The following is a 56,421-nucleotide window of genomic DNA, read 5'->3' as shown; positions in this document are numbered from 1 at the left end:
GGGCGGAGAAGCAGTCCCCCGACCCGGTGACGTCGGTGGTGCCAATGCAGCAGGCGGCCGGAACAACCGCCGTGTCCCGATCGCTGACAAGGGCATGAGCGACTACCGCATCGAACACGACTCCATGGGCGAGGTCCGGGTCCCCGCACACGCCAAGTGGCGGGCCCAGACGCAACGGGCCGTCGAGAACTTCCCCGTCTCCGGGCAGCGGATCGAGCGCGCGCACATCGAGGCGCTGGCCAGGATCAAGGGCGCGGCGGCCAAGGTGAACGCCGAGCTGGGGGTGGTCGACAAGGACATCGCGCGGGCGATCCAGGAGGCGGCCGAGGAGGTCGCCGAGGGGACGTGGGACGAGCACTTTCCCGTGGACGTGTTCCAGACCGGGTCCGGCACCTCCTCGAACATGAACACCAACGAGGTCCTCGCGACGCTGGCGACCGAGCGGCTCGGGCGGGACGTTCATCCCAACGACCACGTGAACGCCTCGCAGTCCTCCAACGACGTGTTCCCGTCGTCCCTCCACATCGCCGCCACCGCCGCCGTCACCCGGGACCTGATTCCGGCGCTCGATCATCTCGCCGACTCGCTCGCCAGGAAGTCCGAGGAGTTCGCCGACGTGGTGAAGTCCGGGCGGACCCATTTGATGGATGCGACGCCGGTGACGCTGGGGCAGGAGTTCGGGGGGTACGCGGCGCAGGTGCGGTACGGCGTCGAGCGGCTGCGGGCCTCGCTGCCCCGGCTCGCGGAGCTGCCGCTCGGCGGGACGGCCGTGGGCACCGGGATCAATACGCCGCCCGGGTTCTCCGCCGCGGTGATCGAGGAGGTCGCGCGGGTCACCGGGCTGCCGTTCACCGAGGCCCGGAACCACTTCGAGGCGCAGGGCGCCCGGGACGGGATCGTGGAGACCAGCGGGCAGCTGCGGACCGTCGCGGTCGGGCTGACGAAGATCGCCAACGACCTGCGGTGGATGTCCTCGGGGCCGCGGACCGGACTCGCCGAGATCTCGCTGCCGGATCTGCAGCCGGGGTCCTCGATCATGCCGGGGAAGGTCAACCCGGTCATTCCCGAGGCCGTGTTGATGGTGGCCGCGCAGGTCATCGGGAACGACCAGACCATCGCCGTGGCCGGCGCGGCCGGGAACTTCGAGCTCAACGTGATGCTGCCGGTCATCGGCAGGAACGTGCTGGAGTCCGTCCGGCTGCTCGCCAACGTCTCGCGGCTGCTCGCCGACCGGACCGTGGACGGGATCACCGCGCACCGCGAGCGGGCCCGGGAGTACGCCGAGTCGTCGCCCTCCGTGGTCACGCCGCTCAACAAGTACATCGGGTACGAGGAGGCCGCCAAGGTGGCCAAGAGGGCGCTGGCCGAGCGGAAGACGATCCGTCAGGTGGTCATCGAGGGCGGGTACGTCGAACGGGGTGACCTGACGGTCGAGCAGCTGGACGAGGCGCTGGATGTCCTGCGGATGACGCGGCCGTAACCGCGTGCGAACGTTTCGCGCCGCCCGGCCAGAACCGTGACGTCCGCCGCAGCGTCGTATGCCTACGGCACCTAATATCTGTGCATGGCAGACGGTGGAGCGGTGAGACGCGTGATGCGCGGGGAAACGGGCGGTGCGACCGGCGACGGGGCCGGTTTCTGGACTCCTGGGAGCCAGATCCTGTGGCGGTACCGGGAGAACGCCGGACACGGCTTCCACATCGCGCGCCCCGTCACCGTCGTCCGGGACGACGAGGAGTTGCTCGCCGTCTGGCTGGCCCCCGGCACCGAGTGCGTCAGGCCCGTCCTCGCCGACGGCTCGTCGCTCGGTGAAGAACCGCTTGAGTCCCGCTACACCAAACCCCGGTCCGTCACGCACGGCCACTGGCGCGGTACCGGTGTGCTGAAGCTGGCCCGGCCCGGTCAGCCCTGGTCGGTGTGGCTGTTCTGGGAGCCGGGCTGGCAGTTCAAGAACTGGTACGTCAACCTTGAGCAGCCGCTGGTCCGCTGGGGCGGCGGAGTGGACTCGGAGGACTACTTTCTGGACATCTCCGTGCACCCGGACCGCAGTTGGCAGTGGCTCGACGAGGACGAGTTCGCGCAGGCCCAGCAGGACGGGCTGATGGACGCGGAGACGGCCGCGGCGGTGCGGACGGCGGGCCTGGCCGCGGTGGCCGACGTCGAGGCCTGGGAGGCGCCCTTCTCGTCCGGCTGGCAGCACTGGCGCCCGGACCCGTCCTGGGCGGTACCGTCACTCCCGGAGGACTGGGACCGTACGCCCGCGCACGTGTCCTCATGAGACCCTTGATGCGCCCCCGGTCCACAACCGTAGGATCGTCCTCCGCAAGGAAACGTGAGCACAACTCCCGGATCATGCGCCGGGCTTGACCGAACGTCACCGAGGGGCGGCAGGACGTGAGCGAGGGGTACGAGGGCAACACCGGCGAGCGGTGCGCGGGCCGCAGATCGTTCGCCGGTGGCACAGGAACAGCCTCCAGCCACGCCGAAATTCCGTTCCTGGGACACGTAATCCGGGTATCGGCACTTCGGCGGGACCATCTGCGCGCCCGGCGCGCAGCCCCGGACGGACGGATTCGACACGCGTGACGGAGCACCCCACCTCCTACGAGCGCCCACAGCCGGGCGCCGACCCCGCGGAGGCCCGCGGGGGGCTCCTGCACACCCCGCAGCCGCAACTGCAGACGCAGGGACAACCCCAGCCCTGTCCGCGCGGCGGCACCGCCTTACCGGCACAGGCCCGTGCGGGCGAGACGCCCTGCGGCCCCGGTACCAGCACGTCCGAGGAGCACTCCGTCAACGGCCCCGAGCACGCCCAGCCCACCAGCGCTGAGCCCGATCCGCACCGGCCGCGCCCCGCCCCGGAGGGCATCCCGCCACAGCCCGGCGCCGAGCCGGAGCGGGTGGCGAGCGCGCAGGAGCGGCGTACCGGACGCGGGCTGCCGCCGGGCCGGCCGATGCCGATGCGGCGGGACGGCGACCGGCTGCGCTTCGTGGGCGCCGCAACCCGGCGGATCGCCCGGGGCATCGACCTGGACGAGATCGTGATGGGGCTGTGCCGGGCGACCGTGCCGACCTTCTCGGACACGATCCTGGTCTATCTGCGCGACCCGCTGCCGGTCGGCGACGAGCGGCCCGTCGGCCCGGTGGTGCTGCGGCTGCGCCGCACCGACCGGATCCCTGAGGAACGTGACTCCGACGGTTTTCCGCCGTTGCCCGTCCCGGAGCCGGATCCGGCCGACATCGGCCTGGCCGCGCTCACCGCGGAGCTGTGCGAGGTACGGCCGGGCGGTGCGCTGAACGAGGTGCTGCGGGGCGTACGGCCGGTCTTCGCCGACTCCCCCGCGGCGCGCGCGGCGTTGCCCGAACTCCTCGGCGAGGGCAACGAGTCGCTGGTCCCCGGTGCCCAGCACGCGATCCTCGCCCCGCTGCGCGGCCGGCGCCGGGTGATCGGCGCGGCCCTGTTCCTGCGCCGCCCGGAGCGGCTCGCGTTCGAGGCCGACGACCTGCTGGTCGCCGCCCAGCTGGCCACCCACAGCGCGCTCGGCATCGACAAGGCGGTGCTGTACGGCCGGGAGGCCTACATCGCCGACGAGCTGCAGCGGACCATGCTGCCGGAGAACCTGCCGAGCGCGACAGGCGTGCGGCTGGCCTCCCGCTACCTGCCGGCCGCCGAGACGGCCCGGGTGGGCGGCGACTGGTACGACGCGATCCCGCTGCCCGGCAGCCGGGTGGCGCTGGTGGTGGGTGACGTCATGGGCCACTCGATGACGTCGGCGGCCATCATGGGGCAGCTGCGGACCACCGCGCAGACCCTCGCCGGGCTCGACCTGCCGCCGCAGGAGGTCCTGCACCACCTCGACGAGCAGGCCCAGCGGCTCGGCTCCGACCGGATGGCGACCTGCCTGTACGCGGTCTACGACCCGGTGTCGCACCGCATCACCATCGCCAACGCCGGTCATCCGCCGCCGGTGCTGCTGCACCTGGGCGGCCGCGCCGAGGTGCTGCGGGTGCCGGCCGGGGCGCCGATCGGCGTCGGCGGGGTCGACTTCGAGGCGGTGGAGCTGGACGCGCCGGCCGGGGCGACGCTGCTCCTGTACACCGACGGGCTGGTGGAGTCCCGGCTGCGGGACGTGTGGACCGGTATAGAGCAGCTGCGCGAGAAGCTCGCCGCGACCGCGCAGCTGACGGGGCCGGACCATCCGCCGCCGCTGGAGGCCCTGTGCGACGAGGTGCTCGACATGCTCGGGCCGGGTGACCGCGACGACGACATCGCGCTGCTCGCGGCCCGGTTCGACGGGATCGCGCCGAGCGATGTGGCGTACTGGTTCCTGGAGCCGGAGGACGCGGCGCCGGGGCGGGCCCGGCGGCTGGCACGCCGTGCGCTGGCCCGCTGGGGCCTGGAGGAACTCACCGACTCCGTCGAACTGCTGGTCAGCGAGGTCGTGACGAACGCGGTGCGGTACGCGTCGCGACCGGTGACGTTGCGGTTGCTGCGGACGGATGTGCTGCGGTGCGAGGTCGGCGACGACGTCCCGCAGCTGCCGCGGCTGCGGCAGGCCCGGGCGACGGACGAGGGCGGCCGGGGGCTGTATCTGGTGAACCGGCTGGCGCGGCGGTGGGGGGCGACCCGGTTGAGCACCGGGAAGGTCGTCTGGTTCGAGCTGAACAGATAGCGCCGCGGGGGCTCGAGGCCGCTGGGGAGCTGCGCGAGCAACCACGACGCTGCCGCACCCGGCGAAGCACCGGATGCGGCAGCGACTCTGCTACTGGCCGTCGGCCGGGTCCAGCGGGTTGTCGGTGATCCCGCCCGTCGGGGTCTCCTCCGGTGTCGACGGTGCGCTGGTCGTCGGCGTCGGGGACTTCGTCGGGGTGGAGCTCGGGGTCTGGGACGGGGTCTGCGACGGGGTCGCGGACTTCGTCGGGGTCGAGCTCGGGGTCTGCGACGGCGTCTCGGACGGAGACTCGCTGTAGCTCGGCGTGTCCGTCGGCTTGACGGCCGCGCCCAGCTCGGTGTTCAGGTCGAACTTGGCCTTCTTCGTGACGCCGAAGGTGTACGCCGCCCAGATCTGCGCGGGGTAGCCGCCACCGTTGATGCGGCCGGTGCCGGGGATCAGTCCGGTGGCGCCGGTGAGGGGGACCTGGTTGTGGGTCTTGGCGTCCTCGCCGAACAGGCCGACCGAGGTGACCAGGTCCGGCGTGTAGCCGGTGAACCAGGCCGACTTGTTGCTGTCGGAGGTACCCGTCTTGCCGGCCACCTGCTGCCCCTTGCGCAGCGGGTTCTGGGCCACCGACACCTTGGCCGTACCGTCGTCGACCACGCCCGTCAGCACCGAGGTCACCTGGTCGGCCGCCTCGCGGCTGACCACCTGTTCGCCGATCGGGTCCGGCAGGTCGACCTTGCGGCCGGTCTTCTCCGCCGACGCGAGGATCGTCGGGGTGACCTTCTGGCCGTGGTTGTCGAGGGTCGCGTACACCGAGGCCATCTCCAGCGGGCTCGCGCCCATACTGCCCAGGGTCATCGCGGGGACCGCCTGGAGGTTCTCGGTGTCCAGACCGAGGTCGTCGGCGGTCTTCAGCACGTTCTTCATGCCGACGTCCACGCCCATCTGCGCGAACACCGAGTTGACGGACTTGTTCATCGCCGTCTGCACGGTGATGTTGCCGTAGTCCGCGTCGTCCTCGTTCGGCGGCGAGAAGGCGATGTCGCTGCCCTTCACCGCACGGCCGCTGGTGCCGTCGTAGATGGTGTTGGCGTTGATGTCCTTGCCGTCCTGGGTCTTGGCGTCCCGGTCCAGCGCGGAGGCGAGGATGATCGGCTTGAAGGTGGACGCCGGCTGGTAGTCGGCGCGGGTGGCGTTGTCCGTGTAGTGCTTGTAGTAGTCCACGCCTCCGTACAGGGCGAGGATCTTGCCGGTCTTGGGGTCGACGGAGACGGCGCCGGCCTGGACGTTCTTGTCGACCTTGCGCTTCTTGCCGTCGAGCTTGCTGGTGAGCTGGCTCTTGACGGCCGCCTCCAGCTTGGCCTGCTTCTTCGGGTCGATGTTCAGGGTGATCGTCCAGCCCTGGTCGACGACCTGGGCCTCGGCCTCGGACCGGGTGATGCCCTGCGACTTCATCAGCTGGTTCTCCAGCTGGGTGTTGGCCAGTTCGACCAGGTAGCCCTTCTGGCCCTCCAGGCCGGACGCGGCCTTCGGCTCCTTGGGGATCGGGAACTTCATGGCGTCCCGCTTGGTCTTGTCCAGCCAGCCCTGGCCGACCATGTTGTCCAGGACGTAGTTCCACCGTGCCTTCACCAGCTTCTTGCCGACGGGGCCCGCCACCGCCCAGTCGTACTGGCTCGGTGCCTGGAGCAGCGCGGCCAGGTAGGCGCCCTGCTGGACCGTGAGCTTGTCGGCGTCGACGCGGTAGTAGGCCTGGGCGGCGGCCTGGATGCCGTAGGCGCCGCGGCCGTAGTAGCTGGTGTTGATGTAGCCGGCGAGGATGTAGTCCTTGGACTTCTCGCGGTCCACCTTCAGCGAGATGACCAGTTCCTTCAGCTTGCGCGTGACGGTCTGGTCCTGGTCGAGGTAGTAGTTCTTGACGTACTGCTGAGTGATCGTCGAACCGCCCTGGGTGCCGCGGCCCCGCGCCGTGTTGTAGAGGCCGCGGGCCATGCCCCTCAGGTCGATGCCGTTGTCGTTGTAGAAGGACTTGTTCTCCGCCGCGACGAAGGTGTGCTGGACCTCCTTCGGGACCTTGGAGAGGTCCACGATCTCGCGGTTGACGGTGCCCTTGCGGGCCAGGACCGAGCCGTCGCTGTACTTGTAGACGTTGCTCTGCGTCTGCGCGAGGGCGTTGCCCTCGGGGACGCTCACCATCATGTACAGCGCGATGAAGGTGCCGATGCCCAGCAGGCAGACGGTGAAGAACGCGCCGAGCATCTTCTTCCAGGTGAACAACCTGCGTATGCGGCCCTTGGCGGGCTTGCCGTCCTTGGTCGGCCGCCCCTTCCCCTTCCCCGCGGCGGCCTTGCGGCGTTCGGCGCGGGTGGCGCCCTCCGCGGCCGGGGCGGCCGGCGACTCGACCGCCATCGTGGTCCCGCCCTCCGCCGTCGTCGGCGTCTCGGGCCCGGACTGCTGGGGCGTGCGGTTCCGGGGCGCGGCGCGGCGGCCGCCACGCTGTCGCGCTCTTCTCTCGTCCGCTCGTCCCATGAGTCCGTCTGCTCCGCTTCGTCTCGGCTGTCACACGTGTGTACGGGTGTCACACAGGTACGTGGCTCAGGTCAGTCCAGAAAGCTAACACCGCTCTCTATGACAAAGGGCGCACGATCTGTCCTTTTTCGGACGTGACAATCAGCACCCCTACCCAACGGAACCGACGAGCGGAGACGACGGAGGGTTGCCCGGTGGGGGCAAGTGATACCACCGAGATGGAAAAGCGCAGGCCGGACCGGACCGTCCGGAGGGGCCCGTGCCCCTGCCCGACGCCGGAGGCGCGGGCGGCGACGACCGGTCTCAGGCGAGCTCCTCCTTGAACCCCTGCCGCCAGGAGCGGTACCGCGGCTCCCAGTCCAGCTCCCGCCTGGCCTTGGCGTTGGAGAAGCCGCGGCCCTGGGTCATGATGACGACCGCCTGTTCGCCGGCCAGGAGGCGGGCCAGCCACACCGGCACCCGCAGCGGCCGCTTCGCCCCGGCGCACTCGGCCAGGTACGGCAGCCACTCGGCGGCCGGCGCCGGTTCGTCGTCGACGATGTTGAACACGCCCCGCGCCCCCCGCTCCACCGCGAGGACGGTCGCGCTCGCCGCGTCGTCGAGGTGGATCCAGCTGCTGTGGCCGGCGGCGCGGCCGACCAGGGGGTACTGGCGTTTGCGGACCAGCTCCACCTGGTCGTCGATGGCGCCGGGGCCGTAGAAGGCGCCGTAGCGCAGGGCCGCGCCGCCGGCCCGCAGGACCGCGTCCTCCAGGTGGCGCAGGGCGAGCATCCCGCCGTGCGCGGGAGTCCCCTCCATCAGGTCCAGCGGGTCCTCCTCCGTCTTCACCCAGCCGCCCTCGCGGATGCCGTTCCAGCTGGCGTGGCTCTGCGCGACGACGTGCCGTACGCCGGTCGCCTCGGCGGCGGCGAGCAGGTGGTCCGTGCCCTCGGTGCGCAGCCGGTTGGTGAGGGCGAACCAGCGGTCGGGATGCTTGATGTCGGGCTTGCCGGCGTGCGCCATGGAGATCGCGGTGAGCTGATGGACGATCACGTCCGGGCGGGCCGCGGCCACCGCCCGGCCGACCGACAGCGCGTCCAGGCCGTCCATCACGACCCCCTCCGCGCCCAGTTCCTTCAGCAGCCCGAGCCCGGCCGTGCCGGTCGTGGTGGCCGTCACCTGATGCCCCCGCGCCACCAGCTGCGGCACCAGCCGCCGCCCCAGAACCCCGCTGCCCCCTGCCACGAACACCCGCACGGCCATCACCTTCCTGATCCGAACCGATCCGACCCGACGCGGGAGACCCGCTGCCGGATCAGAGACGAGACAGGCCCCCGCCGCCGTGACACCGCCCTGTCGCAGAACCGTGACAATCGGCCCCCACCTGCGGGTCCGCACAGCGGGCCATGATCTACGCACGGCGCGTATACACGCGGCGTATACACCGTGTGTAGAGTCCTCTCCATGTCCATCGGTCACACCCTCCTGGGGCTCCTGGAGTCCGGCCCGCGCCACGGTTACGACCTGAAGCGGGCCTTCGACGAGAAGTTCGGTCACGACCGGCCGCTCCACTACGGCCAGGTCTATTCGACGATGTCCCGGCTGCTGAAGAACGGGCTCGTGGAAGTCGACGGCATCGAGGCCGGCGGCGGACCCGAGCGGAAGCGGTACGCCATCACCGACGCCGGGGTCACCGACGTCGAGCAGTGGCTGGCGACACCCGAGAAGCCGGCGGAGTACCTCCAGTCGACCCTGTACACCAAGGTCGTGCTCGCGCTGCTGACGCACCGGAACGCCGGCGACATCCTCGACAGCCAGCGCTCCGAGCACCTGCGCAGCATGCGCATCCTCACCGACCGCAAGCGCCACGGCGACCTCGCGGACCAGCTCGTCTGCGACCACGCCCTGTTCCACCTGGAGGCAGACCTGCGCTGGCTGGAACTGACCGCGGCCCGGCTCGACAAGCTCCGCGCGGAGGTGGCCAAGTGAACGCTCCCGCCGGTTCGCTGCTCACGGCCGACAAGCTCCGCAAGGCGTACGGCCCGACCGTCGCCCTCGACGGGGCCGAGTTCTCCATACACCCGGGCGAGGTCGTCGCCGTGATGGGGCCGTCCGGCTCCGGCAAGTCGACGCTGCTCCACTGCCTCGCCGGGATCGTGCCGCCCGACTCCGGGTCGATCATGTACGCCGGCCGGGAGCTGGCCACCATGAACGACGCCGAGCGCAGCGCGCTGCGGCGCAGCGAGTTCGGGTTCGTCTTCCAGTTCGGGCAGCTGGTGCCCGAACTGACCTGCGTGGAGAACGTCGCCCTGCCGCTGCGGCTGAACGGCACCTCCCGCAAGGAGGCCGAACGGGCCGCGCTCGGCTGGATGGAGAAGCTGGAGGTCGACGATCTCGCGAAGAAGCGTCCGGGCGAGGTCTCCGGCGGCCAGGGGCAGCGGGTCGCGGTGGCCCGCTCGCTGGTGACCGGTCCCCGGGTGCTGTTCGCGGACGAGCCGACCGGCGCGCTCGACTCGCTCAACGGCGAGCGGGTGATGGAGCTGCTGACGGACGCCGCCCGCTCCACCAACGCGGCCGTCGTCCTCGTCACGCACGAGGCAAGGGTGGCCGCCTACTCCGACCGCGAGATCGTCGTACGGGACGGGAAGTCCCGGGACATGGAGCGGGCGGTATGAACGCCGGAAGGGGGCGCCGCCCGCGCGAGCGAAGCCGAGCGTGGGGGAGGTCGAGGGATCTGGCCATGGGGGTCCGGTTCGCCTTCGCGGGCGGCCGCGAGGGCTGGTTCCGGGCCACCATGACGGCGGTCGGCGTGGGACTGGGGGTGGCGCTGCTGCTGCTCACCACGGCCATCCCGAACGCGCTGGCCGTACGCCACCAGCGCGACGTGGCGCGGGCGGACTACACCTACGTCTTCGGCCACCCCATGAAGGCCGGCGAGAAGACGTTCGTCATCGCGGACATCGACACCCCTTACCACGGCAGCGACATACGCGGCCGGATGGTCCAGCGGGAGGGCGCGAAGGCACCGGTGCCGCCCGGGCTCACCGAGTACCCGGCACCCGGCGAGATGGCCGTCTCGCCCGCGCTGAAGCGGCTGCTCGACTCCCCCGACGGAGCGCTGCTGCGCGACCGGCTGCCGTACCGGATCACCGCCACCATCGCGGAGAGCGGACTGACCGGCTCCCAGGAACTCGCCTACTACGCGGGCTCCGCCGACCTCGCCGCCCACATCCACCCGCCGGACGTGGCCCGGATCGACCACTTCGGCAGCCCCCGCTCCCCGGACGCCGAGAGCGACCCGGTCCTCACGCTGCTCGTCCTCGTGGTGTTCGTGATCCTGCTGATGCCCGTCGCCGTGTTCGTCGCGGCCGCCGTCCGCTTCGGCGGCGAGCGCCGCGACCGGCGGCTGGCCGCGCTGCGGCTGGTCGGCTCCGACGGCCGGATGGTACGGCGGATCGCGGCCGGCGAGGCGATGGCGGGCGCGCTGCTCGGACTCGTCCTCGGCGCCGGCTTCTTCCTCATCGGCCGCCAGCTCGCGGGGAACGTCGAGGTGTTCGGCACCAGCGTGTTCCCGAGCTACCTCAACCCCTCCCCCGTACTGGCCGCGCTGGTGGCGGTCCTGGTCCCGGCGGCCGCCGTGCTGGTGACCCTGTTCACGCTGCGCGGGGTGGTCATCGAGCCGCTGGGCGTGGTGCGGACGGCGAAGCCCGCCCGTCGCCGGCTGTGGTGGCGGCTGCTGCTCCCGGTGGCCGGTCTGGCGGCGCTCTACCCGATGATCGGGCAGGGCCGCGGCGACGGCGACTTCAACCAGTACCTGGTGACCGGCGGCGTCCTGCTCCTCCTGGTCGGCATCACGGCGCTGCTGCCGTGGGTCGTGGAGACGGTCGTCGGCCGGCTCGGCCGGGGCGCGGTGGCCTGGCAGCTGGCGGTCCGGCGGCTGCAGTTGAGCAGCGGTACGGCAGCCCGCATGGTCAACGGCATCGCGGTGGCGGTGGCCGGGGCGATCGCGCTCCAGATGGTCTTCGCCGGTGTCGAGGCCGACTACACCAAGGCGACCACCAACGACCTGAACCGCGCGCAGATGTCGGTCCAGGTGCCGACCGGTGTCCCGGTGCCCGAGGTGGCCCGGGCCATGACCGGGACCAAGGGCGTACGGAAGGTGGTCTCGATCGCCGACGGCGAGGTCGGCGACCGGAAGAAGGACCCGAACCGGACGGGCCAGGTGAGCGTGGGCAGTTGCGCCTCGCTGCGGGAGGTCGCGGCCCTGCCGTCCTGCCACGACGGCGACGCGTTCGTGGTGAAGGGGTCCGACAGCGACTCCGAGACGGCGAAGCTGCTGGCGGCCGGTGAGAAGCACGGCCGGACGCTGTACCTCGACCCCTCCTACTCCGGCGACGACGAAGGCTCCCCGAGCCGCTGGACGGTGCCGGCGGCGCTGAAGCAGGCCGAGACCCGCGAGGATCCCACCGGCTACAAGCGCGGCGGTTTCCTGCTCACCCCGGGCGCACTGCCGGAGGGCGCCAGTACGGCGGTGCAGGGCGTGGTCTACCTGTCCATCGACTCCGGGGTGCGCGACGCCCACGAGTACGTGATCGACACGGCGGTCCGGATCGATCCGCTGATGCACGCGGAGACGCTGACCTCGTTCGAGCGGAACGGCCAGTTCGAGTCCATCCGCACCGGCCTGTTCGTCGGCGCCGCCGCCGTACTGGCGCTGATCGGCGCGAGCCTGCTGGTCGGCCAGCTGGAGCAGCTGCGCGAGCGCAAGAAGCTGCTGTCGGCCCTGGTCGCCTTCGGCACCCGGCGCCGCACGCTGAGCCTGTCGGTGCTGTGGCAGACGGCGATCCCGGTCGGGCTCGGCCTGCTGCTGGCCGGCGTGGTGGGGCTGACGCTCGGCACGGTACTGCTGAAGATGGTCGGCTCCACGGTCCGCGTGGACTGGCCGGGCGTGCTGGCGATGACCGGCTTCGGCGCGGCGGTCGTCCTCGCGGTGACCCTGCTCAGCCTGCCGCCCCTGCTGCGGCTGATGCGCCCGGACGGCCTGCGCACCGAATAGCCGCGGTCAGGAACCGGCGCCGAGGACCCGGACGGGCAGCGGCCGCAGCGCCTCGCGCAACGCGGCCGCCAGCTCCCGGTACTCGGCGCCGCGGGCCGCCCCGGCGCGCATCGCGAGGGCGATCCGGCGGCTCGGCGCGGGCTCTGCGAAGGAGCCGGTGAGGAGCTGGTCGCTGCGGCTGGTCTCGACCTTGACGGCGGTGTGCGGCAGCAGGGTGCAGCCGAGCCCGCCGGCGACCAGCTGGACGAGGGTGGCGAGCCCGGCGGCCGTGGTGGTCACCGCGACGTCCTCGCGGCCCGCTTCCCGGCAGATGTCCAGGGCCTGGTCGCGCAGGCAGTGCCCCTCGTCCAGGAGGAGCAGGTTCAGCTCCTTGAGCGCCTCGCGGGCGATGCCGTCGCGGCCGCCGAGCGGATGCCCGAGCGGCGTGACGAGCACGAAGTCCTCGTCGAACAGCGGGAGTTCCACGACCCCCTGGATGCCCAGCGGGACCGCGAGCAGCAGCAGGTCGAGGCGGCCGGCGGCGAGCCCGTCCAGGAGGCTGGCGGTCTGCTCCTCGTGGACCTGGAGGTCGAGGTCCGGATAGCGGTCGTGAACCAGTCCGAGGACCGTGGGCAGCAGATACGGCGCGACGGTGGGGATCACCCCGAGCCGCAGCGCGCCGGTGAACGGCGCCCGCACCGCCTCAGCCTCCGCCAGCAGGGCCTGCACCTCGTCCAGCACCGCCTTCGCCCGTACGGCGAGCCGTGCGCCGGCGGGCGACAGCAGCACCTTGCGGGTAGTCCGTTCGAGCAGCGTGACGCCGAGCGTCTCCTCGAGGGCCGCGACGGCCCCCGACAGCGCGGGCTGGCTCATGCCTATCGCGGCCGCCGCGTCCCGGAAGTGCAGATGCTCGGCGACCGCGCAGAAGGCGCGCAGCTGCGCGAGACTGGGCTGGCGCCGCTTGCCGCCGGCCCCGGCGCCGCCCCCGGTACCGTTCCCCAGGGGATTACCCACAGCCACTGATAGCCACCTCCGATCAACTCGACCGAGTGTAGCTATTTCAGGAATCAATGCACCTTGTGCCACGATCGGCGGCGTCCAACCCATCGGAGTGGACCCCGCGATCCGGGGTGGCTCCGCGCTGCAAGGAGAGCGTGTGCTCACTGTCGGTGACAAGTTCCCCGAGTTCGAACTGACCGCCTGCGTCTCGCTGGAGAAGGGCAGGGAGTTCGAGACGATCACCCACAAGACCTACCAGGGTTGGAAGGTGGTCTTCGCGTGGCCCAAGGACTTCACCTTCGTGTGCCCCACCGAGATCGCCGCCTTCGGCAAGCTGAACGAGGAGTTCGCCGACCGCGACGCACAGGTCCTCGGCTTCTCCGGTGACTCCGAGTTCGTCCACCACGCCTGGCGCAAGGACCACGACGACCTGCGCGAGCTGCCGTTCCCGATGATGGCCGACTCGAAGCACGAGCTGATGCGCGACCTCGGCATCGAGGGCGAGGACGGCTTCGCCAAGCGCGCGGTGTTCGTCGTCGACCAGAACAACGAGATCCAGTTCTCCATGGTGACCGCGGGCTCGGTGGGCCGTAACCCCAAGGAGGTCCTGCGGGTCCTCGACGCGCTCCAGACCGACGAGCTCTGCCCGTGCAACTGGACCAAGGGCGACGACACCCTCGACCCGGTCGCGCTCCTGGCGGGTGAGTGACTCCGTGTCCCTCGACGCCCTCAAGTCCGCCGTACCGGACTACGCCAAGGACCTGAAGCTCAATCTGGGTTCGGTCATCGGCAACTCGGAGCTGCCGGCGCAGCAGCTGTGGGGCACGGTCCTGGCGACCGCCATCGCCGCCCGCTCCCCGATCGTGCTGCGCGAGCTGGCACCGGAGGCGAAGGCGAACCTCACGCCCGAGGCGTACACGGCGGCGAAGGCCGCGGCCGCGGTGATGGCGATGAACAACGTCTTCTACCGCACCCGGCACCTGCTGTCCGACCACGAGTACGGCACCCTGCGCGCGGGTCTGCGGATGAACGTCATCGCCAACCCCGGCGTCGACAAGGTCGACTTCGAGCTGTGGTCGTTCGCGGTGTCCGCGGTCAACGGCTGCGGGATGTGCCTGGACTCCCACGAGCAGGTGCTGCGCAAGGCCGGGGTCGGCCGCGAGGTGATCCAGGAGGCGTTCAAGATCGCCTCGGTGGTCCAGGCGGTTGGCTCCGCCCTGGAGGCCGAGGCTGTGCTGGCCGAGTTCGAGTAGACGCCGGCGTTGTGCGGACCCCGCTCACCTCCGGTGGGCGGGGTCTTCCGCGTCTTCGGGGGCTGCGCCCCCGGACCCCCCTTCGGCCTGAACGGCCTCGTCCTCAAACGCCGGACGGGCTGATGTGAGTGGCTGATCACCGTCGTCGAGTACCGGACGGGCTGATGTGAGTGGCTGATCACCGTTGTCGGGTACCGGACGGGCTGGATTGTGTGGCTGATCGCCGTCGTCGAGTGCCGGACGGGCTGGATTGTGTGGCTGGTCGGCGTCGTCGAGTACCGGACGGGCTGGATTGTGTGGCTGGTCGGCGTCGTCGAGTACCGGACGGGCTGGATTGTGTGGCTGGTCGGCGTCGTCGGGCCCGGTGGAGCCGTAGCGTTCGTGCGAGTAGTGGTGCAGGTAGCTGACCACTGTGTTCGTCACCGCCACCAGCGGTACCGCCACCACCGCACCGCCGATGCCCGCGACCATGCCGCCGGCGGCGACCGTGAGGACCACCGCGAGGGGGTGGACCCGGACCGCGCGGCCGAGGATGAACGGCTGGAGGATGTGGCCCTCGATCTGCTGGACCGCGAGGACGACGGCCAGGGTCATGACCGCGGTGAAGACGCCCTGGGTGACCAGCGCCACGATCACCGCCAGCGCGCCGGAGGCGACGGCGCCGACGAGCGGGATGAACGAGAACAGGAAGATGAAGACGGCCAGCGGCACGGCCATCGGGACGTCCAGGAAGTAGATGCCGATGCCGATGAAGATGGCGTCGATGAGGGCGACCAGGACCGTGCCCCGGACGTAGGCCGTGAGCGTGCGCCAGGCCCGCGGGCCGGCCCCGGCGACCCCCTCGCGGGCGGCGGAGGGCACGAGCTTCAGGAACCACTGCCAGATGCGCGCGCCGTCGTACAGCAGGAAGAGCGTCGAGAAGAAGACCAGCAGAATGCCGGTCAGGGCCTCCACGATCACCTGGACGCCCTCCAGGCCGAACGAGGTGATCTGGTCGGTGTTGGCGCCGATCGCCTCGCGGAGGTTCTTGGCGATCTGGTTGATCTGTTTGTCGGTGACGTGGAAGGGGCTCTTCAGCAGCCAGTTGCGCAGGTCGTCGATACCGTTCTGGACCTGGTCGGAGAGCGTGTCGATGTTCTCCATGACCTGCCAGGTCACGAACCAGCCCATCAGGCCGATCACCACGAAGCCGGAGATGGCGGTGAGCGCGGTGGCCGGGCCGCGGGGCATGCCGTAGCGGCACAGCCGGGCGACCGTCGGCTGGAGCAGGGCGGTGATCAGCAGCGCGATGACGAAGGCGAAGACGACGAGTTGGACGGCGCTGATGACCCGCATCAGGATCCAGACCGTGCCTGCCAGCACCAGCAGCCGCCAGCCGGCCTCGGCGGCGACCCGCACGCCCCACGGGATGGCCGTCACCGGGTCGGGACGCGGCACCGGTTTCCGGACGGGCGCGGGGGCCGGCGGGTCCGGGGCCGGGGCGGGTGCCGGAACGGGCACGGCCGGAGCGGGCGGCTCCGGCTCGGCGTGCTCCCGCTCCACCTCGGCCCGGCGCTCGTCCAACCGCTCGCCCATCTCGGTCAGTCCGGCCCCGATACGGCCGAGCCACTCAGGCACGCGCGACATGATCCGCCCTCTCCCCACCACTCCCCCCTGGAGTCGTCCGCAACGACCGTACAGGGCAACAGCCCCTCCCCTTAGGACGGGGAGGGGCTGTTGAAGGTTGAGAAAGAGGCCCACCACAAGCTTTTAGGGGCGCGGGGAACTGCGCGACCGGCCACGAACGACCCGCAGACGACCACGGACCGCACCGCTGTCTGTCGGCCGAACCCCGGCGGAGCGCCTAGTACCAGTGGTTCGCCTGCCAGAACGACCACGCCTCACACGGGCTGCCGTACCGGGAGTTCATGTAGTTCAGGCCCCACTTGATCTGTGTGGCCGGGTTGGTCTGCCAGTCGGCGCCCGCGGAGGACATCTTGGAGCCGGGCAGTGCCTGGAAGAGACCGAAGGCGCCGGAGGAGGCGTTGACCGCCTGGTAGTTCCAGCTGGACTCGTGGTCCACGATGTTGCTGAAGCACTGGTACTGGCCGCTGGCCACCATCTGCTGCGCCATCGCCTGGATCTGCGCCACGGTGTACGAGCTCTGGACCGGGAAGCTGGAGGAGGAACGGCTGGCCGCGGTCTTCGCCTCGGCGCGCTCCTTGGCCTCCTTGGCCGCCTTCTCGGCCTCGGCCTTCTTGGCCTCTGCGGTCTTGGCCGCGGCCACCCGGGCGGCCTGCTCGGCGTCCTTCTTGGCGGACGCGTCCGCCTGGATCGCCACGGCGTCGGCCTGCTGCGTCAGGGACGCGGTCTGCACCTGGGCCTGCTGACCCGCGGGCAGGTCGGCGAGGAGCGTGGTGTCGGCTGCCGTAGCCTCGGCGTCGTTGTTCGGCTGGGCAACACTGCCCGAGGCCACACCCACGACGCTTCCGACGGCGGTGACCGCGGTGGCCGAAGCCACTGCGAATCCCCGGACCGAGATCCGGCTCACACGGTTTCCTTCCAGCATCGCCCGCTTCGGTGACCCTGGCGGACGCAATCTTGCCCCCTGACACTGGTCTCCTCACTACTGGGTCACGGGAGACACGGGCCCGGCGGGCAGCTCCGGAAGGGAGCGCCGCGTGGTGCTCGGGCGGCATACGACGTCGCTATGGAATTAGCAGTGATGCTTCTGTTGTTCCGTACCGCTGGGGGTACGGGTGTGTCGTATGCGGGGCCTGACAGGAGTGAGACTCTGCCGTAACCCGACGCCGGGTGGCAATTCAGAGTTGCGTGTGAAAGCTCACATCCGGTTTCTCCCAGGGGATTTCAGGAAACCGCCACACGCGAAGGCGCCGCCCGGCTAGGCTCGGGGCCTTTGCCGGACGGCGCCAGCGGGTGGGCAGTCAGCCCAGGTTGGACACAGGGGTCAGACGGTTCAGATGTGGCCGTCCTCCAGCATTTCGGTCACAAGGGCGGCGATCTGGGACCTCTCGGACCGGGTGAGGGTGACATGCGCGAAAAGCGGATGCCCCTTCAGCTTCTCCACGACGGCGACCACACCGTCGTATCGCCCGACTCGCAGATTGTCCCTTTGCGCCACATCATGGGTCAGAACGACCCGTGAATTCGCGCCGATCCGGGACAGAACGGTCAGCAGGACGTTCCGTTCCAGCGACTGGGCCTCGTCCACGATCACGAACGCGTCGTGCAGGGAGCGGCCGCGGATATGGGTGAGCGGCAGCACCTCCAGCATCCCGCGGGCGGTGACCTCCTCGATGACCTCGCGGCTGGTGACCGCCGAGAGGGTGTCGAAGACCGCCTGCGCCCAGGGGCTCATCTTCTCCGCCTCGGAGCCCGGCAGATAGCCCAGCTCCTGCCCGCCGACCGCGTACAGCGGACGGAAGACCATCACCTTCTGGTGCTGGCGGCGCTCCAGGACCGCCTCCAGGCCCGCGCACAGCGCCAGCGCGCTCTTGCCGGTGCCGGCCCGGCCGCCCATCGACACGATCCCGACGTCCGGGTCGAGCAGCAGGTCCAGCGCGATGCGCTGCTCGGCGCTGCGGCCCTTGATGCCGAACGCCTCGCGGTCGCCGCGCACCAGACGGATGTTGCCCTCCGAGGTCACCCGGCCGAGCGCCTTGCCGCGCTCCGACTGGATGGTCAGGCCGGTGTGCACGGGGAGGTCGGAGGCCTCCGGGACGTACACGTGCCCTTCCTCGAAGAGGATGTCCACCTGTTCGCCGGGCAGGGTCAGTTCGGACATCCCGGTCCAGCCGGAGGCGTCCGTGATGGCGAGTTCGGCGCGGTACTCCTCGGCGAGGAGACCGACCGACGACGCCTTGATCCTGAGCGGCAGGTCCTTCGAGACGACGGTGACGTCGTACCCCTCGGCCTGCAGGTTGCGGGCCACCGCGAGGATGCGGGAGTCGTTGTCCCCCAGGCGGTAGCCGCTCGGCAGCACGCTGGGGTCCGAGTGGTTGAGCTCGACACGGATGGTGCCGCCGAGGTCGCCGATCGGGATGGGGGCATCGAGGCGGCCGTGCCGGACCCGGTAGTCGTCGAGCAGGCGCAGCGCCTGCCGGGCGAAGTAACCGAGTTCGGGATGGTGCCGCTTGGCCTCCAGTTCCGTGACCACGACGATCGGGAGCACTACCTCGTGCTCCTCGAAGCGGGCCATGGCGTTCGGGTCGGCCAGCAGGACGCTGGTGTCGAGAACATAGGTGCGCCGGTCGGACTTGCGGCGCGTTGTGCTGGTCACCACGGAAGGACGTACCCCCTCGGATGAGGTCGGGGAGCGACGATGGCGAGCTGGACCGGTTGACGGCCGCCCTGCACGGGCCGAAAACCGGCCCCCCGCTGCTTCTTCCGTGCCGTGACCGCACGGTCGGGCTGGTGCAAAGGGCCTCCCGGGCGGACGGCCCCGAGCCGCCCGCTGAGATCCGATGCCCGGGGTTCGGGCGTCGACCTGTCTGGCTTATGCCCTCGAACATGCGCCGCCATGCCACGGTCCGCAACGACGCGCAGGTGAACTCCGTGTTACTCGCGCCCCAATATGGGTGATTTACGCCTCATGGGTGGCGTGGGGTCATCCACCGTGACGAGGTGGTCATCCAGCGTGGCGGTGGTGGCGGGGGCCGTATGCCGTGTCGACGTCCGCCGTCAGGATGACGTCACCCGCCGTAGCGGCGGTGCCGGGCCGCATAGTCGCGCAGAGCGCGCAGGAAGTCGACCTTGCGGAACGCGGGCCAGAAGACCTCGCAGAAGTAGTACTCGGAGTGGGCGGTCTGCCAGAGCATGAATCCGGACAGCCGCTGCTCGCCGCTGGTGCGGATCACCAGGTCGGGGTCGGGCTGGGCACCGGTGTAGAGGTGACGGCCGATCATGTCGACGTCGACGGAGTCGGCGAGGTCCTCCATCGCGACGCCCTTGTCGTGGGCGTCGAGGATCATCGAGCGGACGGCGTCGGCGATCTCCTGGCGGCCGCCGTAGCCGATGGCGACGTTCACCAGTATTCCGTCGACGTGCGCGGTGGCCTCCTCGGCCTCCTTGAGCGCGGTCTGCATCGGGGCCGGCAGCAGGTCGGGGGTGCCGACGTGGTGGACGCGCCAGCGGCCGTCGGCGGCGAGGGTGCGGACGACGTCCTCGATGATGCCGAGGAGGGGGACCAGTTCCTCCGGCGGCCGGTTGAAGTTGTCCGTCGACAGCAGCCAGAGGGTGACGACCTCGACGTCCGTCTCGGTGCACCAGCCGAGGAACTCCTCGATCTTCTCGGCACCGGCGCGGTGACCGTCGACAGGGGTGGAGCCGGCGGCCTTCGCCCAACGGCGGCTGCCGTCCACGATGACACCGATGTGCTTGGGCACCTGGGCGTGGTCCAGGTGGCCTTCCACCCGGCGCGCGTAGAGCCTGACGAGCAGGCCGCGCAGCTTGTCGCGCAGGTTCACTTGAAGTCCGCCCCTCGTGATTCGGATGCGGGAGTCCGCGTGCTTGGGGATGCGGGAGTCCGCCCGCCGAAGCCTACCCCTCCGGGGGTTGAGCCGGTTGACGCCCCAGGGGTGGGGGGTGAGGCCAAGTGCGCGACTACGGGCGGGTCGTGGCTGGTCGCGCAGTTCCCCGCGCCCCTGGGTCGGTGGCGCCCAGGTCGCCTGAAAAGCGGGTGAGAACCGCGGACAGAAAAACGGGCCGGTCCGTGGGGGGGAGACGGACCGGCCCGAGGGGGGGCTTCCACCATAACCCTTCGTAAGTGATGCTGCGCGCATCAGCGCGCATCAACTACTCTCCGGAGTCGTCCGGCGACGCCCCGGTGGGCCGGAAACGCTGGAATCGAGAGTCCCGCATGGCCGATTCACAGCGGAATCCCAGGAAAAGTAGCCGCATACGGGGAGATCAAGAGGGTTTGAGCCGTCTTGTGGATGCCTCGGCGAGTTGTTCACGCGTCCCCCCGACGGGCTACCCCGGGTGCGAACGGTGCCTTGACGGGAGCGAGCGGGGCGTTGCGGCACCGCGCAGCCCCCTCCTCTGCGCGGTACCGCCCGCGCAGCTTTGCTCACGCGAATTGCCTTGGCCTGAACTTACGTGAGCCGATCGGGTGATACGAAGCAAAAGAGGTAACGATGTGGGAACGCTGTGAAAATGAGAGATGAACAGAGGGGGTCACCCTTCACTTATGCGTAGATTCACGAACTAGTGCGCGACTTGACCGTATTGATCGATTACATCCCCTGATGCCCCGCCTTGATCGTTTCACCTTCCGCTCGGCCGGGCGGGTGTCCGCAAACCCGGACGGCGGTTCTTGGCCATTCTTCGCCGCCTGGCATTCCAAGGCCGGTGGATCACGGCCGGCGCGCCGGTCTGCGGGCGTCGAAAAGATGCCGGGAGCTGTGCGCTACGAAGGGCCCCTCCGTCTCGATCCGCCGGTGCAGGGTGCGGAGTTGCGGCTCGTACGCCTCGACCGTGAAGCCCGGGACCATCCACACGACCTTCCGCAGGAAGTACACGACGGCCGCGATGTCGTGGAACTCCATCCGCAGCCGCTCCGCCCGCAGACCGGACACCTCCAGCCCGGCCGCCTCCGCCGCGGCGCGCTCGGCGTCGGGGTGACGGCCGCCACGGACGGACTCCGGCTGCGGACCGAGGAAGAACTCGACGAGCTCGAAGACGCTGGCGGGCCCGACGTGCTGCGCGAAGTACGTGCCGCCCGGCCGCAGCACGCGCGCGATCTCGGCCCAATCGGCCCGCACCGGATGCCTGCTGAGCACCAGGTCGAAGGTCTCGTCGGCGAACGGCAGCGGGGCGTCCTCGGGCGAGGCGACGACCACCACACCGCGCGCGCCCAGCAGCGCGCCCGCCTTCGGCACGTTCGGCGGCCAGCCCTCGGTGGCCGCGAGCAGCCGCGGCCGGTCCGGGGCCGCCGTGCCGAGGGCGAAGTCGAACACCTCTCCGCCGCCGGTCTGGATGTCGAGCGCCGCGGTGGCACGGGCCAGCCGCCCGCCGGCCGCACGGGCGTACCCCCACGAGGGGCGCGCCTCGGTGGCCCGTCCCTCGAACCAGGAGAAGTCCCACCCCTCGGTCGGCACGGCGGCGCCCTCGGCGACGAGGTCCTCGAAGGTGCGGTGTGTCCGCTGCTCTGCCATGGCCGCAGCATCGCAGCGGACTGTCGGTCCCCGCTGCTAATTTCACCCGCCATGACGACCGACGACACGTACACGGCCGGTGAGAAGGAAATCCTGCACGCGAGCCTGGACCGGCACCGGGACGCGGTCCTGTGGAAACTGCAGGGCCTGGACGACGAACAGCTGCGGCGCCCGATGACGCCGTCGGGCACGAACCTGCTGGGGCTGGTGAAGCATCTGGCGTCGGTGGAGTACGGCTGGTTCGCCTCGGCCTTCGGCGGCGAGGTGGAGCCGCTGTGGTTCGACCCCTACACCGACGACGACCTGTCCATCGGCCCCGGTGAGACGACGCAGCAGATCATCGACTTCTACGGCCGTGCGCGCGCCGCGTCCGACGCGGTGATCACCGGACGCCCGCTGGACTCGCTGGGCCACCCGGACTGGCGGGACCACGAGGTCTCGCTGCGCTGGGTCCTCGTCCACATGATCGAGGAGACGGCACGTCACGCCGGGCACATGGACATCGTGCGGGAGCTGGTCGACGGGGCGACGGGGGACCATCCGCGCGCCACGGGAACGGCGTGACGGGTTCGTGGGCGGCGACCGCGCCGCGGGGGCATCACGGTGCCCCCGCGGCGTGGTCGCGCAGCACGAGCAGCAGGTACCCCTCGTCCACGGGGTGCTCCGTGTCCTCGCACGGCACGAAGCCGCTCTTCTCCAGCAGACGTACGGAGGCGGTGTTCTCGGCGGACGTGTCGGCGAACAGGGGCCGTACGGTCTCCTCCTGGAGGAAGCGCGCGAGGGCGCGGCTGCCGACGCCTCTCCCCCAGTAGGCCCGCCCGAGCCAGTACCCGGTGAACCGGCGCTCGCCCTCCCACCAGGCGACGATGTTCCCCGCGACCTCGCCGTCCGCCACGACGGTCCGCACCAGGCCGCTCGGATCCCCGAGCACCCGCTCTCGCCAGTGCCGGAGGAAGGCCTCCCGCGGCCGCGGCGTGAACCTCGACCGCCGGACGGCCTCCGGGTCGTGCTCGTAGGCGAGGAAGATCTCGAGGTCGTCGTCCTGCACGGGCCGCAGCCGAACGTCATCGGTCGTCATACCGGCGAGTGTGGCACCCGCCACTGACAACGCCGGGCGGCTGACGGCTGACGGCTGACGGCCGACGCTACGGCACCAGCGGCCGGACCTCCTCCGCGGTGAACCGCACGAAGCCCACGGGGTCGGGTTCGTCCGCCGTCGGCTGGAGGATGACGGTGTCGGCGCCGGCCTCCACGAGCCGCTGCACGGCCTTGGCGACGGCGCCCGCGTCACCGGCGGCACCTAGGTCGGGGACGGACTCCAGCCCCTCCGCGACGAGTTCGGCACGGAGCCGGGCGGGGGCGTCGGGCCCGGTGGCGGTCAACAGGTACACGACGACCCTGTGCGGCTCGTCCGCGCCGCGCCCCGCGGCCAGCCGCCCCTCCTCGATGAGCCGCAGGGCCCGGCGGACGCCGTCGGGTGAGGTGGCCGCGGTGAGAACGGTCCCGTCCGCGGCGGCACCGGACAGGCGGAGGGTACGGGGGCCTTCGGCGCCGGCGAGGACCTCGGCGGGGCCGGCGGGCGGCCAGTCGAGGGCGACGTCGTCGAGCCGGACGTACCGCCCGTCCACCGTGACCCGCTCCCCGCGCAACAGCGCGCGCAGGGCGTCGAGATGCTCGCGCAGCAGGGTCAGCGGGGACTCCGCGCGGGCGCCGACCTGGCCCATCCAGTCCTGCACACCGTGTCCGACGCCGACGACCGCGCGCCCCGGGAACATCCGGTGCAGCGCGGCGACCTCCATCGCGGTGACGGCGACGTTCCGCAACGGCACCGGCAACAGCCCGACCCCGACCCGCACCCGCTCCGACCACGCGAGCGCGGCCGCCGCCGCGGAGATCCCACCCTCCCTGAAGCAGTCCTCCCACAACCACAACTCCTCCAGCCCCACCCCCTCAGCAACGCGAACCACGTCCCGCAGCCGCTCGGGGGGTAGCTGGGGACGGAAGACTGCGCCGAGTGATGTCATGGGGGAGGTATTACCCGGGGCCAGGGCCGCGGCAACTCCATCAGTCACCCGGTCGTTCCCTCGGTGACCGAGTCCGCGTCCGGCAGCCGTACCCCGGCACGGCGAGCGCGTTCGAGGGCGGCCGGACCTGCGCCACGGGGGTCGGCGACGCCCCGCCTGTTCATCGGGCGCTGCTGGACCAGATGGAAGCGACGGGGGCCGGGGGCAGCGATGACGGCGGCGAAGCGGGGGTCTCCGGCGAACCACACCTCCCTGATCTGCTGGGTCTTCGAAGTGGCGTAGCCACGCCCGAGACGCCGTCTCCACCACAGGGACCGAATGTGCACCCTCAGGATCATCGGCAGTTTCTCGTCCGGGTGTTCCGGGTCGGGGAAGCTCAGCCAGACATCCCCGGCGGTGGCTCCTGGGACCTTTCCGATCCCGTTTTCCGGTTCCTCGAACACCTGCCAGGGGTAGGCGCGCAGCAACCGCCGCGTGTGGATGGCCCAGGAGATGTAGGACGGCTGGAGAAACGCTCGGTAGAACGAGTAGAGCAGGGGGACGAAGAAGAACCACAGCGTCCAGGTCATCGACATGATGACGTACCAGGCGAGCAGCCCCAGCCACGCGGCGGGCCACAGGATCTGGCCCAAGAGCGCGCAGGTGACCAGCTTTGCCCAGGCGCGGCGGGTCGCCGGATCGTCCCAGGCCGTGGGGTGGTGCGTGGGTGCCATGTCAGTCCTTGCCTGATACGCCATCGGACATGTCCGGAAGTGGGTTTTCGAAACTGACCGTGGCGGCGACGTCCCTGAGCAGATCGCGGTAGTGCTGGGCGTGATCGACCGCCGTTGTGGCCAGTGAGAGGATCGCGATGCGCCGGCCGTCGAGGCTCGGAACGTATGCCGTGACCTGGAGCAGTCCGCGCGGAGCGCCGAGTCCCAGCTCCGGCGGCTCCTTGAGACGTGTCTGGACGAGCGAGGCCGGACCGCACGGCAGGTCCAGCGTTTCGATGTGCTCGGCTCCCTCCGCACCAGCGGCCGCCCGGCCGGCGAGGACACTGCGCGGAGCCCAGTCGGTATCCCGCCGGGCAAGTGTGAAGAGGGACAGCAACTGTCCGCCGTCTCCCTCGTCGTCCGCGTGAAGCCCGAGGCAACAGTGCACCGCACCGGCTTCCAAGAGCAGTCGGGCCAGCCGGAGGACCGGACCGAGACCGGTCAGCGGACCTTCCGCCTGCGCCGCATCACACGGTGACGCCGCCAACTCGTCGAGCGGAAAGGGTACGAATCCCGGGGGCAACGCGAACCAGACATCGGCGTCCTCGCGCCGGGCCGAGTCGTCGATCATGTAGGCGGCCGTACTCATGACGCTTCTCCCGCGCCACGCAGCAGGAAGTGAAGCGCACCGGCTGTCGCCGGAACATCGACGCCCAGGGTTCTCGGTCCGTCGAGGAGGTTGGTGACCGTCTTGGCCATGCCGTTGTCCAGGGCATCGGCAAGGCTGCTCGCGACGCCGTACACGGCCGTGCCGGCTCCCAGGATCGTCGCCGGTCCGTCGACCTTTTCGACGACCGGAGCCAGCCGTCCGCCGAACACACGGGGATGAGACAGAAGGTTCACAGCTCCTTCGGCCGCCGCGGCCTCCGTCCGGATCGAGACGCCCACTGTCTTCATCGAGGTCCCCGCCCTGACCCCGGCCTTGGCGATCTTCTGCCCGAGAGTCAACACCTCCTCGGCCTCACCGACCGGTCCTGCCGTCGCTGCCAACAGCTCGGGGGCTTTCATGGCCCCCTTGGCCACCGCCCCCAGCCCCGGCAGCATCCCCAGGAAGTCCCCCGCCACGCCCAGCAGGTTGCCCCAGAAGTCGACGTCCAGTTCGCCCTTGGTGAGGCCGTCCTCCAGTGAGGACAGGACTTCGGGGTCGCTGATCCGCAGGCCGAAGGCCATTCCGCTGAGCAGGCCCGCCGCCAGGAACAGCATCCAGGGTGCGACGGCCGTGAGGCCCAGCAGGGCGATCACGCCGAGCACGGCGGCGCACGCACTGAGGATGTCGGGAAGGTTGTCGCCCAGCCAGTCGGTGAACCTGTCCCAGGCGTTCGGCTCGTGCGGCACCAGCCTGTGCGTGGCGTCGCCGATGTGCCGGGCCCGCCTGCGCGCGGTCTCCTCGTGCTCGCCGGCGAGGGATCGGGCACGCTTCAGCACGTCGTCCAGGTCCCCCTGCGCCGCCGTGACCTTCTTGCGGTCCTCGTCCGCGTGCCCCCGGGCGCGCTGCAACGCCTCGCGGGCGTCCCTCGCCTCGCCGTCGAGCTTCTTCGCGCGCCGCTGGAACTCCTCCAGCTCCGCGCCCCAGAGGTCCAGTTGCCTCGCCGCCTTGTCGACGGAGTGGGCGCCGTTCCTGAGGTTGAGCGGCAGCGGGCCGGTCTCCAGTTGCGCACGGAAGGCGACGGCAGCGTCGCCTTCCCAGTAGCTGCCGTTCATCAGCTTCGTGACCTTGGAGTGTGCCTTCTCCATCTCCTTGGCGCAGTCGGACAGCTTGCGGTGGATGTCCCGCACCAGGTCGGTGCTGCCGGGCGCCGGGTCGAAGCCGAGATGGGGGTAGGGGTTCGCGGCGGTCACTTGCCCCCGCCCCTGCTCCGTGCCTTCTCCAACGCCTTCTCCAGGGCGACGTCCACCTCGTGGAAGTCGTCCTTCGCCTTCTTCGTGACGGCCGTGAGCTGCCCGATCTGCTCGGCGATCTCCTTCGCACCGTAGTGCCAGTCCTCCTGGAACCGGTCGCACGCCCTGTCCAGCTCGTCGGTACCGAGGCCGTCGACCCCCGGGTCGTGCAACACCTTCTGCAACGCAGTGAAGGACTGTTGCGCCTTCTTCAAGTCCTTGAAGAAGGCGTCCAGTTCGGTGCCGTCGACCTTCAGACGGTCAGCCATGTGCGTCCCTCGCCGACGAGAAGCCGCAGTCGGCCGGAAGCAGTGCGCCAGGGAGCCAGGAGGGGCTGTTCACCAGGGGACTCCAGGGGGGCTAGACGTCTCTTGACCCTCCCAACGATCTCCACGCGCTCGGGTGACACTTGTCCGGTCCCCGGGGAGGGACCCGCTGCCGCGTTGTGGATACGGTCGGTGCGAGCACCTGAGGCGCAACCGTGAAAGGGGTGGGGTGTGGGGCGCTGGCGGGACGGCCGGGGAACCTTGGTCGTGCACGGGGACGGGGGGCGGGTGGCCACCGTCCCGCTGGAGATCGCCACGTCGTATCGCGCCCGCACCAGAGGGTTGCTGGGGCGTGACGGGCTTGACGGCGCGATCCTGCTCTCGCCCGCCAACGGGATCCACACGTTCCGGATGCGGATGGCGATCGACGTCGCCTATCTGGACCGCCGGCTGAACGTCATCGCCGTGCGGACGATGCCGCCGGGCCGCCTCGGCCGGCCTCGCCTTCGTTCCCGGCACGTACTGGAGGCGGAGGCGGGGGCCATGGCCGACTGGGGAGTGCGGAAGGGCGCGCGGGTCACGGTCGAGGTGGCGTAGGGCTCGTTGGCCCTGGGGCGGATGTCTGCGCTCAGCTCTCCGTCCGCGGGAACGTGACCTCCACCCGGCGGTTCTTCTTCCTTCCCTCCTCCGTCGAGTTGTCCGCGATCGGGTACTGCTCGCCGTAGCCGCGGACGTCGAAGGTGATGTTCGGGTCGTTCAGGTCCTGGTCGAGGACGGCCTGTACGGCGTTGGCGCGCTGGCGGGAGAGGACGTCTCCGTGGGCCGAGGTGCCCAGGTTGTCGGTGAAGCCGAAGACGCGGACCTGGGTCGGGTTCTGCTTCCTGATCTCGTCGGCGATCGCCCCGATCCGCGCCTTCGCCGCCGCGCCGAGCTTCGCGCTGTCCTTGCTGAACAGCACTTCGGCCTGGAGGGCGAACGTCACGTCCGCGTTGGTGTCCTCACGCCGTTCGTCACCGCTCTGGTCCTCCACGACCGACTTGATGTCCAGGACCTTGGGCTCGGCGAGGGTGGCGCCCTCGGGGAGCTTCAGGTCGGGGTCGGTGGGGTCGATCTTCACGGGGGCACCGGCGGAGGGTTCCGTGCCCGGGGGGACGCTCGGGTCGCCGCCGTCGGCACGGGCGGTCGTCGCGCCGTAGAGGTTCGCGGCTAGGAGGAGCGTCGCGGCGCCCAGGGTCAGGGGGAGGCGTGGAGTGGTCATTTCGGCCTCACCCGGAGATCTTGATGGTGCCGCTGGAGAAGGTGGGGAGTTGGAGGGTCACTTCGGTGGTGTCGGCCGGTGGGGCGGGGAACTGCATGAAGACGGGGATGGTCTGGCCGGAGTCCACGTTCGTGATGCCGGTGCTGGTGAGCGGCCGGCCGTCCGTGTCACGGAGGACGTAGTAGCGCTTCTTGCCCTTGGAGTCCACCAAGGTGGCCCCGCCTAGGGAGAAGCCGTGTTGGGTGATCTCCGTTTCGTCACCGCTGACCTGAGCGGGGATGACAACCGAGTTGGCACCGTCGTTCTTGATGACCCCGTTGACGGTGACGAAGCCACCCGAGTCCCGTTGAGCAGAGGTGATCCGCAGGAGCAGGCCGTCTGTTCCTTTGAGTTCGGCCAACGGCGTCTCGGACTGGCCTTCCTGAGCACTCGGGTTCGATCCGCTGCTCTTCGGGGCGGAGGCCGACGCCTGGGGCTTGTCCGCCTTGTCGTCGCCCCCGCCACCGCAGCCGGTCGCCACGGCCAGACCGGCCGCGACCAGCAACGCGACCGTCCCCCTGCGAGCCATCGCAGTGAACCGAATGCTCATCGCACCGCTTCCTTCTTCACTCGTCGATTCGCTTGTCAGTCGGCCAGATGGACGTCGAAGAGGTCCTCGGGGCCCGGAAGATTCGTGAGGTCGTCCGGGTCCAGAGTCCAGTTCCGGTCCTTGCAGGTGAGTTCGGGCAGTGCGCCGCCCGCACCGGACAGCGTGAACGTGCAGAGCGGTTCGATCACGGCGGTGGCGTGTGCCGTCGACCTGATGTTCTCGGTGCCGGGAACGACGGAGTCGCCCACGGTCTTGTTCGTCTTGGCATCGACCTCGTAGCTCAGCGGCGGCTCGGATGTGCACTGAGCCGTCGCATCGTTCTGTGAAGCCAGTTGGGCGGCACGCCAGCAGGAGTCGGCGACGTCCACCTTGCCGTCGAAGATGTCCTGCCACTTGGTCGGGTCGAGTACGTCCTGCACCCACTGGTCCGCAAGCTCGTCACGCGTGTTCATGGCCGCGGCGAGCGCCGCCGCGTCGGCGGCCGTCTGGGCACCGTTCCGGTTCACCGCGGCCTGGCCGACCGCGAGGTACGCCAGCGCAAGAAAGAGCAGGCCTCCCACTACCGTGATGTAGATAGGGAAGGCCTGCCCCGAGTCGCCGAAACGACGAGCACGCATCACGTGATCTTGTTGATCTCCGCAGTGATCTTGGTGAGGATCGTCTGGCCGATGCTGGTACCCGTGACCGCCAGCACGATCGCCACCACCACCGCGATGATCCCGAGATACTCGACCGCGGTCTGGCCCCGGTCGTCGGCACGGCGCTGCATTGCGACAAGCATCCTCAGCATCAGGTTGCTCATGGTGCTCCCCTCCGGGTTCGGTTCCGATCCTGGCAGCGTATGGCGGAACATACCCTTCGGCGGAGGGCCCCGGGGCCCAAATCCGGACCCAGTTCACCCGGTTCATCTCAGGCCACCCCCAGCCATTTGGCCGTCGCCTGGGCGCGGGTGGTGGTGTGGAGTTTGGCGAAGATGCGGTTGATGTGGTTCTTGACCGTCTTCTCGCTGATGAAGCAGACGGCGGCGATCTGCCGGTTGTTCATGCCGGACGCGATGAGGTCCATGATCTCCGCCTCCCTGCCGCTGAGTTGAAACCGGGACGGGGACGACTGTCCCATAGATGGTTGCAGTTGCGAAAGCCTCTGGGTGGTAAATTCCTTAGGCAGAGGCCTTAGTTCCGGTTTTGCGTGTGCAGTTGCGTTGCCCCTGACGTGCGCCAGCAACGCGTTCGTCGCCGTCGGCGTGAAGTGCGGGCGGCCCCGGCCCACGTCCCGTACCGCCTGGGTCAGCTGCTGGGTCGTGAACTCGCCGTGCACCAGGTAGCCCCCGGCGCCCAGCCGGACCGCCTCCTGCACGAGCTCCGTCCCGTCGCTGTACGTCAGCATCATGACCGGGGCGACGCGGACCAGGTGGGGCAGGGCCGCGATGCCGTCCACACCGGGCATGCGGACGTCCAGGAGGATGACGTCGGGGCGGTGGTGCAGGGCCGCCTCGTAGGCCGCGCGGCCGTCCTCGGCCTCCGCCACCACCGTGAGGTCGTCCGCCGCGGAGAGGACGGCCGTCAGGCCCGCGCGGATCACCGGGTTGTCGTCGGCCACCAGGACGCGCAGTGCCGTTGGCCCGTCGGCCGTGTCGGTCGGGTCGGTCGGGTCGGTCGGGTCGGTCGGGTCGGTCGGGTCGGTCGGGTCGGTCGGGTCGGTCGGGTCGGTCGGGTCGGTCGGGTCGGTCATCTCAGTGGCACCTCCACTCGGACCTCCGTGCCCTTGTCGGTGGTCAGTTGGATGCGGGCGCCCACCGCCGCCGCCCGTTCCGTCATGCCGAGCAGGCCGAAGTGGCCGGTGCGGCGCAGGTCTTCGAGGGACGTGTCCGGAGGCAGGCCCCGGCCGTCGTCATGGATCGTCACCACCAGGTGGGTGGGGGTGGTGGCCGCCCGTACGTCGACTCTCGTCGCGTGTGCGTGGCGGTGCGCGTTCTCCAGGGCTTCCGCCGCGATGCCGAGCAGCTGGCGGGCGGTGGGGGGCGGGAGCGGAACGGGGGCGGCGGGGCCGTCGTACTTCGCGGGGAGGGCCGTGCGCGCGGTGAAGCCGGTGGTCAGGGACTCCAGTTGGGTCAGTACGTCGGCCTCCGGGCCGCCGCGCAGGTCCGTCAGGAGTTCGCGGGACTCCGCCGCGGCGCGGCGCGCCGCCCGTGCCAGCAGTTCCGCCTGCTGTCTGATCAGAGCCGGGTCCAGGCGGTCCGGGGGCACGGACGCGGACGCCGCGAGGCCGTCGGCGACCAGCGCCACGCCGTACAGCGTCTTGGTCACCGAGTCGTGCATCTCGCGGGCGAGCCGGGCGCGTTCCGCGCTCGCCGCCTCGGTGGCGGCCAGGCGGGCCCGGGTCTCGGTCAGGGCCTCGGTGGCGGTGCCGAAGCGGAGCATCAGGTTGCGCAGGGTCGAGCCCATGGCGCCGGTGATGACACAGAGGCCGGGGAGGAGGAGGGACTCGGCCGGTGCGGAGTGGTGCTTCAGCGTTTCCTGCACCACGAGGAGGATCAGCGACTGGAGGGACGCGAAGACCGCGGCTCCGCGCCAGCTGTAGAGGAGGCCTGCGAGGAGGGGGGTGCAGACGCTGACGTACGCGAGGGTGGTGTCGGGGCCCGCCGAGATCAGGAGGAAGGAGCCGAAGAGGGTGTCGACGGCCAGGAGGGTGGGGTGGCGCAGGAGGAGGGGGCCGAAGCGCTGCCAGTCCCGGAAGAGGACGTACGAGATCATGAACGTGACGACCACGGCCGAGCCGACCAGGCGGGCGCCCAGGCCGGGGCTGGCGTTGAGGAGGGCGGCGGGGGTCGCCACGGCGATCATCGCCAGGCGGAGGCCGAAGACCTGCCGGCACATCGCCTGGAGGGCGCGGACCTCGACCTTCCCGCCGTCCGCAACGGTGGCGCCGGCCCCGCCCATGGCGCCGTCCGCTCCCGACGCGCCGGCCACGCCGTCGGCTCCGACGGCGCCGTCCGCTCCAACGGCGCGGGCTGCGGTCTTCTCGTCGTCCTCGCCGGTCGCCACGGTCGTCACCTCCGCCTACTTCCCCGTGACCGACCCGAAGTCGACCCCGGAGCCGAGCAGCAGGCCCGCGGCCAGCAGCAGCATCGTCGCCGGGACCATGAAGGTCGTGATCATCAGCGTGGCCCTCGGTACCGCCCGGGCCGCTTTGCGGCGGGCGTTCTGGGCGTCGGTGCGGCGCATGTCCTTGGCCAGTGCGACCAGCGTGTCGACGATCGGCGCGCCCAGTTCCTCGCCCTGCTGGAGTGCCGTCACGAACATCGCCACCTGCTCGGAGTCGTTGCGGCGGCGGAGTTCCGCGAAGGCCTGCCGGCGGCTCATGCCGAGGTCCATCTGGCGGAGGGTGATGCGGAGTTCGTCGGCCCAGGGGCCCTCGTAGTGCGTGGCCACCCGGTCCAGGGCCTGGCGGAAGCCGAGGCCGGCGCCGACCACCACCGCGAGGACGTCGAGGAAGTCCGGGAGGGTGCGTTCGATGACGTCCTTGCGGATGCGGATCGCCGACCAGATGCCGACCTCGGTCCAGAACGCGCCGAAGAGGAGGAGCAGGACGGCGACCAGCCACTGGCCGCGCAGCAGGAAGACCAGGAAGCCGGTGCCGCCCAGGGCGCCGTAGACGGCGCGGCGGGCCGCGTAGCGGTCGATGGTCAGGCCGCCGGGGTTGCCGGCCAGGTCGATCTTGCGGCGGTACCTGGCCACCTGGCGCGGGCCCATCAGGCGCAGCACGGCGGGCGCGTACCGCATGCCCATGCGGTCGATGAGGGAGTTGGCGGCGCCGGTGCGGGTGGCGCCCACCTCCAGCGCGACGGCCAGGTCGGAGGGGAGTTTCGCGTCCGCGCGGTACAGGCGGACGCCCGCGAAGACGCCGTAGACGGCGAGTGCCATGAGGAGGGCCAGGAGGAGTGCCATGTCACATACCACCTACACGTCGATCCGGCTCAGCCGCCGGATCAGGACGAAGCCGACGACGTACAGGCCGAAGGCGATGAGCACCGCCGCCTGGCCGAGTGTGGAGCCGGTCATGCGGTCGAGCGTGCCGCTCTTGACCCCGTTCATCAGGAACAGGGCGCCGACGCCGAGGACCGGCACCGCGTACGACGTCATCGTCACCTGGGAGAGCTGGGTGCGGATCTCCCGGCGGGTCTCCTTGCGCTCCTCCAGGGTCTCGGTGAGGTTGCGCAGGGCGGAGACGACCTGGCCGCCGGCCCGGTTGGCGAGGACGAGCGTGGTGACGAGGACGACCAGTTCGCGGGACGGGAGCCGGGCGGCCAGCTCGCCGAGCGCGTCGTCCATGGAGTGGCCGATCGCCAACTGGTCGGCGACCTTGGCCAGTTCCTCGCCCGCCGGGGCTTCCAGCTCCTCCGCCGCCATGCCGATCGCGGTGCGCAGGGCGAGGCCGGCGTGGGTGGCGTTGGCCAGGATGCGGGCCAGTTCGGGGAGTTGGCCGATGAACCGCTCGATGCGTTTCTGCCGTTGCCAGTTGAGGAACTGGACGGCGGCGAAGACGCCGAGCAGGCCGGCGATGGGGCCGAAGAAGGGGGCGAGGGCGGCCTGGCCGATGAGCCAGAGGGCCACGACGGCGGCGAGCATGTAGACGAGGAACTCGCCGGGCGTCACGTCCAGGCCCGTGGCCGCCAGCCGGAGTTCCAGGCGGCGGCCGACCGAGGTGCCGCGCAGGCGGCGGTCCAGGTTGCGGAACCGGCGCCGGCGCCCGCTGAGCGGGGCCTGGCCGGTGTAGGAGAGACGGTCCACCAGGGCGGCGCGCTGGGCCCGGCCGGAGGCGTAGGTGTGCAGGCCCACCACGGCCAGGAGACAGGCCAGCAGGGTGACGCCGGTGGTGAGGGAGACGAGGTCGTGGAGGGACATGGGCCGCCTACCGGGCTTCTCGGGTGGTGAGCTGGTCGAAGTGCTGGGCCACGCCGAAGGCCTGCGGGATCGGCTGGCTCGCCATGTAGAGGCGGTCGGCGGTGCGGCGCGGCAGCGGGAAGTACTGGAAGGCGCCGTGGACATGGCCGTCGTGGGTCATCGGCCGGGCGTCGAAGCGGGCGACCGTCGCCAGCCGGTACGGCTCGCTGCCGTGGCTGTCCAGCATCGCGATCTCGGTGATCCGGCGGGCGCCGTCCGCGAACCGGGTCAGCTGGACGATGACCTCGACCGCGCTGTTGATCTGGTCGTGCAGGGCGACGAAGGGGACCTCGACGTCCGACATGGAGGCCAGGGTCTGGAGCCGGGTCAGCGCGTCCTCCGCGCTGTTGGCGTGGACGGTGGCCAGCGAGCCGTCGTGGCCCGTGGACATCGCCTGGAGCATGTCCAGGGACTCGCCGCCGCGGACCTCACCGACCACGATCCGGTCGGGGCGCATCCGCAGGGAGTTGCGGACCAGGTCGCGGATGGTGACCTCGCCCTTGCCCTCGACGTTCGCCGGGCGGGACTCCAGGCGGACCACGTGGGTCTGCTGGAGCTGGAGTTCGGCGGAGTCCTCGATGGTGATGATGCGCTCGTGGGCGGGGATGAGGCCGGAGAGCGCGTTCAGGAGGGTGGTCTTGCCGGTGCCGGTGGCGCCGGAGACGATGATGTTGAACTTCGCCTGCACCAGGCCCGCCAGCAGGAACACCATGTGCTCGTCGAGCGAGCCGAAGCCGATCAGCTCCTGGAGGGTGAAGGAGCGGGGGAAGCGGCGGATGGTGAGGGTGGGGCCGGTCAGGGAGAGCGGCGGGATGATGACGTTGACGCGTTCGCCGGAGGGGAGGCGGGCGTCGACCATCGGGTTCGACTCGTCGACGCGGCGGTTGACCGTGGAGACGATGCGTTCGATGGTCTGCATCAGCTGGTCGGCCGAGACGAAGCGGAGCGGCAACTGCTCCACGCGGCCGCCGCGTTCGACGAAGATCGCGTCGGGGCCGTTCACCATGATCTCCGTGATCGACGCGTCCTCGAGGAGCGGTTCCAGGATGCCGAGGCCGAGGGCCTCGTCGACGACGCGGCGGATCAGCTGGGAGCGTTCGACGGTCGACAGGACCGGGCCCTCGCGGCTGATGATGTGGCCGAGGACGCGTTCGAGGCGGGCCCGGCGCTCGGCGGCGGCCAGCGCGCTCATCTCCGCGAGGTCGATCTCCTCCAGGAGCTTGGCCCGGTACGAGGAGACCAGGTGGCCGTCCTCGCCCCGGCTGCCGTGCTCCTCGGGGGAGTTGATGCGTGCCCGCAAGCTCATGGTTGCCGTGCTCCTCGTTCAGTGGTCGACGGGCATCGTGGCGGACTTGGTGGCGTTGCCCAGGTCCCAGACGATCTTCGGGATGTGGACCGTGGCGGTGACGGTGACCGAGTCGCCGCCGCCGGAGGTCGCGCAGCTCACGTCGATCCCGCTGCTGACCGCGGACGAGCAGGCGGCGCCGACGTCCTGCCGCAGCGAGGCGGCGCGTGCCCCCGCCCGCGCCGCCGTCCCGGCCTGCTCGGCGGCGTAGGCGACGGCGCCGAGCTGGATGCCGGCCAGGCCGACGATCAGGAGGATCGGGAGGAAGCCGAGGTACTCGACGGCGACCTGGCCGCGGTCGCGGTGCCGGCGACGGGGAAGACGGGGGCGCATCTCAGTTCTTCACCTCCTCCACGGTGCCGGCGTGGCCGTGGACGGTGACGGGGAAGTCGATCGAGCCGGGGAAGAGGACCGGGACGCGCAGGGAGACGTCCGCGGTCACCGTGCCGGTGCCGCCGCACTTCACCGTGGCCCCCTCCCGCCAGGCGTCGGAGAGGTCCTCCAGCGCGGCGCGCTCGCAGACGCCGGAGCGTTCCCCCCGGGGGACGGCCGTGCCCGCCCGTACGCCCTCGTCGGCAGCGTTCCCCGCGAGCGTGAAGGCGTATCCCACGAGGACGGCCTGCCACATGAGCACCAGGGTGAGGATGATGACCGGGGTCATGCCGAGGAGCTCTATGGAGACCTGGCCGTGGTCGCCAGGTCGTCGGTCGGGTGCGACCCGGTGGGGGTCGTTCGCGCAGCTCCCCGCGCCCCTAAAAGCAGGGCGCCACCGTGAACGCCCCTTCAGGGGCGCGGGGAACTGCGCGGCCCGCCCCCACGCACCCGCACCCGACCGACGGCCCGCCACCCCCGCCCCCGACCGGCGGCCCCTCATGGAAGTTCCCTCCGGCGCCGGAACCCCACCGCCGCCCGCTCCCCGCCCCGCGCGCGTCCCCCGGACCGGCGTGGCGGCGGCGCCCCCTCCCCCGTCCGCACCAGGCCCAGCTCCCCGGCCAGCCCCCACAGCGCCTGCTTCACCGTGCTCCGTGAGTCCAGCTCGTGCATCCGCCCCGCGTCCACCGCGCCCTGCAGCTCCTTGAAATTGGCGGGAATCGGCGTCCCCGCCATGGCCGTCCCGGTGATGCGGCCGATCAGCGCCGGCTGGATCTCCGTACCGCGCGTGTACCGGTTGACCACCACCGTCGTCTCCTCGGCCTTGCGGATCTGCAGCCGGTCCCACATCCGTACCGTCCGCTTGGCCGCCCGGACGGCGACCACGTCCGGCGTGGTCACCAGGAGCGCCAGGTCGGCGGTCTCCACGGCCGCCGCACCCGCCCCGCCGAGCTGCGCGCCGCAGTCGACGATCACCACCTCGTAGCGGGAGCGCAGGGCGCTGAGGATCTGGCGGGCGGCGCGGTCGGTGACCTCCTCGCCGCGTTCGCCCTCGGCCGGAGCCAGCAGCAGGGCCAGCCCGGAGTCGTGGCGGAAGACGGCCTCGGCCATGACCCGCGGGGAGATGTCGTCGACCGCGGCGAGGTCGGCGACCGAGCGGCGGAACTGGACGTCCAGGTAGGAGGCGACGTCGCCGGTCTGGAGGTCGAGGTCGACGAGGGCGGTGGAGTGGCCGGAGGCCTGCGCGGCGAGGGCGATCTGGACCGCGACGAGGGTCGCGCCGGTGCCGCCCTTCGCGCCGCTGACGGTGACGACGGTGCCGCCGACGCCGGCGAAGACGTCGGCGCCGTGGCCGAGATGGCGTCGTACGCCCGTGGACCACTGGGCGACGGCCTGGACGCGGCCGGCCAGCTCCTCGTAGCTCAGCGGGAGGCCGACCAGGCCGCGGGCGCCGGAGTCCATGGCGGCGGCGAACAGGCCGGGGCTGGTGTCGGTGGTGACCAGGACGACGCCCACGGCGGGGAAGCGCAGGGCGACCTCGCGGATCAGTTCGAGGGCCGGGACGGGGCCGATGCGTTCGTGGACGACGACGACCTCGGGAAGTTCGTCGACGGACTCCGCGGCGGACCGGGCGAGGGTGTCGACCAGCCCGGTGGAGTCGACGACAGGGGGCAGCGGTTCGGCGTCCGGGAGCTGGCTGAGCAGGGATACCAGGGAGCGGACGGCGTCCGCGTCACCGACGGCGGGGAGGATCCTGATGGGCATGGAGGGCGCCTCTCACTTGTCCGTCGCGAGTTCGTAGGTGCGGTCCTTGTCCGGCACGGTGGTCGTCGTACCGGGCGCGACCAGGGCGAGCCGGACCCGCTGGGCGAAGGACTCCGCGTAGGTGAGGCGCTGGGCGTCGAGCGTGGACAGCGCGAAGGTGATGGGGACGGCGTCGGTGGGCTGCTGGTTCCTGTTGTCCGGGTCCACGTAGCTGAGCTGGGCTCCGACGTCCAGGACCCGGGCGTCGGTCACGATGATCTTCGACTCGTCGGGGTCGCTCTGCTGCTTGCCCTCGAAGGTGGCGTAGACGTTGACCCGGGAGCCCGGGGTGATCTTGCCGGCCACCCCGGTGGCCGCGTCGATCATGATGGCGACCTCCTGCTCGCCCGGCTTCAGCTCGGGCTGGTCGACGATCATGTCGGTCTGGAGCAGCGAGCCCTTCTTCAGCGTGGTGACCGCGATCTTGTTCTGGATCTGGCTGAGGCTGGTGACCGCGTTGGCGGACAGCCACCGCTTGGGCAGCGAGATCTTCTTGAACTGGTTCGGGCTCAGCGTGGTGTACGGCGTGACGTCGGACCGGAGTTCGTACGCGGTGACCTTGGGGCCGACCTCGGACTTCGCGTTGTCGATGACCGAGAGCACGCCGGCGAACGCGGCGAGCGCGCAGATCACCGACAGGATCAGGAGTATCACGCCGCGGCGCTGACGGGAGTTCATGGACCGTGCGACCTCATCGGGGAAGCGGGGGAAGTGGGGGAAGCGAGGGAGCCGAGCGGTGGGTGGTGCGGGCCGGCCCGCGGTGTCAGGCGGGCGTGCGCTGTTCCAGCGCGCGGGGCGCCGGCGGGTCGTAGTCGGGCGGGGTGGCGGAGCAGAAGACGCAGCGGTCGCCGATGACGTCGATGCCGCACCAGTGGCAGCTGGTCTGCCGTACCGAGGTGACCAGTTGGTAGAGGACCGACAGGTCGGCGAGGTAGCTGGTGAACTCGATCATCCGGCCGGTGCCCCACCACACGGACGACTCGGCGGGCAGCGGGGTCTCGCGCAGGCCGTGCGCGCCCCAGGCCTTGGCGAGGCCGCCGATCCAGTCGGACTGCAGCTGCCCCTTGGCGACCAGCATCCAGGTGCTGAACTCGGGGCCGTTCAGCACGGCATCCGGGGCGATCCGGACCAGTTGCGGCTCGGGGTGGGCGACGACCCCGAACTGGGCGCCGGGCATCCAGGACTTGGCGTGCGCCCTGAGCCCGACCGGGACGCGGTCCAGCTTGGCGACGGAGCCGAGGACGGCGCCGGAGTGGATGTAGTGGGTGAGCAGCCGGCCGGCCGACGCGAGCACGCCGGGGCTGAGGTCGCAGGAGGCCAGCTGCCGCAACTGCCGGGCCAGGACGGCGATGCCGAGCGGCGGCAGGTCGGGGCGGAACAGCGCGATCCGGTCGCTCTCCAGGAGGGAGCGGAGGGTGTGCAGGCGCCGGACCACGGCCTCCGGCACGGCGTCCGAGTAGACGACGACCACGTGTCCGTACTGCTCGATGAGGGCCACGAACTCGGCGAGGGTGTGGTCGAGGGGCCGCTGGTCGAGGTCCCGGAGGACGACCGCGGGCATGGTCCGCTCGTCCTGGACGGGCAGCGCCATGTCGGCACTGGTCACGGCAATGGCAGTTGGCACGCGCAGCTCCCCGCTCTTCACACCCGGCGGCCCACCGGTGTTACTCCAATGAGCCGGGACGACTTCATTGCGTGACTTCCTCAGCACTGTAACCACGCGCCTGTGACCGGAGAACAGCGTTTGTGCAGCTGTCTGGGATCCGTGACCACACAAGTGACGCCAAAACGGGACAGGTTGTGCATATGACCGGGGCTCGTTCAGCCCTGCGGGGCTTCCGCGGACCTTTGAATTTGGTCTGGACCTATTGACACGTGAATTGGTCTGGACCACCTTGTTTGTCATGCCCAGACTCATCCCCCGGCTCGTGTCCCGGCATGCCGGACAGCGACGCATCCGCACCTGGTCGGCCGTGGCCACCCTCGCCACGGCACTCGCGATGGCGGGCCTGGCCTCCGCGCCGGCCTCCGCCGCCGACGTCAACAACGCGAAGAACCCCGGCTTCGAGTCGGGCCTCGCCAACTGGACCTGCTCCGCGGGCAGCGGGACGACGGTCTCCTCCCCCGTGCACTCCGGCGCCGCCGCGCTGAAGGCGACCCCGGCCGGGCAGGACTACGCCCAGTGCAGCCAGACGGTGGCGGTGAAGGCCAACTCGACCTACACACTGAGCGCCTGGGTGCAGGGCTCCTACACCTACCTCGGTGTGACCGGCACCGGCACCACGGACGTGTCGACCTGGACCCCGAACACGTCCTGGACGCAGCTGTCGACGACCTTCACCACCGGCGCCTCGACCACCTCGGTGACGGTCTGGACGCACGGCTGGTACGGCCAGCCCGCCTACTACGCCGACGACGTCTCGGTCTACGGCCCCGACGGCGGGGGCGGCTCCGACCCGGCCCCGACCGTCCCGGCGACCCCGGCCGGCCTCGCGGTCTCCGGTACGACGTCGTCCTCCGCGTCGCTGTCCTGGGGCGCGGTGTCGGGCGCGACCGGCTACAACGTCTACCAGAACGGCACCAAGGTCTCGGCGGTCACCGGCGCGTCGGCGACGATCACCGGGCTCGCGGCCTCGACGTCGTACTCCTTCCAGGTCACCGCGACCAACTCGGCCGGTGAGTCGGCGAAGTCGTCGGCGGTGACGGCGACGACCACCGCGACCGGCACGGGGGGCGGCGGTTCGCTGCCCAAGCACGCGGTGACGGGCTACTGGCAGAACTTCAACAACGGCGCCACCGTCCAGAAGATCTCGGACGTGCCGTCCTCGTACGACATCATCGCCGTCGCCTTCGCGGACGCGACCAGCACACCGGGCGCGGTGAGCTTCACCCTCGACTCCGCCGGGCTCGGCGGGTACACGGTCGACCAGTTCAAGGCCGACATCAAGGCCAAGCAGGCGGCCGGCAAGAAGGTCATCATCTCGATCGGCGGCCAGAACGGCACGATCTCGGTGAGCGACTCGGCGTCCGCGACGAACTTCGCCAACTCCGTCTATTCGCTGATGCAGACGTACGGCTTCGACGGCGTCGACATCGACCTGGAGAACGGCATCAACGCCACCTACATGAGCCAGGCGCTGCGCTCGCTGTCGTCGAAGGCGGGCTCCTCCCTGATCATCACGATGGCCCCGCAGACGATCGACATGCAGTCGACGTCCAACGGGTACTTCCAGACGGCCCTGAACGTCAAGGACATCCTCACGGTCGTCAACATGCAGTACTACAACAGCGGTTCGATGCTGGGCTGCGACGGCAAGGTGTACAGCCAGGGCTCGGTGGACTTCCTGACCGCGCTCGCCTGCATCCAGCTCCAGGGCGGTCTGTCGCCGTCCCAGGTGGGCCTCGGCCTGCCGGCGTCGACCAGCGCGGCGGGCAGCGGCTACGTGTCGCCCACCGTCGTCAACAACGCTCTCGACTGCCTGACCAAGCTCACCAACTGCGGCTCCTTCAAACCGTCGACGGCCTACCCCGACCTGCGGGGTGCGATGACCTGGTCGACGAACTGGGACGCGGCCGCCGGGAACGCGTGGTCGTCCTCGGTGGGCGCCCACGTGCACGCACTGCCGTAACACCGGGTGGGTCGACTCCGGCGGCTGGGCAGGCCGCCGGAGTCCGGGCTGTGGGGCGCTACGGCTGTCGCCGACCGCAGCCGTCGCACCCGCAGGTACCGAGCTCGAACCACACGGTCTTGCCCGGCCCGTCCTGGTGGCAGCCCCAGCGCCGGGCAAGCGCATCCACCAGGTACATCCCTCTGCCGCCCTCCGCGAGGCCGGCCTCCAGCACCCGTGGCGGGCGGCGGTCCTCGTCGGCGACCTCGCAGCGCAGCACCCCGTGCGAGGCCGCCAGGGTGAGCCGGAACCGCGTCGCCGCATGACACAAGGCGTTCGCGGCCAGCTCCCCGACCAGCAGCTCGCACACGTAGGCCACCTCGTCCTGCTCCGCGAGTCCCCATTCCTCCAGCTGCCGCCGCACCGCCGCGCGCGCCTCGCCGGCCGCCGTGGGCCGGGGTTCGTACTCGACGCTCAGGTGACCGGCCCGGGTCGGCGGCTGCGGGTACGCGGCGTACAGAGGGTCGGGATCCGGGAACCGGCTCCCGGCAGGCAGCAGCATGCCTCCCAGCCTGCCCGGGCCCGTCTCCCCGCACACGGGGAGGAATACCTGATCCCCTACCCGCGTACGGGCCGCCGCGGGGGTACGCGCGTACGGCATCCCGCTCACGCGTACTGGACGCGGATCTTCGCCCCGTCCCCCGGCTCCCCGTCCCGGACATCGACGTACGCGCACACCTGGCGCGTGAACCACAGCCCCTGCCCCGGCTCCGGTTCCGGGCCGGGCGGCGGCACGAAGCCGGCCAGCGGGTCCGCCACCGCCCGGCACAGCCGCAGCTCGCAGACGCAGGCCGGGGACTCGCCCCAGGCGAGGATCTCGACCACCGGCCCGTGCGCGGCCGCCGCCGCCCCGACGGCCCGGCCGAACAGACCGGCGTCCACGGCCGGGAGCCCGCGCCCGGCCGCCCAGGACCGGACCGCCTCCGGCGCGGGCAGCCGGGCCGCGGACTGCGGCGGCGGGGGCAGCGGTACGGCGTCCAGCTCGCGCACCAGGACCGGCGGCTGCTCGTACACCCCCGTACCCGGGTGGGCCCGGCGGGCCGCGTCGACGACGGCCGGGCCCGCCGTGCGGGTGTCGTACGCGCACAGGACGGTGGTGGCGAAGGGGGCGAACAGGAGGTTGGCGAGGGACTCGTAGCGGATCCACTCGGTGCTCTCCCGCGCCGAACGGCCCGCGCGCCCCGCCCAGTCGGGCTCCATGAGGAGGTGGACCCGGCCGCCGGGCCCGGCGTTCGCCGCGAGGTAACCGGCGCCCTGGGCCACGGCGTTGGCGGCCGTGCCGGTGTACCAGTCGGTGTGGTCGATGAAGCCGACGCCCCGGGCGTCGCCGCCGAGCGCGTCGCGCAGGGCGGCCAGCAGACCGGGGGCGGCGATGGCGACGGGCGGGGGCTCGTCGGGGGCGGCGAGGCCCTCGGCCAGGAAGGACAGGGCGGCGGCGACGAAGCCGTCGTCCGAGCCGAACACGGCCATCCGGTGGTCGAACTGCCCGTGGGCGGCGGCGGGGCGCGCACCCGTACTGGTACTCATCGGGTCTCCTGTGCGTCAGCGCCGGGCGGTCACCCAGGCGGCGATCTGGCTGCGGTTGCTGAAGCCGAGCTTGCCGAGGATGCGTTCCACATGGCCCTCGGCGGTGCGGCGGGCGATGACCAGCCGGTCGGCGATCTGCTGGTTGTCGACGACGAGGAGCAGGCGGCGGTCGCGGAGCCGCTCCACCAGCGTGTCCAGGGGCGGCCGTTCGGAGTGGTCGTGCAGGCCGAGGGCGTCGGCGGCGGCCAACGGGACGAGTGCCGGGTCGCGCAGGCCGGCGAGGGCGACGTAGCGGACGCCGTCGGGGAAGGCGCGTTCGACGCGGGCCGCGACATGGGCGGCGAGCCGGGTCTTGCCGACCCCGCCGGGGCCGGTGAACGTGACGAGGCGGGCCTCTGCCAACAGCTCACGGCCCGCGGCCTGTTCGTCTCTCCGGTCGACGAAGCCGGTCGTCTCGACCGGCAGCTGGCAGCCCCCGCGCGGCGCCGATCCGCCCATGATCAGCCAGCCCTCCTCCAGACCGTCCGACCACGTTCTCCCGGCGGACCGGGAGAACGCACACGGCCGTCACGCGGGCGGGTGCACTTCGGCGGGGGCCGCTTGCGGCGGCGGGTACGCGCGTACACTGCGCGGCCGGTTCGCGCGGCCGATTTTACCGTCTTGACCTGTCCATGCCATTACCTGGACGATGAGCGGCACCCGCACAGCCATTGCACAGATACGTAGGTACGTCGCACTGAACCACCCCCACCTCCCCCAGGAGACTTCATGCGACTTCGCATACGCGCCTCCGGTGCCCGCGGCGGCAGACGGACCGCCACGCTGGGCGCCCTGCTGGCCCTCGCCCTCGCGGCCCCCGTGTCGGCGACGGTGACCCACGCGACCGCCGACAGCGCCCGCCCGGCCGCCCCCTCGGCCGACGGCGTCCGGCAGTACGAGATCCGCCAGAGCACCACCCCCGTGACCCGCGCGGCGATCCAGCGGACCGGCGTCACCGTGGACGAGGCGGACGAGGAGACGGTGGTCGTCTCCGGACGGGCCGCGCAGATCGCCGCACTGAAGCGCCTCGGCTACGACGTCACGCCCCTCGGCGCGGCCCCGGACCGGTCCTCGGCCGCCGACCGGCTGCGCCTGTTCGACTTCCCGACGGCCGACGCGAAGTACCACAACTACGCCGAGGCGAACGCCGAGATCGACCAGCGGCTCGCCGCCTACCCCTCGATCATGAGCAAGCAGGTGATCGGCAAGTCGTACCAGGGCCGGGACATCGTCGCGATCAAGGTCAGCGACAACGTGGCGACGGACGAGAACGAACCCGAGGTCCTGCTCACCTTCCACCAGCACGCGCGCGAGCACCTCACGGTGGAGATGGCGCTGTACCTGCTGCGGGAGCTGGGCGCCGGATACGGATCGGACTCCCGGGTCACGAACATCGTCAACAGCCGGGAGATCTGGATCGTCCCCGACCTCAACCCCGACGGCGGCGAGTACGACATCGCCACCGGCTCGTACCGGTCGTGGCGCAAGAACCGGCAGCCCAACTCCGGTTCCTCGTACGTCGGTACGGACCTGAACCGGAACTGGAACTACAAGTGGGGGTGCTGCGGCGGTTCGTCGGGCTCGACGTCGTCCGAGACGTACCGCGGTGCGTCCGCGGAGTCGGCACCCGAGGTCAAGGTGGTCGCCGACTTCGTGCGCAGCCGGGTGGTCGGCGGCAAGCAGCAGATCAAGGCGGGGATCGACTTCCACACGTACAGCGAGCTGGTGCTGTGGCCGTTCGGCTACACGACGGCCGACACCGCCACCGGGATGACCGCGGACGACGCGGCCGCGTTCAAGGCGGTCGGGCAGAAGATGGCGGCGAGCAACGGCTACACGCCGGAACAGTCGAGCGACCTGTACATCACCGACGGCTCGATCGACGACTATCTGTGGGGCACCCAGAAGATCTTCGACTACACCTTCGAGATGTACCCGACGTCCAGCTCCGGGGGCGGCTTCTACCCGCCCGACGAGGTGATCGAGCGGGAGACCTCCCGGAACCGGGACGCGGTGTTCCAACTGCTGGAGAACGCGGACTGTATGTACCGGTCGATCGGGAAGGAATCGCAGTACTGCACCTAGCCGGCCGGAGCCGCTCCGGCCGTGGGGCAGCCGCCGGGGCCGGAGCGGTTCGATCGGGTACGAAGGGGACTACTCCTGGCCGAGTGCCTTGTCCTCGGCCTCGGCCTTGTCCTCGGTCTCGCTCACGGTCTCGTCGGCGGCCTTGTCCTCGGCCTCCGTCTCGGCCTCCGCCCCCGCTTCCGCCTCGGGGGCGTCTTCGTCTTCCGTACCGTCGTCGAAGTACGCGTCGAGGACCGCGTCCAGCTGCTCCTCCCACTCCTTGAAGCGGGAGCGGGACGTCGCCTCGATCTCGATGGGGTACCAGCGGCGCTCCGGCGTGTGGACGGTGATCGTGAACCGCTTGCCGAAGCGCGGCGCCTCGGTCTCGATCGCACCGATCTCGTCCCAGCGGAACTCGCAGTTCTCCTCGTCGAGGCTGAGGCGCACGCCCTGGTGGTCGGCCACTATCCGGGCACGCCGGTCGGCGGCCTCGAAGGAGGGGCCCTCGGAGGTCTCCGCGTCGTCCGCGTCCGCGGCGGCGTCCGCGGCGGACTCGTCCGCCGTCACCTCGGCATCGGCCGCGGCCGCGGCCGCGGGTTCCGCCGCCTCCGCCTCCGCGGGTTCCTCCGGCCGGGCATCCTCGGCCTTCGCGTCCGCGGGCTTCGCGTCCGCGGGCTCGACGGACGCGGGTGAGGTGAGCCCGGGGATGAAGGCCGGGTCGAATCCGGCGCCCTCCAGGGGCTGGCTGTTGGCTCCTATGCGCTGCTCCACAGCGGGCAGTATGGTCCAAGAACCTGTGCCGGACACAGCCAGCCCCGGACTTCGTTATCAGACGCCTACACGAAGACGCTGAGCACGCCCGCCACCGCGAACCCCACCACCGACAGCACCGTCTCCAGCACGGTCCAGGTCTTCAGGGTGTCCCGCTCACTGATGCCGAAATACTTGGCGACCATCCAGAATCCGCCGTCGTTGACGTGCGAGGCGAAGATGGAGCCGGCCGAGATGGCCATGATCACGAGGGCGACGAAGGCCTGGGAATGGTGGCCCTCGGTGAGGAGCGGGGCGACGATGCCGGCTGTCGTCACGATCGCCACCGTCGCCGAACCCTGGGCGACCCGCAGGACCACCGAGATCAGGTACGACAGAACGATCACCGGGAGGCCGACGCCGTTGAAGGTGTCGGAGAGGGCCTGGGCGACGCCGCTCGCCTTCAGTACGGCGCCGAAGATCCCGCCCGCGCCGACCACCAGCAGGATGTTGCCGACCGGCTTGAGGGACGCGGTCGACACGGTCTCCAGGGACTTGCGGGACCAGCCGCGCCGGATGCCGAGCAGGTAGTAGGCGAGGACCAGGGCGATGGTGAGGGCGACCATCGGCGTGCCGAAGAACTCCAGCACCGAGCGGCCGGTGGAGGGGTCCAGGGCGATGGAGGAGAAGGTCGCGGCGAGGATGAGGACGAGCGGCGTACCGATGATGGCGAGAACCGTGCCCAGCGGAACCGGCTTCTCCTGGGGCTCCACTCCGGCCGCCCGCTGCTCCGCCACCACCGCCTGCCTGGCCTCCTCGGCCGCCTCGACCATGTCCTGCGGTACGGCGACGAAGATCCGCCTGCCGATCCACGCCGAGTACGCCCATGCGGCCAGCACCGCCGGGATGCCGCAGACCACGCCCATGAGGATGACCCAGCCGAGCTGGACGTGCAGCAGCGCGGCGGCGGCCACCGGGCCGGGGTGCGGCGGCAGGAAGGCGTGGGTCATGGAGAGGCCGGCGAGGAGGGGGAGGCAGTACAGGAGGATCGACTTGCCGCCGCGCTTGGCCGCCGCGTAGACGAGGGGGGCCAGGACGAAGATGCCGACGTCGAAGAAGACGGGGATGCCGAAGATCAGGCCGGTGAGGCCCATGGCGAGCGGGGCCCGCTGCTCCCCGAAGAGGTTGAGGAGCCGCGTCGCCAATACCTCGGCACCGCCGCTGACTTCGAGGATCGCGCCGAGCATGGTGCCGAGGCCGATGATGATCGCGACATGGCCGAGGATGCCGCCCATGCCGGACTCGACGGTGGAGACGGCGTCCGAGCGCTGGACGGTGCCGAAGAGTTCGGTGACCGAGAGACCGGCGAGCAGGCCGACGGCTATGGAGACGGCGAGGAGGGCCACGAAGGGCTGGAGCCGCGCCTTGATGATGAGGAAGAGGAGCAGGGCGATGCCGACGGCGGCGACGGTGAGGAGGCCGGCGGTGCCGTCGAGGAGGAGGAGCAGGCCTCCGGTGTGGGGCGGGGCGGTGGGGGTGGACGCAGCTAGGGGGAAGGGCATGTGGGGGTCCTCTGGGTAGGTGCATCGTGCTTTCGGGCAGGGGGGAGCGCGGCACGGCACCCGGTGCGGGTGCCATGCCGTGCAGGACGTGCGGGAGTTGACGGAACCCGTCAGCCGAGGACGGCGAGGGCGTCGATCTCGATGAGGAGGCCGGCGGGCAGACCGACGTACACGGTCGTGCGGGCGGCGGGCGGGGCGGTGAGGCCCTGCTCCTCGAAGTAGGTGTTGTAGATGCCGTTCATCTCGGCGAAGTGGTCCACGTCCGTCAGATAGACGCGGATCATCATGACGTCGTCCCAGGAGGCGCCGCCCTCCTCCAGGATCGCCTTGACGTTGGCGAGGGTCTGGAGGGTCTGCTCGCGCAGCGTGGGGCCGGCCGGGGTCGGAGGCTTGCCCTCCTCGGCCGGCAGGAAGCCGACCTGGCCGGCGACCTGGAGGATGTTGCCCTTGCGGACGCCGTGCGAGAACTTCGCGGGCGGGGTGGTGTGGGTCGTGGGGGTGAGCGCGATCTTCTCGGTCATCTGGTGCCGGCTTCCGTGATCGGTGTTCTGCCTGAGTACTCGCCGCTGATCGCGTCCGCCGTACGGCGCACCTGCGGGAGCAGGGTGAGGAGTTCGTCGGCGGTGACGACGACGTTGGGCGCGGAGACCGACATCGCGGCGACGACGCGCCCGTCGGCGCCGCGGACGGGGGCCGCGACGCAGTTGATGGACTCCTCGTGGCCGCCGAGGTCGGTGGCCCAGCCCTGTTCGCGCACCTTGGCCAGTTCCCTGAGGAACGCCTCCGCGTTCGGCGTCGAACGGGCCGTGTACATGGGGTAGTCGAGCTTGTCGGCGAGGGCCCGCCGCTCGGGCTCGGGCAGGTCGGCGAGGAGCAGTTTGGCGACGGCGGCGACGGTGATGGCGACGGGCTTGCCGATCCGCGAGTACATGCGCACCGGGTAGCGGCTCTCGACCTTGTCGATGTAGAGGACCTCGCCCTCCTCGAACACGGCGAGGTGCACGGTGTGTCCGCAGGCCGTGTTGAGGCGGGCCAGGTGGGGGTGGGCGATCTCGCGGACGTCGAGGTTCTCCATCGCCTCCTGGGCGAGGGCGAAGAGGCGGGCGCCGAGGCGGTAGCGCTGGTCGGACTGGCGGTAGACGAGCCCGTGTTCGTGGAGGGTGCGCAGCAGCCGCAGTGCGGTGGACTTGTGCACACCGAGGCGGTCGGCGACCTGGCCGAGGTCGGCGGGGCCCTCGGCGAGCAGCGGCAGGATGCTGAGCGCTCGGTCGACGGTCTGGCTCATGGGGTGCGTACCTCCTCTTCGGCCGCGTCGGCTTCGGTCCAGCCGGGGCCGAGTCGAAGTCTCTCCCACGCACCGGCGTCCAGGGCGGTCAGCCGGTCGGTGGTGTCGCGGGCGGGGGGCGGGGCGAGGTCGGCGGGGGTGGTGAGGGCGGCGGCGGCGAACAGGTGGCCGAGCCTGAGCGTCTGCCCGACCGGCAGGCCGCGCAGGATGCCGGAGAGGAAACCGGCGGCGAAGGCGTCACCGGCGCCGACGGTTGCCACGACGTCGACGGCGGGGGCGGGTTCGAAGGTGCCGGGGGTGGGGGTGGGGACGCTTACCGGCGCCGGCAGGGTGCCGCCCGCGCCCACCCTCCCCCACTCTCGGCTTCGCTCGAGCGGGGGGACCCCCATCGCCCCGGCGGCACGACTGCCCGCGGCTGGAGAGGAGCGCTGGCTGCAGCGCCCCTTCAGGGGCGCCGGGAACTGCGCGACCAGCCCGCACCGGGCCGCGGCCGACACGAAAGCCGTCGCCCCCTTCGCCCCTTGCTTCACCACCAGCGCCTCCGGCTCGGGCAGCAACTCCCGGACAGCCGACGGCCCTCCCGTCACCCCCCACGCCTGCTCCGCCTCGTCCTCGCCCACGAACACCAGGTCCGCGCGCCGGGCGAGGTCGAGCAGCACCCCCGCGTCCGCGGACTCGGTCCACAGCCCCGGCCGGTAGTTCACGTCGAACGACACCAGCGTCGGCCGTTCCCCGGCGGGAGCCGTCAGCTCGCGCAGCAGCCCCAGGCAGCCCTCCGACAACGCGGCCGTGATCCCCGACAGGTGCAGGATCCGCCCGGCGCGCACCGCCGCCGGGTCCACCGTCGCCGCCGACATCGCCGACGCCGCCGACCCCGCCCGGTAGTACGCGACCTCGTGCGCGTCCGTCGCCCGGTCCCCCGCCGTGCGGAAGTACACCCCCGTCGGCCGCGCCGGATCCCGGCCCACGCAGGAGACGTCCACGCCGTACGAGGCGACGGTCTCCAGCAGGTGGTCGCCGAACCCGTCCGCGCCGACCCGGCTGACCCAGCGCACGGCGTGCCCGGCGGCGGCCAGCGCACAGGCCACGTTGGACTCCGCGCCGCCGATCGCGCGGTCGAAGGAGGGCGCGTCCGCGAGGCGCCCCGGCCGGGTGGGCAGAAACGTGACCATGGACTCGCCGAGCGCGACGACGTCCACGGCGTCAACGGCGCCGGTGGCCTTCACGATGGTCGTGGCTCCTCGTCGTCGGGGAAGGGTCGCTACGGGCTCATTGACCCGGCGTTGGCGTGGATGTTAGACAGCGGTAAGCGATATACGCAATGGACGTTGCACATGATGCAACACATCTGATCAGGGAGGCTCCGTGTCCCTCGACACCGGCACCGAAGCGCTCGCCCGGCTCGCGGAGGAACGCGTCGACCACCGTTTCAAGGGCCTCCCGCCGGACGCCGAGGGCCTCACCGTCGGCGAACTGGCCGCCCAGCGCCGCAACCTGTTCTCGGACGGCTTCGCGACCCCGGTGCTGGCCCTGTCCGCCGAGCGCCTGGAGCACAACCTCGCGCTGATGGAGTCGTACACCGAACGGCACGGTCTCGCCTTCGCGCCGCACGGCAAGACCTCCATGGCCCCGCAGCTGTTCAGGCGGCAGACCGAGCGCGGGGCGTGGGGCATCACCCTCGCCGTGCCGCACCAGGTGCGGGTGGCGCGGGCGTTCGGCACCCGCCGGGTCTTCCTCGCGAACGAGCTCGTGGACGCCCCGGCGCTCCGCTGGATCGCCGCCGAACTGGAGCGCGACGCCGACTTCCGTTTCGTCTGTTACGTCGACTCCGTGCGCGGGGTCGAGCTGATGGACGCTGCGCTGCGCGGGACCGGCCGCCCCGTGGACGTCGTGGTCGAACTCGCGGCCGGGGAGGGCGCCCGTACCGGCGTCCGTACCGAGGCGGAGTGCGCGGCGGTCGCGGACGCGGTGGCCGGGACGCGGACGCTGCGGCTGGTCGGGGTGGCCGGGTACGAGGGCGAGGTCCCGCAGGCCGACCCGGACCGGGTGCACGCCTATCTGAGCCGGCTGGTCGCCCTCGCCGTCGACTTCGACAAGGCGGGCCGGTTCGCGGGTCTGACGGAGATCGTGGTGAGCGCGGGCGGCAGCGCCTGGTTCGACGCGGTCGCGGACGTCTTCGCCGGCGTTCCCGAACTGTCGGCGCCCGTACTGAAGTTGCTGCGCTCGGGTGCGTACGTCTCGCACGACGACGGCCGCTATCGGGACGTCACCCCCTTCAACCGGGTCCCCGAGGAGGGCGCCCTGGAGCCCGCCTTCCGGCTCTGGGCGCAGGTCGTCTCCCGCCCCTCCCCGGAGCAGGCCTTCGCCAACGCGGGCAAGCGGGACGCGGCCTACGACCTCGACCTCCCCGTCGCCCAGGTGATCCGCCGGGCGGGCACCGAGCGCCCGGCGACCGGCGTCTCGGTCACCGGCCTGTCCGACCAGCACGCCTGGCTGAGCACCGGTCCCGAGGCGGACCTGGAGGTCGGGGACTGGGTGGGCCTCGGTCTCTCCCACCCGTGCACGTCGTTCGACAAGTGGCAGCTGATCCCGGTGGCCGAGGCGGACGGGACGGTCGTCGACTACATCCGTACGTTCTTCTAGGAGGGGCCGTGGAGCAGCTCGTCATCCGGGACGCGGACGTCGTCGACGGGAGCGGGGAACCCTCCTACCGCGCCGACGTGGTGATCGACGGCGGCCGGATCGTGTCGATCGTCAAGGAGGCAGCGGCGGCGGGCTGCCAGCGCCCGCGTGCGATGCGCGAGCTGGACGCGGAGGGCCTGGTCCTCTCCCCCGGCTTCGTCGACATGCACGCCCACAGCGACCTGGCCCTGCTGCGCGACCCCGACCACAGTGCGAAGGCCGCGCAGGGGGTGACCCTGGAAGTGCTGGGCCAGGACGGCCTGTCGTACGCCCCGGTCGACGACCGCACGCTGGCGGAGGTCCGCAGCGCGATCGCCGGCTGGAACGGCTCCGGCGAGGACATCGACGTCGACTGGCGGTCGGTGGGCGAGTACCTGGACCGCCTCGACCGCGGCATCGCCGTCAACGCGGCCTATCTCATCCCCCAGGGCACGGTCCGTGCGCTCGCGGTCGGCTGGGAGGACCGCGCGGCGACCCCGGCCGAGCTGGACCACATGCGCCGGCTGGTGGCCGAGGGCATGGCCCAGGGCGCGGTCGGCCTGTCCTCCGGGCTCACCTACACCCCGGGCATGTACGCGCCGTACGCCGAACTGACCGAGCTGTGCCGGGTGGTGGCGGAGTACGGCGGCTACTACTGCCCGCACCACCGCTCGTACGGCGCGGGCGCGCTGGAGGCGTACGCGGAGATGGTGGGCCTCGCCCGGGCGGCGGACTGCCCGCTCCATCTGGCCCACGCAACCATGAACTTCGGCGTGAACAAGGGCCGGGCGCCCGAACTGCTGGCCCTCCTCGACGAGGCCCTCGCCGCCGGCGCCGACATCACCCTCGACACCTACCCCTACACCCCGGGCAGCACGACCCTCGCGGCGATGCTGCCGAGCTGGGCCAACGAGGGCGGCCCGGCGGCGGCCCTCGCCCGCCTCTCCGACGACGAGACGGCCGACCGCATCCGCCACCACCTGGAGGCCGTCGGCTCCGACGGCTGCCACGGCGTGCCCATCGAGTGGGACACGATCGAGATCTCGGGCGTGGGCGACCCCGCACTGGCGGACCACGTCGGCCGGACGGTCCAGGAGTCGGCGGACGCCCGCGGGGAGTCCCCCTGGACGACGGCCCGCCGCCTCCTCCTCACCGACCGCCTGGGCACCACGATCCTCCAGCACGTCGGCCACGAGGAGAACGTCCGCACGATCATGCGCCACCCGGTCCACACCGGCGGCTCGGACGGCATCCTCCAGGGGACGAAACCCCACCCCCGCGCCTACGGCACGTTTCCGCACTACCTCGGCCACTACGTACGGGAGCTGGGCGTGCTCTCCCTGGAGGAGTGCGTCGCCCACCTCACCGCCCGCCCCGCGGCCCGGCTCCGCCTGCCGGACCGCGGCCTCGTACGCGAGGGCTACCGTGCCGACCTCGTCCTCTTCGACCCGCGGACGGTGGCGGCGGGCTCGACGTTCGAGAACCCCCGCCAACTGCCCACGGGCATCCCGCACGTCCTGATCGACGGCCAGTTCGTGATCGAGGACGGCCGCCGCACGGACGCACTGGCGGGCCGAGCAATCCGACGCACCCCGCTGTAGCGCCCCTTCAGGGGCGCTGGGGGTACCCCCGGCCGGAGGCTGGGGGAGGAACTGCGCGACCAGCCCCCACGACGCCGCACCCGACAACGGCGGTCCCCAGCGGAGCGCTACGGCTTGGGCAGGGTGCACCCACTCGCACTCAGGTTCAGCACGTTCCCCGTCGTGAAGCACGCCGGAATGATGTACGTCTCCTCGGCGTAGTTGATCCCCTGCCGAACCGTCACGTTCCCGCTCTCGTCCACCTCGCACGGGTTGTCGACGGTGCACCGCTCCCCGTCCTCGTTGCCCGTGTTGTTGACGGCGACGACCTGGCCCGTGCTGGTGTCGATCACCGGCGATCCCGACGTCCCCCCGATCGTGTTGCACGCGGAGGTGTAGCGGACCGAGTCCTTCCAGGTCCAGTCGCCCTCCTTGAGCCGGTACACGAACCCGTCGATGTTGCAGCTGTAGATCGTCTTCCAGTAGCCGGAGACGACCTTGATGGCGGTGCCGGCGACCGGGTGGCTCGCGTTGACGGTGAGCGGGCTGATGCCGTAGGAGCTCTTGATCGCCGCGTACGTCGTGGTGGTGCGGTAGATCGTGATGTCGGTGTCGGTCATCGTCGAGTAGACGACCTGGTTGGCGCGGAGCGTGGCGACCTTGGTGCCGGAGGAGTTCAGCAGGCCGAAGGTGCGGCTGGAGGACTGGCCGGTGATGACCTCGCCGGGCTCCGGGAAGCCGGTCTCCAGGCAGTGGCCGTTGGTGAGGACCAGCGCCGGGTCGCTGTCCGCGGAGTTCGGGAAGCGGATGACGGAGCCGGAGCAGTTGCTGAGCGAGACGGTGCCCGCGAAGTTGACGGTCACCGCCGCGGCCTTTGCCGTCTGCGGCGCGGCGACCGCCGGAGCCGTGCCGATCCCGGTGATGGCCAGGGAGGCGAGCGCGGCGACGAGAGGCTTGTTCATGTGGGGGTCCCCTCTATACGACGAGGGTGACCGGAGATCTTCCGGCCACCCGCTGTTTGTCATGCACATTCTCAACGCAAGCGGCCGTGCGGGCAAGGAGCTGTTTCAAGAACGGTGTTGGCGGATTTCCGCGCAGGCGGCGTCGATGTGCTCGAAGAGAACCGAGGAGCCGGACGTGATGCGCGCGCCGAGTTCGCGGCTGCGCTGCTCGCGGGCGGGGGTGACGCGGCCGACGAAGAACACGACGGGGCCGTCGAAGAGGCCCCTGCCCCGCCAGGCCGCCAGGTCGGCGAACCCCGCGTCCCGTTCCGTGCCGCGCGTGACATCGGATATCACCAGGTCGACGGGGTGGGTGGAGAGGATCCGGTCGGCTGTCGGACCGCTCCGGGCCACCAGGACGTCCGCCCCGTGCGCCCGGAGATGGCGCACGTAGGTCGCGTTCTGTTCCGGGTAGTCGTCCACCCACAGGACGCTGACGCCCCGGTACTCGTCCGGCCCGTCCTCCGGGCCGGGCCGCGGATCCTCGTCCCTGCGCCCGGCGACCGGTGCCGCGGCGCCCTCCTGCAGATGCCTCACCAGTTCGTCCGCCTGCGGCAGCCGCATCCACTCCTCGACGAGGTGCACGAAGCCCCGGTCCTGCGCCAGCTCCGGAAACGCCGTGGGCAGCTCCTCCTCCAGCCGGGCCAGCACGGCCTCCCAGGTGTCCGGGGCCCCGGTCTCCGGCGCCGCGAGCCCGTGCCCGGTCACCGACGCCACCGTCGTGTGCCACGCCTCCTCGTCCGCGGGGGCCCACCGGCTCAGCACCCTCCGGGCCGTGCGGTACTCCAGGAACTCCCGGGCCGCGTGCGCGTACGTGCCGTCACCGGAGACGAGCAGGCGGTAGAAGTCCGCGTACAGGTGCTGCAGCAGAAGCGTCCGGACGACGGCCTCCGGCGCGAACCTCGCCCACACCGGGTTGAGCGCGCACTCGAGGCCGAAGCCGTTGATGAGCCTCTTGATCCGGCGCGGATTGCGGGCCGAACGGGCTGCGATCAGCCGCACCAGGCCGTCGTCCAGCAGCTCACGCAGCCCCGAACGCTCGGCACAGTGCCGGACATACGCCTCCAGGTGCCCGCCGGCCGCCACCGGCAGCCGGTAGCTCGTCTGGAAGATCTTCTCCATGAACGCCGAACCGGCCGGCCCGAGATCGCGCAGCAGCCCCGACGGTCCGAGCGCCGACCGGTCGCAGCCGATGACGAAGGCGAGGCCCGGCACGTCCAGATAGACCTTCACCGCCTCGCACACCGCGAGGACCGTCTCCTCCGAGCAGCGGTCGAGATCGTCGACGAAGACGACGAGCATGCGCCGGGGCCGGTGCGGAGCCGCGTCCGCCCACTCGATGGCGAGGGTGCGCAGCGCCTCCCGCATGGCGTTGCGGGTGTTCGCGTCGACGGACAGCTCCTGCCAGAACCGGTCGACCAGCCCCGCCATCCCGAACGGGGCACCCGCCACGGCCAGCCCCGCCCGCAGGGCTGTGAGGAGCGTCTTCCGCTCGGTGAGCCTGGACACCGCGCGCCGCATCACCCGCTTGTCCAGGCCCATCAGGACGGTCTTGATGAGCCCTTCGAGGGCGTCGGCGCCGGTGGAGGTCCAGGCGTTGTACCAGACGGTCTCGACGCCCTTCTGCCGCAGTTCCGCCTCGACCAGCCGCATCAGACTGCTCTTGCCCATGCCCCAGCCGGCGTCCACGGCGAGTGTCAGCGGGGTGGCCGACCGGGAGTCGTGCAGCAGCTTCGCCAGCTGGCGGGCAGCCCGTCCGGCGCCGAGCAGATCCCCGTCCGATCCGCTGACGGGTTCGTCGTTGAGCAGCGAGAATTCCATACGGCCCCTTCCGCCGGAGGGGCCAACCTACCCATGTGGGCGGCGACTTGGGCACAGGCAGCGTCCAGCCCCGGGGCCCGCCCCCTAATGGGATCTGCCGCCGCCCCTCCCGTGTCCCCAACCGTGCCCACCACCCGTCGTAGTCGGCGCGGGGGTGCCGGTCGTGGCGGTCGGCGACGGTGTCGTGCCCGTCCCACCGGCCGCGGTGGCGCTCGGGGAGGCGCCGGGGGCGTCGCTCGCGGACGCGGTGGACCCGGCCGACGGGGACGTCGTGGTGGATGTGGCGGCCGGTGCGGCCGATGCCGGCGAGGTGACGGACGCGGTGCGCGAGCTCTGCTCGGGTGCCGCCGCGGCCGACGAGTCGCCCGTCGTGTGCTTCGTACGGTTCTGCCCGCCCGGTGTGCCGTCGGCGGGCGACGAGGAGGAAGAGGAGAAGGGGAGGCCGACGATCAGTGCGAGCACGGACGCGGCGCCCGCCGCTCCCACCGCGGCCACCACGTACGTGCCGCGCCGGCCGCCCGCCCCGCGCGCCCGGCCCGCCCCGCGCGCCTCCCGCCGCCGCTCCGCCCGGCCCGGACCCGGCGCGGCCGACGCGGCCGACGCGGCCGGCGCGATCTTCGGCAGCTCGCGCGTCTCGTCGTACGCGTTGAGCCAGCCGTGCGCGGCCGCCGGGTCCCGGTACCCCTCGTAGGCGGGGGCAGGTTCGCCCTGGGGTCGGTAGACGCTGGGCGCCCCGGTCTCGTCCTCGGCAGGTCTCGGCATGGACGCGGATTGTAGGGAGGGGATGGGCCTTTGAGACAGCTACCGGCGATAACAGGCCAAAACGCCGGGTCCCGCCCCGGCTCCGACGGCCCCCCGGACGCCCCCCACCTGCATCTCAAGTGGTGGAAAACACGGGTCGGCGGGCGTTACCTCCCCGTAAGCTCACCGGCATGCAGGTGATCCAGTCGACCAAGCTCGCCAATGTCTGTTACGAGATCCGGGGTCCGGTCCTCGAGGAGGCGATGCGGCTCGAGGCGGCGGGACACCGCATCCTCAAGCTCAACACCGGCAACCCGGCCGCCTTCGGCTTCGAGTGCCCGCCGGAGATCCTGGAGGACATCCTCCGGAACGTCTCCTCGGCACACGGCTACGGCGACGCGAAGGGCCTGCTGGCGGCCCGGCGGGCGGTCGTCATGCACAACCAGACCATCGGCATCGAGACCGACGTCGAGCACGTCTTCATCGGCAACGGCGTCTCCGAGCTGATCGTGATGGCGATGCAGGGCCTCCTGGACGACGGGGACGAGGTCCTCGTCCCCGCCCCCGACTACCCCCTGTGGACCGCGGCCGTCTCCCTCTCCGGCGGCACGGCCGTGCACTACCGCTGCGACGAGCAGTCGGACTGGATGCCCGACCTCGCCGACGTCGAGCGCAAGGTCACCGACCGCACCAAGGCGATCGTCATCATCAACCCGAACAACCCGACGGGCGCGGTGTACGACGAGGCGATGCTGCGCGGACTGACCGACATCGCCCGGCGCCACAACCTGCTCGTCTGCTCGGACGAGATCTACGACAAGATCCTCTACGACGACACCACGCACACCCCGACCGCCGCCGTCGCGCCGGATCTCCTCACGC

At 71.2% G+C, this 56,421-nt stretch carries 54 protein-coding genes (1 of these 54 cut by a window edge); 16 read left to right on the top strand and 38 right to left on the bottom strand.

Going from position 1 to position 56,421, the window contains the following annotated elements:
- Positions 1-94 precede the first annotated feature (94 nt).
- The 3 genes from ACFY6U_RS40595 to ACFY6U_RS40585 all read left to right on the top strand — a co-directional run bounded on the left by ACFY6U_RS40595 (position 95) and on the right by ACFY6U_RS40585 (position 4,673).
- Positions 95-1,480: a class II fumarate hydratase gene (locus ACFY6U_RS40595; RefSeq protein WP_390046541.1), complete on the top strand. Its 1,386-nt coding sequence runs from the start codon at positions 95-97 to the stop codon at positions 1,478-1,480.
- 84 nt (positions 1,481-1,564) lie between these two features.
- Positions 1,565-2,278 (top strand): DUF402 domain-containing protein, encoded by a 714-nt coding sequence (locus tag ACFY6U_RS40590; RefSeq protein ID WP_390046539.1) that lies wholly within the window; start codon positions 1,565-1,567, stop codon positions 2,276-2,278.
- A gap of 304 nt (positions 2,279-2,582) precedes the next feature.
- Positions 2,583-4,673 carry a SpoIIE family protein phosphatase gene (locus ACFY6U_RS40585; RefSeq protein WP_390046537.1) on the top strand — a complete coding sequence of 697 codons (2,091 nt, stop codon included), beginning with the start codon at positions 2,583-2,585 and terminating at the stop codon, positions 4,671-4,673.
- Positions 4,674-4,763: 90 nt separating this feature from the next.
- Here the strand turns inward: ACFY6U_RS40585 and ACFY6U_RS40580 are convergent, their stop codons facing one another.
- On the bottom strand, positions 4,764-7,190 hold the full coding sequence (locus ACFY6U_RS40580; RefSeq protein ID WP_390046535.1) for a transglycosylase domain-containing protein: 2,427 nt from the start codon (positions 7,188-7,190) through the stop codon (positions 4,764-4,766).
- A 303-nt stretch (positions 7,191-7,493) separates the two neighbouring features.
- Complete coding sequence (locus ACFY6U_RS40575; RefSeq protein ID WP_390046533.1) at positions 7,494-8,432, bottom strand: NAD-dependent epimerase/dehydratase family protein; 939 nt, start codon at positions 8,430-8,432, stop codon at positions 7,494-7,496.
- A 201-nt stretch (positions 8,433-8,633) separates the two neighbouring features.
- Between ACFY6U_RS40575 and ACFY6U_RS40570 the strand changes: the two genes are divergently transcribed.
- The 3 genes from ACFY6U_RS40570 to ACFY6U_RS40560 all read left to right on the top strand — a co-directional run bounded on the left by ACFY6U_RS40570 (position 8,634) and on the right by ACFY6U_RS40560 (position 12,225).
- Positions 8,634-9,158, top strand: coding sequence for a PadR family transcriptional regulator (locus tag ACFY6U_RS40570; protein ID WP_351498703.1), 525 nt, complete (start codon positions 8,634-8,636; stop codon positions 9,156-9,158).
- On the top strand, positions 9,155-9,844 hold the full coding sequence (locus ACFY6U_RS40565) for an ABC transporter ATP-binding protein (RefSeq protein ID WP_351498700.1): 690 nt from the start codon (positions 9,155-9,157) through the stop codon (positions 9,842-9,844). Before ACFY6U_RS40570 ends, ACFY6U_RS40565 begins: the two co-directional genes overlap by 4 nt.
- 65 nt (positions 9,845-9,909) lie before the next feature.
- The gene (locus ACFY6U_RS40560) at positions 9,910-12,225 is read left to right on the top strand and encodes an ABC transporter permease (RefSeq protein WP_390046531.1); all 2,316 of its coding nucleotides are present in this window, start codon (positions 9,910-9,912) and stop codon (positions 12,223-12,225) included.
- Positions 12,226-12,231: 6 nt separating this feature from the next.
- Here ACFY6U_RS40560 and ACFY6U_RS40555 read toward each other — a convergent pair whose 3' ends face one another.
- Positions 12,232-13,218, bottom strand: coding sequence for a LysR substrate-binding domain-containing protein (locus ACFY6U_RS40555; protein WP_390046529.1), 987 nt, complete (start codon positions 13,216-13,218; stop codon positions 12,232-12,234).
- A 142-nt stretch (positions 13,219-13,360) separates the two neighbouring features.
- On the opposite strand from ACFY6U_RS40555, the gene ACFY6U_RS40550 reads away from it, so the two are divergent.
- Positions 13,361-13,912: a peroxiredoxin gene (locus tag ACFY6U_RS40550; protein WP_390046527.1), complete on the top strand. Its 552-nt coding sequence runs from the start codon at positions 13,361-13,363 to the stop codon at positions 13,910-13,912.
- Positions 13,913-13,916: 4 nt separating this feature from the next.
- Positions 13,917-14,456 carry an alkyl hydroperoxide reductase gene (locus ACFY6U_RS40545; protein WP_390046784.1) on the top strand — a complete coding sequence of 180 codons (540 nt, stop codon included), beginning with the start codon at positions 13,917-13,919 and terminating at the stop codon, positions 14,454-14,456.
- 24 nt (positions 14,457-14,480) lie between these two features.
- Here the strand turns inward: ACFY6U_RS40545 and ACFY6U_RS40540 are convergent, their stop codons facing one another.
- The 5 genes from ACFY6U_RS40540 to ACFY6U_RS40520 all read right to left on the bottom strand — a co-directional run bounded on the left by ACFY6U_RS40540 (position 14,481) and on the right by ACFY6U_RS40520 (position 21,610).
- Complete coding sequence (locus tag ACFY6U_RS40540; protein ID WP_390046525.1) at positions 14,481-16,082, bottom strand: AI-2E family transporter; 1,602 nt, start codon at positions 16,080-16,082, stop codon at positions 14,481-14,483.
- Positions 16,083-16,299: 217 nt separating this feature from the next.
- Positions 16,300-16,986: a transglycosylase SLT domain-containing protein gene (locus tag ACFY6U_RS40535; protein WP_390046523.1), complete on the bottom strand. Its 687-nt coding sequence runs from the start codon at positions 16,984-16,986 to the stop codon at positions 16,300-16,302.
- Positions 16,987-17,412: 426 nt separating this feature from the next.
- Positions 17,413-18,738 (bottom strand): PhoH family protein, encoded by a 1,326-nt coding sequence (locus ACFY6U_RS40530; RefSeq protein ID WP_390046521.1) that lies wholly within the window; start codon positions 18,736-18,738, stop codon positions 17,413-17,415.
- 409 nt (positions 18,739-19,147) lie between these two features.
- Entirely contained in the window at positions 19,148-19,921 is a 774-nt protein-coding gene (locus ACFY6U_RS40525) for an isoprenyl transferase (protein ID WP_351498686.1), read from the bottom strand.
- A gap of 888 nt (positions 19,922-20,809) precedes the next feature.
- On the bottom strand, positions 20,810-21,610 hold the full coding sequence (locus tag ACFY6U_RS40520; protein WP_390046519.1) for a class I SAM-dependent methyltransferase: 801 nt from the start codon (positions 21,608-21,610) through the stop codon (positions 20,810-20,812).
- Between the two features lie 51 nt (positions 21,611-21,661).
- Between ACFY6U_RS40520 and ACFY6U_RS40515 the strand changes: the two genes are divergently transcribed.
- Positions 21,662-22,174, top strand: coding sequence for a DinB family protein (locus ACFY6U_RS40515; protein ID WP_390046517.1), 513 nt, complete (start codon positions 21,662-21,664; stop codon positions 22,172-22,174).
- A 34-nt stretch (positions 22,175-22,208) separates the two neighbouring features.
- On the opposite strand, the gene ACFY6U_RS40510 is transcribed toward ACFY6U_RS40515, so the two are convergent.
- The 6 genes from ACFY6U_RS40510 to ACFY6U_RS40485 all read right to left on the bottom strand — a co-directional run bounded on the left by ACFY6U_RS40510 (position 22,209) and on the right by ACFY6U_RS40485 (position 26,533).
- A complete protein-coding gene (locus ACFY6U_RS40510) occupies positions 22,209-22,688 on the bottom strand; it encodes a GNAT family N-acetyltransferase (RefSeq protein WP_390046515.1) in 480 nt (159 codons plus the stop codon).
- A 67-nt stretch (positions 22,689-22,755) separates the two neighbouring features.
- Complete coding sequence (locus ACFY6U_RS40505) at positions 22,756-23,634, bottom strand: LLM class flavin-dependent oxidoreductase (protein ID WP_390046513.1); 879 nt, start codon at positions 23,632-23,634, stop codon at positions 22,756-22,758.
- A 44-nt stretch (positions 23,635-23,678) separates the two neighbouring features.
- A complete protein-coding gene (locus tag ACFY6U_RS40500; RefSeq protein ID WP_390046511.1) occupies positions 23,679-24,347 on the bottom strand; it encodes a hypothetical protein in 669 nt (222 codons plus the stop codon).
- Position 24,348: 1 nt separating this feature from the next.
- Positions 24,349-24,975 (bottom strand): hypothetical protein, encoded by a 627-nt coding sequence (locus tag ACFY6U_RS40495; protein WP_390046509.1) that lies wholly within the window; start codon positions 24,973-24,975, stop codon positions 24,349-24,351.
- Positions 24,972-26,225, bottom strand: a complete 1,254-nt coding sequence (locus ACFY6U_RS40490) for a hypothetical protein (RefSeq protein WP_390046507.1) — start codon at positions 26,223-26,225, stop codon at positions 24,972-24,974. Before ACFY6U_RS40490 ends, ACFY6U_RS40495 begins: the two co-directional genes overlap by 4 nt.
- Complete coding sequence (locus ACFY6U_RS40485; RefSeq protein WP_390046506.1) at positions 26,222-26,533, bottom strand: hypothetical protein; 312 nt, start codon at positions 26,531-26,533, stop codon at positions 26,222-26,224. The genes ACFY6U_RS40490 and ACFY6U_RS40485 overlap by 4 nt, the downstream gene beginning before the upstream one ends.
- A gap of 228 nt (positions 26,534-26,761) precedes the next feature.
- Between ACFY6U_RS40485 and ACFY6U_RS40480 the strand changes: the two genes are divergently transcribed.
- A complete protein-coding gene (locus tag ACFY6U_RS40480; RefSeq protein WP_390046504.1) occupies positions 26,762-27,127 on the top strand; it encodes a DUF192 domain-containing protein in 366 nt (121 codons plus the stop codon).
- Between the two features lie 31 nt (positions 27,128-27,158).
- Here the strand turns inward: ACFY6U_RS40480 and ACFY6U_RS40475 are convergent, their stop codons facing one another.
- The 14 genes from ACFY6U_RS40475 to ACFY6U_RS40410 all read right to left on the bottom strand — a co-directional run bounded on the left by ACFY6U_RS40475 (position 27,159) and on the right by ACFY6U_RS40410 (position 38,431).
- The gene (locus ACFY6U_RS40475) at positions 27,159-27,788 is read right to left on the bottom strand and encodes an OmpA family protein (protein ID WP_390046503.1); all 630 of its coding nucleotides are present in this window, start codon (positions 27,786-27,788) and stop codon (positions 27,159-27,161) included.
- A 7-nt stretch (positions 27,789-27,795) separates the two neighbouring features.
- Entirely contained in the window at positions 27,796-28,377 is a 582-nt protein-coding gene (locus ACFY6U_RS40470; protein WP_390046501.1) for a hypothetical protein, read from the bottom strand.
- A gap of 35 nt (positions 28,378-28,412) precedes the next feature.
- Entirely contained in the window at positions 28,413-28,994 is a 582-nt protein-coding gene (locus tag ACFY6U_RS40465) for a pilus assembly protein TadG-related protein (RefSeq protein WP_390046499.1), read from the bottom strand.
- Positions 28,994-29,179 (bottom strand): hypothetical protein, encoded by a 186-nt coding sequence (locus ACFY6U_RS40460; protein WP_093499360.1) that lies wholly within the window; start codon positions 29,177-29,179, stop codon positions 28,994-28,996. The genes ACFY6U_RS40465 and ACFY6U_RS40460 overlap by 1 nt, the downstream gene beginning before the upstream one ends.
- 107 nt (positions 29,180-29,286) lie before the next feature.
- Positions 29,287-30,108 (bottom strand): response regulator, encoded by an 822-nt coding sequence (locus tag ACFY6U_RS40455; RefSeq protein WP_390046496.1) that lies wholly within the window; start codon positions 30,106-30,108, stop codon positions 29,287-29,289.
- Positions 30,105-31,430 carry a sensor histidine kinase gene (locus ACFY6U_RS40450; RefSeq protein WP_390046494.1) on the bottom strand — a complete coding sequence of 442 codons (1,326 nt, stop codon included), beginning with the start codon at positions 31,428-31,430 and terminating at the stop codon, positions 30,105-30,107. Before ACFY6U_RS40450 ends, ACFY6U_RS40455 begins: the two co-directional genes overlap by 4 nt.
- Before the next feature lie 6 nt (positions 31,431-31,436).
- A complete protein-coding gene (locus ACFY6U_RS40445; protein WP_390046492.1) occupies positions 31,437-32,324 on the bottom strand; it encodes a DUF5936 domain-containing protein in 888 nt (295 codons plus the stop codon).
- A gap of 12 nt (positions 32,325-32,336) precedes the next feature.
- On the bottom strand, positions 32,337-33,281 hold the full coding sequence (locus tag ACFY6U_RS40440; protein ID WP_390046490.1) for a type II secretion system F family protein: 945 nt from the start codon (positions 33,279-33,281) through the stop codon (positions 32,337-32,339).
- Between the two features lie 7 nt (positions 33,282-33,288).
- On the bottom strand, positions 33,289-34,626 hold the full coding sequence (locus ACFY6U_RS40435; protein WP_390046488.1) for a CpaF family protein: 1,338 nt from the start codon (positions 34,624-34,626) through the stop codon (positions 33,289-33,291).
- Positions 34,627-34,644: 18 nt separating this feature from the next.
- Positions 34,645-34,998, bottom strand: a complete 354-nt coding sequence (locus ACFY6U_RS40430) for a TadE/TadG family type IV pilus assembly protein (RefSeq protein WP_390046486.1) — start codon at positions 34,996-34,998, stop codon at positions 34,645-34,647.
- Position 34,999: 1 nt separating this feature from the next.
- Complete coding sequence (locus tag ACFY6U_RS40425) at positions 35,000-35,326, bottom strand: pilus assembly protein (protein ID WP_390046484.1); 327 nt, start codon at positions 35,324-35,326, stop codon at positions 35,000-35,002.
- Positions 35,327-35,535: 209 nt separating this feature from the next.
- On the bottom strand, positions 35,536-36,801 hold the full coding sequence (locus ACFY6U_RS40420; RefSeq protein WP_390046482.1) for a CpaE family protein: 1,266 nt from the start codon (positions 36,799-36,801) through the stop codon (positions 35,536-35,538).
- Between the two features lie 12 nt (positions 36,802-36,813).
- On the bottom strand, positions 36,814-37,518 hold the full coding sequence (gene cpaB, locus ACFY6U_RS40415) for a Flp pilus assembly protein CpaB (RefSeq protein WP_390046480.1): 705 nt from the start codon (positions 37,516-37,518) through the stop codon (positions 36,814-36,816).
- A gap of 85 nt (positions 37,519-37,603) precedes the next feature.
- Positions 37,604-38,431, bottom strand: a complete 828-nt coding sequence (locus tag ACFY6U_RS40410) for a hypothetical protein (protein ID WP_390046782.1) — start codon at positions 38,429-38,431, stop codon at positions 37,604-37,606.
- A gap of 313 nt (positions 38,432-38,744) precedes the next feature.
- On the opposite strand from ACFY6U_RS40410, the gene ACFY6U_RS40405 reads away from it, so the two are divergent.
- Entirely contained in the window at positions 38,745-40,469 is a 1,725-nt protein-coding gene (locus tag ACFY6U_RS40405) for a chitinase (RefSeq protein WP_390046478.1), read from the top strand.
- A 58-nt stretch (positions 40,470-40,527) separates the two neighbouring features.
- Here the strand turns inward: ACFY6U_RS40405 and ACFY6U_RS40400 are convergent, their stop codons facing one another.
- The 3 genes from ACFY6U_RS40400 to ACFY6U_RS40390 form a co-directional block, all read right to left on the bottom strand.
- Positions 40,528-41,010 carry an ATP-binding protein gene (locus ACFY6U_RS40400; RefSeq protein WP_390046476.1) on the bottom strand — a complete coding sequence of 161 codons (483 nt, stop codon included), beginning with the start codon at positions 41,008-41,010 and terminating at the stop codon, positions 40,528-40,530.
- 104 nt (positions 41,011-41,114) lie between these two features.
- A complete protein-coding gene (locus ACFY6U_RS40395) occupies positions 41,115-42,035 on the bottom strand; it encodes an anti-sigma factor RsbA family regulatory protein (RefSeq protein ID WP_390046474.1) in 921 nt (306 codons plus the stop codon).
- Between the two features lie 15 nt (positions 42,036-42,050).
- Positions 42,051-42,533, bottom strand: a complete 483-nt coding sequence (locus ACFY6U_RS40390) for a LuxR C-terminal-related transcriptional regulator (protein ID WP_390046472.1) — start codon at positions 42,531-42,533, stop codon at positions 42,051-42,053.
- Positions 42,534-42,803: 270 nt separating this feature from the next.
- On the opposite strand from ACFY6U_RS40390, the gene ACFY6U_RS40385 reads away from it, so the two are divergent.
- Positions 42,804-44,159: a M14 family metallopeptidase gene (locus ACFY6U_RS40385; RefSeq protein ID WP_390046470.1), complete on the top strand. Its 1,356-nt coding sequence runs from the start codon at positions 42,804-42,806 to the stop codon at positions 44,157-44,159.
- 69 nt (positions 44,160-44,228) lie between these two features.
- On the opposite strand, the gene ACFY6U_RS40380 is transcribed toward ACFY6U_RS40385, so the two are convergent.
- From ACFY6U_RS40380 to ACFY6U_RS40360, 5 genes are all read right to left on the bottom strand, one after another.
- Complete coding sequence (locus tag ACFY6U_RS40380) at positions 44,229-44,909, bottom strand: hypothetical protein (protein WP_390046468.1); 681 nt, start codon at positions 44,907-44,909, stop codon at positions 44,229-44,231.
- Between the two features lie 65 nt (positions 44,910-44,974).
- A complete protein-coding gene (locus ACFY6U_RS40375) occupies positions 44,975-46,450 on the bottom strand; it encodes a GntP family permease (RefSeq protein WP_390046466.1) in 1,476 nt (491 codons plus the stop codon).
- Between the two features lie 110 nt (positions 46,451-46,560).
- Positions 46,561-46,971: a RidA family protein gene (locus ACFY6U_RS40370; RefSeq protein ID WP_351486056.1), complete on the bottom strand. Its 411-nt coding sequence runs from the start codon at positions 46,969-46,971 to the stop codon at positions 46,561-46,563.
- A complete protein-coding gene (locus ACFY6U_RS40365) occupies positions 46,968-47,735 on the bottom strand; it encodes an IclR family transcriptional regulator (protein WP_390046464.1) in 768 nt (255 codons plus the stop codon). Before ACFY6U_RS40365 ends, ACFY6U_RS40370 begins: the two co-directional genes overlap by 4 nt.
- Positions 47,732-48,907 (bottom strand): PfkB family carbohydrate kinase, encoded by a 1,176-nt coding sequence (locus tag ACFY6U_RS40360; RefSeq protein ID WP_390046780.1) that lies wholly within the window; start codon positions 48,905-48,907, stop codon positions 47,732-47,734. The genes ACFY6U_RS40365 and ACFY6U_RS40360 overlap by 4 nt, the downstream gene beginning before the upstream one ends.
- Positions 48,908-49,100: 193 nt before the next feature.
- On the opposite strand from ACFY6U_RS40360, the gene ACFY6U_RS40355 reads away from it, so the two are divergent.
- A complete protein-coding gene (locus tag ACFY6U_RS40355) occupies positions 49,101-50,378 on the top strand; it encodes an amino acid deaminase (protein WP_390046463.1) in 1,278 nt (425 codons plus the stop codon).
- Positions 50,379-50,386: 8 nt separating this feature from the next.
- On the top strand, positions 50,387-51,997 hold the full coding sequence (locus tag ACFY6U_RS40350) for an amidohydrolase family protein (RefSeq protein ID WP_390046462.1): 1,611 nt from the start codon (positions 50,387-50,389) through the stop codon (positions 51,995-51,997).
- Positions 51,998-52,104: 107 nt separating this feature from the next.
- Here ACFY6U_RS40350 and ACFY6U_RS40345 read toward each other — a convergent pair whose 3' ends face one another.
- Positions 52,105-52,938 carry a trypsin-like peptidase domain-containing protein gene (locus ACFY6U_RS40345; protein ID WP_351486064.1) on the bottom strand — a complete coding sequence of 278 codons (834 nt, stop codon included), beginning with the start codon at positions 52,936-52,938 and terminating at the stop codon, positions 52,105-52,107.
- Positions 52,939-53,043: 105 nt separating this feature from the next.
- The gene (locus ACFY6U_RS40340; protein WP_390046461.1) at positions 53,044-54,798 is read right to left on the bottom strand and encodes a P-loop NTPase fold protein; all 1,755 of its coding nucleotides are present in this window, start codon (positions 54,796-54,798) and stop codon (positions 53,044-53,046) included.
- 163 nt (positions 54,799-54,961) lie between these two features.
- On the opposite strand from ACFY6U_RS40340, the gene ACFY6U_RS40335 reads away from it, so the two are divergent.
- Positions 54,962-55,489 (top strand): hypothetical protein, encoded by a 528-nt coding sequence (locus tag ACFY6U_RS40335; RefSeq protein ID WP_390046460.1) that lies wholly within the window; start codon positions 54,962-54,964, stop codon positions 55,487-55,489.
- Positions 55,490-55,730: 241 nt separating this feature from the next.
- Positions 55,731-56,421: the 5' portion of a pyridoxal phosphate-dependent aminotransferase gene (locus tag ACFY6U_RS40330; protein ID WP_351486070.1), read on the top strand. Its footprint extends 521 nt past the window's final position; only the first 691 of its 1,212 coding nucleotides appear in the window; it begins with the start codon at positions 55,731-55,733; the stop codon falls past the right edge of the window.

The sequence above is a fragment of the Streptomyces sp. NPDC013157 genome, assembly GCF_042899865.1.
Classification (GTDB): Bacteria; Actinomycetota; Actinomycetes; order Streptomycetales; family Streptomycetaceae; genus Streptomyces.
This window is presented reverse-complemented; position numbering and strand designations above follow the sequence as displayed.

Coding starts and splice junctions, on each gene's coding strand:
- ACFY6U_RS40475 (WP_390046503.1), bottom strand. CDS start 27,788: ATGACCACTCCACGCCTCCCCCTGACCCTGGGCGCCGCGACGCTCCTC.
- ACFY6U_RS40430 (WP_390046486.1), bottom strand. CDS start 34,998: ATGCGCCCCCGTCTTCCCCGTCGCCGGCACCGCGACCGCGGCCAGGTC.
- ACFY6U_RS40515 (WP_390046517.1), top strand. CDS start 21,662: ATGACGACCGACGACACGTACACGGCCGGTGAGAAGGAAATCCTGCAC.
- ACFY6U_RS40575 (WP_390046533.1), bottom strand. CDS start 8,432: ATGGCCGTGCGGGTGTTCGTGGCAGGGGGCAGCGGGGTTCTGGGGCGG.
- ACFY6U_RS40570 (WP_351498703.1), top strand. CDS start 8,634: ATGTCCATCGGTCACACCCTCCTGGGGCTCCTGGAGTCCGGCCCGCGC.
- cpaB (WP_390046480.1), bottom strand. CDS start 37,518: ATGAACTCCCGTCAGCGCCGCGGCGTGATACTCCTGATCCTGTCGGTG.
- ACFY6U_RS40410 (WP_390046782.1), bottom strand. CDS start 38,431: ATGGCGCTGCCCGTCCAGGACGAGCGGACCATGCCCGCGGTCGTCCTC.
- ACFY6U_RS40440 (WP_390046490.1), bottom strand. CDS start 33,281: ATGTCCCTCCACGACCTCGTCTCCCTCACCACCGGCGTCACCCTGCTG.
- ACFY6U_RS40495 (WP_390046509.1), bottom strand. CDS start 24,975: ATGAGTACGGCCGCCTACATGATCGACGACTCGGCCCGGCGCGAGGAC.
- ACFY6U_RS40465 (WP_390046499.1), bottom strand. CDS start 28,994: ATGCGTGCTCGTCGTTTCGGCGACTCGGGGCAGGCCTTCCCTATCTAC.
- ACFY6U_RS40365 (WP_390046464.1), bottom strand. CDS start 47,735: ATGAGCCAGACCGTCGACCGAGCGCTCAGCATCCTGCCGCTGCTCGCC.
- ACFY6U_RS40485 (WP_390046506.1), bottom strand. CDS start 26,533: ATGGCTGACCGTCTGAAGGTCGACGGCACCGAACTGGACGCCTTCTTC.
- ACFY6U_RS40340 (WP_390046461.1), bottom strand. CDS start 54,798: ATGGAATTCTCGCTGCTCAACGACGAACCCGTCAGCGGATCGGACGGG.
- ACFY6U_RS40385 (WP_390046470.1), top strand. CDS start 42,804: ATGCGACTTCGCATACGCGCCTCCGGTGCCCGCGGCGGCAGACGGACC.
- ACFY6U_RS40435 (WP_390046488.1), bottom strand. CDS start 34,626: ATGAGCTTGCGGGCACGCATCAACTCCCCCGAGGAGCACGGCAGCCGG.
- ACFY6U_RS40500 (WP_390046511.1), bottom strand. CDS start 24,347: ATGGCACCCACGCACCACCCCACGGCCTGGGACGATCCGGCGACCCGC.
- ACFY6U_RS40520 (WP_390046519.1), bottom strand. CDS start 21,610: ATGGCAGAGCAGCGGACACACCGCACCTTCGAGGACCTCGTCGCCGAG.
- ACFY6U_RS40420 (WP_390046482.1), bottom strand. CDS start 36,801: ATGCCCATCAGGATCCTCCCCGCCGTCGGTGACGCGGACGCCGTCCGC.
- ACFY6U_RS40470 (WP_390046501.1), bottom strand. CDS start 28,377: ATGAGCATTCGGTTCACTGCGATGGCTCGCAGGGGGACGGTCGCGTTG.
- ACFY6U_RS40360 (WP_390046780.1), bottom strand. CDS start 48,907: ATGGTCACGTTTCTGCCCACCCGGCCGGGGCGCCTCGCGGACGCGCCC.
- ACFY6U_RS40510 (WP_390046515.1), bottom strand. CDS start 22,688: ATGACGACCGATGACGTTCGGCTGCGGCCCGTGCAGGACGACGACCTC.
- ACFY6U_RS40580 (WP_390046535.1), bottom strand. CDS start 7,190: ATGGGACGAGCGGACGAGAGAAGAGCGCGACAGCGTGGCGGCCGCCGC.
- ACFY6U_RS40395 (WP_390046474.1), bottom strand. CDS start 42,035: ATGAGTACCAGTACGGGTGCGCGCCCCGCCGCCGCCCACGGGCAGTTC.
- ACFY6U_RS40345 (WP_351486064.1), bottom strand. CDS start 52,938: ATGAACAAGCCTCTCGTCGCCGCGCTCGCCTCCCTGGCCATCACCGGG.
- ACFY6U_RS40540 (WP_390046525.1), bottom strand. CDS start 16,082: ATGTCGCGCGTGCCTGAGTGGCTCGGCCGTATCGGGGCCGGACTGACC.
- ACFY6U_RS40375 (WP_390046466.1), bottom strand. CDS start 46,450: ATGCCCTTCCCCCTAGCTGCGTCCACCCCCACCGCCCCGCCCCACACC.
- ACFY6U_RS40390 (WP_390046472.1), bottom strand. CDS start 42,533: ATGGGCGGATCGGCGCCGCGCGGGGGCTGCCAGCTGCCGGTCGAGACG.
- ACFY6U_RS40590 (WP_390046539.1), top strand. CDS start 1,565: ATGGCAGACGGTGGAGCGGTGAGACGCGTGATGCGCGGGGAAACGGGC.
- ACFY6U_RS40455 (WP_390046496.1), bottom strand. CDS start 30,108: ATGACCGACCCGACCGACCCGACCGACCCGACCGACCCGACCGACCCG.
- ACFY6U_RS40560 (WP_390046531.1), top strand. CDS start 9,910: ATGGGGGTCCGGTTCGCCTTCGCGGGCGGCCGCGAGGGCTGGTTCCGG.
- ACFY6U_RS40400 (WP_390046476.1), bottom strand. CDS start 41,010: ATGCTGCTGCCTGCCGGGAGCCGGTTCCCGGATCCCGACCCTCTGTAC.
- ACFY6U_RS40505 (WP_390046513.1), bottom strand. CDS start 23,634: ATGACATCACTCGGCGCAGTCTTCCGTCCCCAGCTACCCCCCGAGCGG.
- ACFY6U_RS40445 (WP_390046492.1), bottom strand. CDS start 32,324: ATGGCACTCCTCCTGGCCCTCCTCATGGCACTCGCCGTCTACGGCGTC.
- ACFY6U_RS40425 (WP_390046484.1), bottom strand. CDS start 35,326: ATGACCCCGGTCATCATCCTCACCCTGGTGCTCATGTGGCAGGCCGTC.
- ACFY6U_RS40460 (WP_093499360.1), bottom strand. CDS start 29,179: ATGAGCAACCTGATGCTGAGGATGCTTGTCGCAATGCAGCGCCGTGCC.
- ACFY6U_RS40370 (WP_351486056.1), bottom strand. CDS start 46,971: ATGACCGAGAAGATCGCGCTCACCCCCACGACCCACACCACCCCGCCC.
- ACFY6U_RS40405 (WP_390046478.1), top strand. CDS start 38,745: ATGCCCAGACTCATCCCCCGGCTCGTGTCCCGGCATGCCGGACAGCGA.
- ACFY6U_RS40595 (WP_390046541.1), top strand. CDS start 95: ATGAGCGACTACCGCATCGAACACGACTCCATGGGCGAGGTCCGGGTC.